At 42.3% G+C, this 57,185-nt stretch carries 54 protein-coding genes and 3 pseudogenes; 27 read left to right on the top strand and 30 right to left on the bottom strand.

Translation table 11 applies throughout. From position 1 onward, the window contains the following. Positions 1 to 223: 223 nt before the first annotated feature. Positions 224 to 1,570 carry a proton extrusion protein PcxA gene (locus tag V7K76_RS22640; RefSeq protein WP_442936232.1) on the bottom strand — a complete coding sequence of 449 codons (1,347 nt, stop codon included), beginning with the start codon at positions 1,568 to 1,570 and terminating at the stop codon, positions 224 to 226. An 88-nt stretch (positions 1,571 to 1,658) separates the two neighbouring features. Between V7K76_RS22640 and V7K76_RS22635 the strand changes: the two genes are divergently transcribed. The 3 genes from V7K76_RS22635 (at position 1,659) to V7K76_RS22625 (ending at position 5,345) form a co-directional block, all read left to right on the top strand. Next, positions 1,659 to 3,911: a recombinase family protein gene (locus tag V7K76_RS22635; RefSeq protein ID WP_334775708.1), complete on the top strand. Its 2,253-nt coding sequence runs from the start codon at positions 1,659 to 1,661 to the stop codon at positions 3,909 to 3,911. Between the two features lie 206 nt (positions 3,912 to 4,117). Continuing rightward, a complete protein-coding gene (locus V7K76_RS22630; protein WP_334775709.1) occupies positions 4,118 to 4,954 on the top strand; it encodes a sulfite exporter TauE/SafE family protein in 837 nt (278 codons plus the stop codon). 1 nt (position 4,955) lies between these two features. Continuing rightward, complete coding sequence (locus V7K76_RS22625) at positions 4,956 to 5,345, top strand: DUF1634 domain-containing protein (RefSeq protein ID WP_334775710.1); 390 nt, start codon at positions 4,956 to 4,958, stop codon at positions 5,343 to 5,345. Between the two features lie 462 nt (positions 5,346 to 5,807). Here V7K76_RS22625 and V7K76_RS22620 read toward each other — a convergent pair whose 3' ends face one another. From V7K76_RS22620 to V7K76_RS22590, 7 genes are all read right to left on the bottom strand, one after another. Then, entirely contained in the window at positions 5,808 to 7,781 is a 1,974-nt protein-coding gene (locus tag V7K76_RS22620; protein ID WP_335030018.1) for a hybrid sensor histidine kinase/response regulator, read from the bottom strand. 10 nt (positions 7,782 to 7,791) lie between these two features. Further along, positions 7,792 to 9,924 (bottom strand): ATP-binding protein, encoded by a 2,133-nt coding sequence (locus V7K76_RS22615; protein WP_334775712.1) that lies wholly within the window; start codon positions 9,922 to 9,924, stop codon positions 7,792 to 7,794. A 46-nt stretch (positions 9,925 to 9,970) separates the two neighbouring features. Then, positions 9,971 to 10,978: an ATP-binding SpoIIE family protein phosphatase gene (locus tag V7K76_RS22610; RefSeq protein WP_334775713.1), complete on the bottom strand. Its 1,008-nt coding sequence runs from the start codon at positions 10,976 to 10,978 to the stop codon at positions 9,971 to 9,973. A 195-nt stretch (positions 10,979 to 11,173) separates the two neighbouring features. Next, positions 11,174 to 11,572 carry an anti-sigma regulatory factor gene (locus V7K76_RS22605; RefSeq protein ID WP_334952632.1) on the bottom strand — a complete coding sequence of 133 codons (399 nt, stop codon included), beginning with the start codon at positions 11,570 to 11,572 and terminating at the stop codon, positions 11,174 to 11,176. Beyond that, positions 11,559 to 11,972, bottom strand: a complete 414-nt coding sequence (locus V7K76_RS22600; RefSeq protein ID WP_334775715.1) for an STAS domain-containing protein — start codon at positions 11,970 to 11,972, stop codon at positions 11,559 to 11,561. The genes V7K76_RS22605 and V7K76_RS22600 overlap by 14 nt, the downstream gene beginning before the upstream one ends. A gap of 13 nt (positions 11,973 to 11,985) precedes the next feature. Then, positions 11,986 to 12,864: an STAS domain-containing protein gene (locus tag V7K76_RS22595; RefSeq protein WP_334775716.1), complete on the bottom strand. Its 879-nt coding sequence runs from the start codon at positions 12,862 to 12,864 to the stop codon at positions 11,986 to 11,988. Between the two features lie 407 nt (positions 12,865 to 13,271). Further along, the gene (locus tag V7K76_RS22590; RefSeq protein ID WP_334775717.1) at positions 13,272 to 13,709 is read right to left on the bottom strand and encodes a YidH family protein; all 438 of its coding nucleotides are present in this window, start codon (positions 13,707 to 13,709) and stop codon (positions 13,272 to 13,274) included. A 178-nt stretch (positions 13,710 to 13,887) separates the two neighbouring features. Between V7K76_RS22590 and msrA the strand changes: the two genes are divergently transcribed. Next, on the top strand, positions 13,888 to 14,553 hold the full coding sequence (msrA, locus tag V7K76_RS22585) for a peptide-methionine (S)-S-oxide reductase MsrA (protein ID WP_334775718.1): 666 nt from the start codon (positions 13,888 to 13,890) through the stop codon (positions 14,551 to 14,553). Between the two features lie 257 nt (positions 14,554 to 14,810). On the opposite strand, the gene V7K76_RS22580 is transcribed toward msrA, so the two are convergent. Next, positions 14,811 to 15,437 carry a type I restriction endonuclease gene (locus V7K76_RS22580; RefSeq protein WP_334775719.1) on the bottom strand — a complete coding sequence of 209 codons (627 nt, stop codon included), beginning with the start codon at positions 15,435 to 15,437 and terminating at the stop codon, positions 14,811 to 14,813. A gap of 64 nt (positions 15,438 to 15,501) precedes the next feature. Next, a complete protein-coding gene (locus V7K76_RS22575) occupies positions 15,502 to 16,695 on the bottom strand; it encodes a serine/threonine protein kinase (RefSeq protein WP_334775720.1) in 1,194 nt (397 codons plus the stop codon). A 304-nt stretch (positions 16,696 to 16,999) separates the two neighbouring features. Here V7K76_RS22575 and V7K76_RS22570 point away from each other — a divergent pair, with 304 nt between their 5' ends. Further along, positions 17,000 to 17,320, top strand: a complete 321-nt coding sequence (locus V7K76_RS22570; protein WP_334775721.1) for an addiction module antidote protein — start codon at positions 17,000 to 17,002, stop codon at positions 17,318 to 17,320. Positions 17,321 to 17,552: 232 nt separating this feature from the next. On the opposite strand, the gene rfbB is transcribed toward V7K76_RS22570, so the two are convergent. The 4 genes from rfbB to V7K76_RS22550 all read right to left on the bottom strand — a co-directional run bounded on the left by rfbB (position 17,553) and on the right by V7K76_RS22550 (position 21,254). Further along, on the bottom strand, positions 17,553 to 18,614 hold the full coding sequence (gene rfbB / locus V7K76_RS22565; RefSeq protein WP_334775722.1) for a dTDP-glucose 4,6-dehydratase: 1,062 nt from the start codon (positions 18,612 to 18,614) through the stop codon (positions 17,553 to 17,555). A 52-nt stretch (positions 18,615 to 18,666) separates the two neighbouring features. Then, positions 18,667 to 19,662 (bottom strand): glycosyltransferase, encoded by a 996-nt coding sequence (locus tag V7K76_RS22560; protein WP_334775723.1) that lies wholly within the window; start codon positions 19,660 to 19,662, stop codon positions 18,667 to 18,669. Between the two features lie 183 nt (positions 19,663 to 19,845). After that, positions 19,846 to 20,547, bottom strand: a complete 702-nt coding sequence (locus tag V7K76_RS22555) for a DUF6391 domain-containing protein (protein WP_334775724.1) — start codon at positions 20,545 to 20,547, stop codon at positions 19,846 to 19,848. Positions 20,548 to 20,990: 443 nt separating this feature from the next. Then, positions 20,991 to 21,254: a helix-turn-helix domain-containing protein gene (locus V7K76_RS22550; RefSeq protein ID WP_099103136.1), complete on the bottom strand. Its 264-nt coding sequence runs from the start codon at positions 21,252 to 21,254 to the stop codon at positions 20,991 to 20,993. Between the two features lie 362 nt (positions 21,255 to 21,616). Between V7K76_RS22550 and V7K76_RS22545 the strand changes: the two genes are divergently transcribed. Together V7K76_RS22545 and V7K76_RS22540 are read left to right on the top strand one after the other, a co-directional pair. Beyond that, on the top strand, positions 21,617 to 22,594 hold the full coding sequence (locus V7K76_RS22545) for a carbohydrate kinase family protein (RefSeq protein WP_334775725.1): 978 nt from the start codon (positions 21,617 to 21,619) through the stop codon (positions 22,592 to 22,594). 306 nt (positions 22,595 to 22,900) lie between these two features. Further along, positions 22,901 to 23,332 carry a DUF6006 family protein gene (locus tag V7K76_RS22540; protein WP_334775726.1) on the top strand — a complete coding sequence of 144 codons (432 nt, stop codon included), beginning with the start codon at positions 22,901 to 22,903 and terminating at the stop codon, positions 23,330 to 23,332. Between the two features lie 27 nt (positions 23,333 to 23,359). On the opposite strand, the gene V7K76_RS22535 is transcribed toward V7K76_RS22540, so the two are convergent. Then, the gene (locus tag V7K76_RS22535; protein ID WP_334775727.1) at positions 23,360 to 24,040 is read right to left on the bottom strand and encodes a polysaccharide deacetylase family protein; all 681 of its coding nucleotides are present in this window, start codon (positions 24,038 to 24,040) and stop codon (positions 23,360 to 23,362) included. Between the two features lie 116 nt (positions 24,041 to 24,156). Continuing rightward, a complete protein-coding gene (locus V7K76_RS22530; RefSeq protein ID WP_334775728.1) occupies positions 24,157 to 24,621 on the bottom strand; it encodes a hypothetical protein in 465 nt (154 codons plus the stop codon). Between the two features lie 150 nt (positions 24,622 to 24,771). Between V7K76_RS22530 and V7K76_RS22525 the strand changes: the two genes are divergently transcribed. Beyond that, positions 24,772 to 24,984: a hypothetical protein gene (locus V7K76_RS22525; RefSeq protein ID WP_334775729.1), complete on the top strand. Its 213-nt coding sequence runs from the start codon at positions 24,772 to 24,774 to the stop codon at positions 24,982 to 24,984. A gap of 128 nt (positions 24,985 to 25,112) precedes the next feature. Here V7K76_RS22525 and V7K76_RS22520 read toward each other — a convergent pair whose 3' ends face one another. Further along, positions 25,113 to 25,412: a type II toxin-antitoxin system RelE/ParE family toxin gene (locus V7K76_RS22520; RefSeq protein WP_334775730.1), complete on the bottom strand. Its 300-nt coding sequence runs from the start codon at positions 25,410 to 25,412 to the stop codon at positions 25,113 to 25,115. After that, positions 25,409 to 25,675 carry a ribbon-helix-helix domain-containing protein gene (locus V7K76_RS22515; protein WP_334775731.1) on the bottom strand — a complete coding sequence of 89 codons (267 nt, stop codon included), beginning with the start codon at positions 25,673 to 25,675 and terminating at the stop codon, positions 25,409 to 25,411. The genes V7K76_RS22520 and V7K76_RS22515 overlap by 4 nt, the downstream gene beginning before the upstream one ends. A gap of 473 nt (positions 25,676 to 26,148) precedes the next feature. Here V7K76_RS22515 and V7K76_RS22510 point away from each other — a divergent pair. Continuing rightward, positions 26,149 to 26,488, top strand: a pseudogene (locus V7K76_RS22510) (transposase); the annotation flags it as partial. A 603-nt stretch (positions 26,489 to 27,091) separates the two neighbouring features. Here the strand turns inward: V7K76_RS22510 and V7K76_RS22505 are convergent. The 4 genes from V7K76_RS22505 to V7K76_RS22490 form a co-directional block, all read right to left on the bottom strand. Beyond that, positions 27,092 to 28,180 carry a T3SS effector HopA1 family protein gene (locus V7K76_RS22505; protein WP_334775733.1) on the bottom strand — a complete coding sequence of 363 codons (1,089 nt, stop codon included), beginning with the start codon at positions 28,178 to 28,180 and terminating at the stop codon, positions 27,092 to 27,094. An 81-nt stretch (positions 28,181 to 28,261) separates the two neighbouring features. Further along, a complete protein-coding gene (locus V7K76_RS22500) occupies positions 28,262 to 29,503 on the bottom strand; it encodes a phosphotransferase (RefSeq protein ID WP_334775735.1) in 1,242 nt (413 codons plus the stop codon). A gap of 223 nt (positions 29,504 to 29,726) precedes the next feature. Beyond that, positions 29,727 to 29,939 (bottom strand): hypothetical protein, encoded by a 213-nt coding sequence (locus V7K76_RS22495; RefSeq protein WP_335030017.1) that lies wholly within the window; start codon positions 29,937 to 29,939, stop codon positions 29,727 to 29,729. A gap of 233 nt (positions 29,940 to 30,172) precedes the next feature. Then, positions 30,173 to 30,874, bottom strand: coding sequence for an MBL fold metallo-hydrolase (locus V7K76_RS22490; protein ID WP_334775737.1), 702 nt, complete (start codon positions 30,872 to 30,874; stop codon positions 30,173 to 30,175). A gap of 310 nt (positions 30,875 to 31,184) precedes the next feature. Between V7K76_RS22490 and V7K76_RS22485 the strand changes: the two genes are divergently transcribed. Further along, positions 31,185 to 32,705 (top strand): site-2 protease family protein, encoded by a 1,521-nt coding sequence (locus tag V7K76_RS22485; RefSeq protein WP_334775764.1) that lies wholly within the window; start codon positions 31,185 to 31,187, stop codon positions 32,703 to 32,705. Between the two features lie 41 nt (positions 32,706 to 32,746). On the opposite strand, the gene V7K76_RS22480 is transcribed toward V7K76_RS22485, so the two are convergent. The 3 genes from V7K76_RS22480 to cofG form a co-directional block, all read right to left on the bottom strand. After that, a complete protein-coding gene (locus V7K76_RS22480; RefSeq protein ID WP_334775738.1) occupies positions 32,747 to 34,621 on the bottom strand; it encodes an iron uptake porin in 1,875 nt (624 codons plus the stop codon). A gap of 544 nt (positions 34,622 to 35,165) precedes the next feature. Next, a complete protein-coding gene (locus V7K76_RS22475) occupies positions 35,166 to 36,422 on the bottom strand; it encodes an FAD-dependent hydroxylase (protein ID WP_334775739.1) in 1,257 nt (418 codons plus the stop codon). A gap of 105 nt (positions 36,423 to 36,527) precedes the next feature. Next, positions 36,528 to 37,499, bottom strand: coding sequence for a 7,8-didemethyl-8-hydroxy-5-deazariboflavin synthase subunit CofG (cofG, locus tag V7K76_RS22470; protein WP_334775740.1), 972 nt, complete (start codon positions 37,497 to 37,499; stop codon positions 36,528 to 36,530). A gap of 222 nt (positions 37,500 to 37,721) precedes the next feature. Here cofG and V7K76_RS22465 point away from each other — a divergent pair, with 222 nt between their 5' ends. The 4 genes and pseudogenes from V7K76_RS22465 to V7K76_RS22450 form a co-directional block, all read left to right on the top strand. Further along, on the top strand, positions 37,722 to 37,856 hold the full coding sequence (locus tag V7K76_RS22465; RefSeq protein ID WP_334952613.1) for a hypothetical protein: 135 nt from the start codon (positions 37,722 to 37,724) through the stop codon (positions 37,854 to 37,856). A 137-nt stretch (positions 37,857 to 37,993) separates the two neighbouring features. Beyond that, complete coding sequence (locus tag V7K76_RS22460) at positions 37,994 to 39,016, top strand: zinc-dependent alcohol dehydrogenase (RefSeq protein ID WP_334775741.1); 1,023 nt, start codon at positions 37,994 to 37,996, stop codon at positions 39,014 to 39,016. Between the two features lie 73 nt (positions 39,017 to 39,089). After that, positions 39,090 to 39,350 (top strand): hypothetical protein, encoded by a 261-nt coding sequence (locus tag V7K76_RS22455; protein WP_334775742.1) that lies wholly within the window; start codon positions 39,090 to 39,092, stop codon positions 39,348 to 39,350. Then, positions 39,340 to 39,618, top strand: a pseudogene (locus V7K76_RS22450) (HNH endonuclease); the annotation flags it as partial. The gene V7K76_RS22455 and the pseudogene V7K76_RS22450, both read left to right, overlap by 11 nt. On the opposite strand, the gene V7K76_RS22445 reads toward V7K76_RS22450, so the two are convergent. Together V7K76_RS22445 and V7K76_RS22440 are read right to left on the bottom strand one after the other, a co-directional pair. After that, positions 39,617 to 40,432, bottom strand: a complete 816-nt coding sequence (locus tag V7K76_RS22445; protein ID WP_334775744.1) for a hypothetical protein — start codon at positions 40,430 to 40,432, stop codon at positions 39,617 to 39,619. The pseudogene V7K76_RS22450 and the gene V7K76_RS22445 overlap by 2 nt on opposite strands. A 284-nt stretch (positions 40,433 to 40,716) precedes the next feature. Continuing rightward, positions 40,717 to 40,992: a ribbon-helix-helix domain-containing protein gene (locus V7K76_RS22440; RefSeq protein WP_335030016.1), complete on the bottom strand. Its 276-nt coding sequence runs from the start codon at positions 40,990 to 40,992 to the stop codon at positions 40,717 to 40,719. 145 nt (positions 40,993 to 41,137) lie between these two features. Between V7K76_RS22440 and V7K76_RS22435 the strand changes: the two genes are divergently transcribed. Next, the gene (locus V7K76_RS22435) at positions 41,138 to 41,749 is read left to right on the top strand and encodes a hypothetical protein (protein ID WP_334775765.1); all 612 of its coding nucleotides are present in this window, start codon (positions 41,138 to 41,140) and stop codon (positions 41,747 to 41,749) included. 148 nt (positions 41,750 to 41,897) lie between these two features. On the opposite strand, the gene V7K76_RS22430 is transcribed toward V7K76_RS22435, so the two are convergent. Continuing rightward, positions 41,898 to 42,266, bottom strand: a complete 369-nt coding sequence (locus V7K76_RS22430; RefSeq protein ID WP_334775747.1) for a Dethiobiotin synthetase — start codon at positions 42,264 to 42,266, stop codon at positions 41,898 to 41,900. Between the two features lie 381 nt (positions 42,267 to 42,647). On the opposite strand from V7K76_RS22430, the gene V7K76_RS22425 reads away from it, so the two are divergent. Next, a complete protein-coding gene (locus V7K76_RS22425; RefSeq protein WP_334775748.1) occupies positions 42,648 to 42,884 on the top strand; it encodes a hypothetical protein in 237 nt (78 codons plus the stop codon). Positions 42,885 to 43,268: 384 nt separating this feature from the next. Here V7K76_RS22425 and nagA read toward each other — a convergent pair whose 3' ends face one another. Continuing rightward, positions 43,269 to 44,432, bottom strand: coding sequence for an N-acetylglucosamine-6-phosphate deacetylase (nagA, locus tag V7K76_RS22420; protein ID WP_334775767.1), 1,164 nt, complete (start codon positions 44,430 to 44,432; stop codon positions 43,269 to 43,271). 92 nt (positions 44,433 to 44,524) lie between these two features. Here nagA and purE point away from each other — a divergent pair, with 92 nt between their 5' ends. From purE to V7K76_RS22400, 4 genes are all read left to right on the top strand, one after another. Next, positions 44,525 to 45,043 (top strand): 5-(carboxyamino)imidazole ribonucleotide mutase, encoded by a 519-nt coding sequence (purE, locus tag V7K76_RS22415; RefSeq protein WP_334775750.1) that lies wholly within the window; start codon positions 44,525 to 44,527, stop codon positions 45,041 to 45,043. A gap of 107 nt (positions 45,044 to 45,150) precedes the next feature. Next, a complete protein-coding gene (locus tag V7K76_RS22410; RefSeq protein WP_334775751.1) occupies positions 45,151 to 45,450 on the top strand; it encodes a putative quinol monooxygenase in 300 nt (99 codons plus the stop codon). Positions 45,451 to 45,731: 281 nt separating this feature from the next. Then, a complete protein-coding gene (locus V7K76_RS22405; RefSeq protein WP_334775752.1) occupies positions 45,732 to 46,511 on the top strand; it encodes a class II glutamine amidotransferase in 780 nt (259 codons plus the stop codon). Between the two features lie 585 nt (positions 46,512 to 47,096). After that, positions 47,097 to 47,870, top strand: a complete 774-nt coding sequence (locus tag V7K76_RS22400; protein ID WP_334775753.1) for a sulfite exporter TauE/SafE family protein — start codon at positions 47,097 to 47,099, stop codon at positions 47,868 to 47,870. Between the two features lie 75 nt (positions 47,871 to 47,945). On the opposite strand, the gene V7K76_RS22395 is transcribed toward V7K76_RS22400, so the two are convergent. Next, entirely contained in the window at positions 47,946 to 49,085 is a 1,140-nt protein-coding gene (locus V7K76_RS22395; protein ID WP_334775754.1) for a sulfate ABC transporter substrate-binding protein, read from the bottom strand. An 807-nt stretch (positions 49,086 to 49,892) separates the two neighbouring features. Here V7K76_RS22395 and V7K76_RS22390 point away from each other — a divergent pair. The 7 genes and pseudogenes from V7K76_RS22390 to V7K76_RS22360 all read left to right on the top strand — a co-directional run bounded on the left by V7K76_RS22390 (position 49,893) and on the right by V7K76_RS22360 (position 56,957). Next, positions 49,893 to 51,047 carry a sulfate ABC transporter substrate-binding protein gene (locus V7K76_RS22390; RefSeq protein ID WP_334775755.1) on the top strand — a complete coding sequence of 385 codons (1,155 nt, stop codon included), beginning with the start codon at positions 49,893 to 49,895 and terminating at the stop codon, positions 51,045 to 51,047. A gap of 263 nt (positions 51,048 to 51,310) precedes the next feature. Further along, complete coding sequence (cysT, locus tag V7K76_RS22385) at positions 51,311 to 52,171, top strand: sulfate ABC transporter permease subunit CysT (RefSeq protein ID WP_334775756.1); 861 nt, start codon at positions 51,311 to 51,313, stop codon at positions 52,169 to 52,171. Then, complete coding sequence (gene cysW / locus V7K76_RS22380) at positions 52,158 to 53,033, top strand: sulfate ABC transporter permease subunit CysW (protein WP_334775757.1); 876 nt, start codon at positions 52,158 to 52,160, stop codon at positions 53,031 to 53,033. The genes cysT and cysW overlap by 14 nt, the downstream gene beginning before the upstream one ends. A 149-nt stretch (positions 53,034 to 53,182) precedes the next feature. Next, positions 53,183 to 53,449, top strand: a complete 267-nt coding sequence (locus V7K76_RS22375; RefSeq protein ID WP_334775758.1) for an NIL domain-containing protein — start codon at positions 53,183 to 53,185, stop codon at positions 53,447 to 53,449. Positions 53,450 to 54,036: 587 nt separating this feature from the next. Next, a complete protein-coding gene (locus V7K76_RS22370; protein ID WP_335030015.1) occupies positions 54,037 to 55,884 on the top strand; it encodes a type I polyketide synthase in 1,848 nt (615 codons plus the stop codon). A 103-nt stretch (positions 55,885 to 55,987) separates the two neighbouring features. Next, a pseudogene (locus tag V7K76_RS22365) lies at positions 55,988 to 56,830 on the top strand (Rpn family recombination-promoting nuclease/putative transposase). 1 nt (position 56,831) lies between these two features. Beyond that, positions 56,832 to 56,957, top strand: coding sequence for a hypothetical protein (locus V7K76_RS22360; RefSeq protein WP_334775760.1), 126 nt, complete (start codon positions 56,832 to 56,834; stop codon positions 56,955 to 56,957). Positions 56,958 to 57,185: the final 228 nt, after the last annotated feature.

Below are 57,185 nucleotides of genomic sequence, written 5' to 3'. Positions count from 1 at the left end.
CGATACTCTGCACAAGTAGTGTAGAATTTTTATACCTGTAAAGCAACGCTTTCTCAGAAAATTCACATAAACTTCAATTGAAGAATTCAGAAGCCAGAATTCAGGAGCAAAGCTGGAGACTCCGAAAGCTCCGGTCAGAATGCAATCAGTGGGGGTCTAATCCCCCACTGAATTGTTGCACCACCAAATTGAGAATTTGGTGGTGGTGCAAAAACGCCGTTTATCATTCATTCATATTCCGGTAAGTGGCAACTGCCGAAGGCGAGATCCGATTCAAATATCGGAAAATCCAATATTTAAAAATGGTATCTAAAATCACCGGAAAGGTGGCAATAAATAAGAAGATAAAATCTCTATTTGCTGGTAATCCCCAATGGCGTGATACTCCTTCTAGCAGTACTTCCCAACCATGAGGAGAGTGGAATCCTACAAAGATATCAGTAAATAAAATAATGATAAATGCTTTAGCACTATCACTAAGTCCATAGACAATATTATCAAAGAAATCTTTGAGTACAGCAATAGAAGATTTGCTGACTAGCAAAAGCCAGATAAAAGCAACCACCGAGAACATATCTGCAAAAACATTTTTGATCGCACCAGAGCTTTCATGACGAAATTCTTCAGCAAGCTCTATCGCCTTATTTTTCATTTCAGTCTCCAGTTGCTCAGGTAACAGTGGAGGAGCTTTGATAATGAAATTTTCAAACTTGAGCTTTTCTTCAAATCTTTCTAATTCTACAAGGGCTTCCTCTTCCATTTCAGAGTTTAGGAATATCTGCATTTGCTCTGAGTTTCTAAACCGCTCAATAATTGGGCCGACTACAAAAGATTTTGCTATTTGATGCGTCAAAAGTGGTACGATAATTAATAGTAAAATAAACCTGAGAGATATTATTGTTCTTTTTTTAGTCTGACGGAAACTCTGAATTACCTCTTGTTCCGAATTAGGGTCTAATTCAACTTGTAGACGACTGATGGTACTTAAAATAGAACGGGGTAAAACGCCTATGGTATCGGTTTTGCGCTTGATTTTTGCTTTGTTATCTGAGTCTTGAATTGCTATTTTTGGTGGTAATGTTGGAGTCTTGACAAGCAGCGATTTGTCGTCAGATATCACAGAGTTAGCTGATATATTTTGAGGTCTAACTACTAAAGTGTTGGAGGTTATTTGTTCAGAATTTGTTGTGTATTTGGATATAACTTGATCGATAAAGTTTAGCTTTTCCAAAACTAAAGAAAGACTTAGATACTCTATACCTGCTTTCTCGGCAGCTTTTTGATTCTCTTCATTTAGAAACCAACGGCTTGCTTTAAACTCCGTCAGGCGCATTCTGGCAATTTTTAATAGCTTGTTGAGGTCTGACTCAAAATAATCCATGACGCTATTACTGTACATGGCTGAGTCAGTGTCTATTTTATTACCATTGAAATGCTTATTTTCTATTTCCTGAATCTTTAGTGCTGCATCGTAAGCCTCATATAAGGAACGTTCAGGAGTTTGTAAGTACCGCCGATAAGCAGCAAGTAAGAAAGAATAGATTTTTTGACTAAAAACAGAGTTTTTCATTGCAGACAATCATCCAGCATTATTTGGTTGATTATTAACCTTAAGTTAACGCACGAGGTATACTAGCAAATCTACAAGGAGAAAGTTTGTGGTTTCTCATTCGGTTTGGATTGTTGGCACTAGCCGCAGTGGTAAGACGGCTCGCTTAGTAGAGCAATTTTGTAATTGGGTAAAATCGGAAAATCAATATACTGAATCATTTTATACTAAAAAAACAGGACGTAAAAAAGGTGCTTATGTACCCGAATTTTTATATCTTAAACAAATAGAACCAGGAGTTTTAGTCTTAGCTGCTAATGATGATAATCGCCGAGAGTTAGGAGACATAATTGTTACATCTACGTTGGGTAAATATCCGGTTCGTGCCAAGACACCACTAGGTTTTTTTCAGGATGAAGTCATTTTATTTTGGCCGTTACTAATTAACTCGTTGAACCTGAAGGCACAGTTTCCGGTAAGATTGCGACCAGAAACGGAACAAGAATTAGCCACCAAACTCTGGCGTCCCCAATTAGACGAAGAAATTTTACGTATTGCGGGAGTGAATGAATCTCGTTTGGTGCGTCGCATCCTAGACTTATTGCAATTAGCGGCTTACAGTGGTGTACCTTGCGAAGATATTGCCCAGATTTTGGCAAGGGGTCTGGGGGAAAATACCACAACTTTAGAGCCGGAATTTTTGGCATCTTTGCTGCTAGATTGGCGGAACTGGTGTTTAGAGAGGGGGTTACTAACTTATGGGATTATTACTGAACTTTATAGTCAGCACTTGTTAAGCGATCGCAATTACCAGCAGCACCTAACTAAACGATATCAGGCGATACTAGCAGATGATGTCGATGACTATCCTAGCGTAGCGCGTCTTTTGTTTGATTTGCTATTAGATCGAGGTGCAGTTGGTGCATTTAGTTACAATCCCGACGGTGCAGTGCGCTTGGGATTGGGAGCAGATCCCAAATATCTAGAAGGGTTAGCAGAGCGTTGTCGGGTAGAAATATTGAGTGGGCCACCTCCAGAATCTCTGAGTGAGCAACTGACTAAACAGATGGTGGAATTAGTCACAGAACCGATGGTACTGTTGAGTTTACCAAAAACAGTGTATTCAATTCAAACCACCTCCCGCGCCCAATTATTGCGGCAAACAGCAGAGGAAATTGCTAATGCTATCCAATCTCAACAAGTGCAAGCAGAAGAAGTGGCGATTATTGCACCAGGTTTAGATGCGATCGCTCGTTATACTCTAGTAGAAATCCTCGTTAAACAAAATATCCCAGTAGAATCGCTGAATGACCAACGTCCTCTAATTAGTTCGCCCGTCATTCGCGCCTTACTCACCATGCTGGCACTAGTTTATCCCGGCTTGGGACGACTCGTAGATCGGGATGCTGTGGCAGAAATGCTAGTCGTCTTGAGTAGGAAACAACAACTACCAGAAAACTCTACAGACGCGATGAATCGGGTATCTACAACAGACGCGATGAATCGCGTCTCTACAACAGACGCGATGAATCGGGTATCTACAAATATTGATCCGGTACGTGCTGGTTTGATTGCAGATTACTGCTTTGTACCCCATCCCGATCGCCCCAACTTGCTACCAGTGTCAACTTTTGAGCGCTGGGATCGAATCGGCTATGCAGCGACTACAGCCTATAATGAGATATTAGAGTGGTTAGAACAGCAGCGATCGCAACAAGAATTGCGGTTAATTCCCAGTCCCATTTCCCTTTTAGACAGAGCAATTCAGCGCTTCTTGTGGAATGGTAGTAATCTTCCCTACGAACAACTAGCAGCATTGCGGGAATTATTAGAAACCGCCCAACACTACTGGGAAATTGACACCAGGTTACGACAAATTGCCCCAGTTGAGACAACGCCTCACACAACTATTATTGAATTTATTCAACTACTGCGACGTGGTACAATTACCGCCAACCCTTACCCAGTGCGTCCCATTGGTGGAGCGAGAAAGGCTGTCACACTAGCAACTATATTTCAATATCGATCTAGTAGGCGATCGCACCGTTGGCATTTTTGGCTGGATGCTGGTTCACCCCTGTGGGCGAAAGGTGGTGCAGCGACTTTGTTTGGTGCGCCGTTTTTTCTGCGAGACAGGTTAGGCGAACCTTGGACAGCAGAAGAAGAGAAATTGGCAGAAGAACAAAGACTGCAAAGGATTTTGACAGATTTACTCTCTCGTGTATCTGAAAGAGTTTATTTATGTCACAGTGATTTAGCCGTAAATGGACAAGAGCAATTAGGGCCGCTGTTACCCTTAGTGAATGCCTGTGTAACGGTTATTTCTGAATCTACTGAGAAGTTCAGATCCCCGACTTCTTGAAGAAGTCGGGGATCTAGTTATTCACGAATGATTAAGTAGAGTTCTGACTTATTAATCACTTTTAATTATCAATTTAACAAACAAAAATATTTGTTTCTATTAACGAAACTTCCTAGAATATTCGGGGGTGAAATCAACCAAGCAGCAATCAGGTTGAATTTCGCTTTCTAGTCTCAAGCAAAAAAGTTTGTGGCGGGGGAAGCAATTTGAACATCCTAGAATTTTCTCTATTAGTATGGTTCGGCTCGTTTGTTGCCGGATTTTTGGGGGCACTAACTGGGTTAGGTGGTGGAGTAGTAATTGTCCCCTTTTTAACATTGATCTTTGGGATTGATATTCGTTATGCGATCGGTGCTTCATTAGTATCTGTAATTGCTACATCTAGTGGAGCCGCATCAGCTTACGTTAAAGAAGGCTATACAAATGTGCGGCTAGGGATGTTCCTAGAAGTAGCAACAACCTTTGGCGCAATAGTTGGAGCAATTGTAGCAGCGAAAATTTCTACGCGATCGCTTGCTATTGTATTTGGAATCGTTTTACTCTACTCCGCCTACTTATCTCGTCAAAACCCACCTGAACACCTCAACAATTTGCCGCCAAATTCTCTGGCAATCCGTCTTAAGCTGAATGGTACTTATCCAACTCCCACAGGAGAACAGTCTTATAACGTGCGCGGTGTGCCCTTCGGATTTGGATTGATGTTTTTCGCTGGCATACTTTCAGGAATGCTTGGTATTGGTTCGGGAGCGCTTAAGGTGTTAGCAATGGATAAAATCATGCACATTCCCTTTAAAGTGTCAACCACCACCAGCAATTTCATGATTGGAGTTACGGCGGCGGCTAGTGCTGGCATATATCTGAACCGAGGTTATATTGACCCTGGATTAGCAATGCCTGTGATGTTAGGAGTACTGTTTGGTGCTTTATTAGGAGCGCGGGTATTAGTCAGAGCTAATGTAAATATTTTACGAAATATTTTCAGCGTTGTGATTTTGGTGCTAGCGGTGGAAATGATTTACAAAGGTCTAACGGGGAGGCTTTAGAATGGCGAAAAGCAGGCGTAATAAATCTGAACAACGCTTTGAACAATTTCTCGGCAACCTGTTAAGAATTGGGGTCATTCTTGCCACCACTTTAGTTTTGCTGGGGGGAATTTTGTATTTAATTCGCCACGGAAATGAGGCTCCCAATTATCAGTTGTTTCGGGGAGAATTACCAGAGTTTCGTAGTCCATCGGGGGTGGTGACATCTGTTGAATCTGGCCGTCATCGTGGCATTATTCAACTTGGTTTGTTGGTATTGATTGCTACTCCAGTTGTGAGAGTAGCCTGTTCGCTATTAGTCTATCTGCAACAACGAGATTTTACCTATATTATTGTGACTTTGATTGTACTGTTTGGATTGTTATACAGTCTGATTGGCGGATATTTATAAATTGATACAGGACTCATATTTGATTTTTGAACAAAACTCAGTACACCTTTATCGTAAATTAAAGGGTTTAAGAACCTGCAATCTACATGCAGCACCCATTTCAGTCGGGGTTTGTCTTGAGAAATCGCTCCACTTGGGATGCATCCCAAGACCGCGTTTCTCGCTAAATCCCCCGTTAGCGCTAGCGTAAAGCCTTCGGCATGGCTTCGCTTAGAGCGACGGAGGAGCGTCAGTTGCCACAACGCGGGGAACCCGCGCAAGGCACTTCTCTTCTCTACGAGACGCTACGCGAACGTCTGAAATGTCTTTAATTTTGAATTTTGTTAGCGCAGCGTAAAGCCTTCGGCATGGCTTCGCTTAGAGCGAGTCCGCGAGCGTCATTTTGAATTTTGAATTGTTAATCCTTCTTCCCAGTCCCCAGTCCCTTAGCTCTACGAGTGATTCAGAAATCAAATCCGATTGCTATACCGTTACTATCGTTAAAATAGCCTGTATTAATACTTCTAGCTCAATTGGTTTAGAAATATGCTGTTGAAATCCGGCGGCTAGTGCTTGTTGTTGATTAATTTCTCCCGCATAGGCAGTTAGGGCGATCGCTGGAATTTCTCCGCCTCGATCGGGTGACTGCTTTCTAATTTGACGAATTAGGGTGTAGCCATCCATATCGGGCATACCAATATCACTAATTAACAAATCAAATTTTGCTTGCCCCAAGCTGTTCAGAGCATCATGTGCTGAGTCTGCTTCCGTCACTTGTGCCCCGTACTGTTGTAGCACGAAGGCAATAAACTCCCGCGAATCTCTATCATCGTCTACAAGCAGCGTTTGCAATCCATTGAGAGTGAAGTCTGAGCGATCGCGATCGGCTGTATTAACTTGATTCAATTTTGAAGCAGCGCTCAGTGGAAGTTTGACTGTAAATACTGCTCCTTGTCCTTCTCCAGGACTGTCTGCTTGAACAGTTCCGCCGTGTAATTCAACCAAATGACGGACAATCGCTAACCCTAACCCCAACCCGCCAAATTTTCGCGTCGTTGTCCCATCGGCTTGGCGGAAGTAGTCAAAGACGTAGGGCAGAAATTCACCAGATATACCCCTACCAGTATCGCTGACAGTGATTTGGGTATATTCCGCAGGATGAGTATCTACTTCATCCTTGATTGTTTCTAACCGCACCTCTACTCGACCACCGGGTGAGGTAAATTTAATCGCGTTAGAAAGTAGATTCCAAACAACTTGTTGCAAACGACCAGAATCACCCAACACTTGTCCAACGTTCGGTTCAAATATTGTTTGAATCTGAATGGATTTAGCTTCAGCAGCCAGCCGCACGGTTTCAAGGGCAGCTTTGATGGTAAAAGTTAGACCGACTGGAATTGTGTTTAAACTCAACTTACCTTGGAGAATACGCGACACATCGAGCAAATCTTCGATTAGTTGGGCTTGCAATTTCGCGTTGCGCTCAATGGTTTCGAGGGCGTACTGAGTTTTGGCTGCATCCTGATGACTCTTTTGTAGAATTCTTGCCCAACCCAGAATCGGATTTAGGGGCGATCGCAATTCATGAGATAGCACTGCCAAAAACTCATCTTTGATGCGGTTGGCTTGCTGCGCTTGTTCGGTCTGTTGCTGCAAAGAAATCATTAGTTGATTGAGGCGATCGTTTTGCTCTTGCAGCAAGGCTTCTGATCGTTTACGTTCGGTGATATCAGACAGGATGAAAACGGCACCTGTGAGAGTCCCATCCCCATCAATTACTGGGTCGATGGTTTTGGCAAACCAGCGTTCTTGGGACTGAAATTCGAGAATTTGCCGTTGGTGAGTTTCTTTCGCACGGCGAAAACAAGCGCCATCGCCGATTCCCAATTTTGCGCCCATCAGTTCATGGTGAGCATAACCTAAGATTTCGTCGGAGGGCTTGCCAAAAAGCTGCATCATCGCTCGATTAAAGCGCACAATTATCCCTTCCCGATCTACCAGAGAAACGCCGTCGTTTATGGAGTCAAAGGTGGTTTGCCACTCCCGCGCTGAGGACAAAGCAGCTTCCTCCGCCCGGCGAATTCGCAGCAGCGATCGCACGGTGGCAAGTAGTTCAATTGGTTCAACAGGTTGCACCAGATAAGCATCGGCACCACTATCCAAGCCTTCCGCTTTATCCTGGCTTTGGACAAAACTTGCAGAAAGTTGTAGCACTGGGATAAAAGTCGTTTCCGGGTTTGCCTTAATTTGGCGACAGACTTCAAAGCCACTGATATCTGGTAATTGGACATCTAAAATTACTAAGTCAGGCTGAAAGTTAACAACGGCTTCTAATCCTGTTGCTCCAGTTGCCGCTTCCACGACACTAAAGCCTGCATTTTGCAAAATCCGGTTAACAACGTAGCGATTAGCTTCGTTATCGTCAACATGCAGGATTGTAACCCGTGGCTCAGACATGACTTTCCTCTTAAACCTCTAGAACAAGTCCGGCTTTGACAAGCGCATCTTGAAGTTGAGCAATCGCCGTGGTTTGAGAGCCTATTTCTTTGGAAACAATGGCTATGCTTTGTTTTGCTAATTGGCTGTGCGCTTCTGTATCCAGTTGGGCAGATGAGTGGATGATCACAGGAATCGATTGAGTGACGGAATTGTTTTTCAGCTGCTTGAGTACGTCAAATCCGCCGATCTCTGGCATCTCCAAGTCCAGCACGATCGCGTTTGGCTGCTCCTGTTGTGCCAAATTTAATCCTTCTTGTCCGTTTGCGGCTTCTAAAATACTCAATGGTGTATTTATTAACAACTGTTTCACAAGATATCGATAGGCGGGGTCATCATCAATTAACAAGATTTTTTGAGGCTTGTTCTCAGTAATTAGCCTATTAAGTTTATTTAACAGGGGCAATCTGTCTACCGGCTTAATTAGAAAACCATCTGCTCCTAAGGCCAGAGCTTGCTTCTCGTTATCAACGATGGTAATAACGAGTATAGGGATAGTGCGGGTTGTTTCATCCCCTTTGATTTCTCGCAAGAACGTCCAGCCGTTTTGCCCTTCCAGCAGAATATCTAGCATAATCGCCGCCGGTCGAAGTTTTTGTAAGGCTAGCCTTGCCTGAGCTAAGGTGCGGGTAGCAATCAATTGATAGATTGATTCCTGAAGGTGCTTTTCGTAAATAAAGAGGGTTTCTGGGTGATCTTCAACTACCAGAATGGGCAGGCGAGTTGGCTCAACTGATACGATTGGTTGCAGTATAGTGGGAAATTCGGTGGCATTTGGGTAGACGATGGGAATCAAGGCTGTAAAGGTAGAGCCTTCACCCAGCTGACTTTTCACCGAAATGCTGCCGCCGAGTAGCTCCGCTAGCTTGCGCGATAACGGCAATCCTAACCCGGTTCCCTTCACCTGCTTTTGCAGAGGGGACTCAATTTGCATAAAATCCTCAAAAATCCGTTCGCGATCGGCGGGAGCAATGCCGATACCTGTATCAGATACAGAGAAGGTGACATTATGACCCGTTTGCACAGCGCTGACGCGCACCTCTCCCCGCTCGGTAAATTTGAGCGCATTCGAGACAAAGTTTCTCAGAATTTGAGCGACTTTCCCCTCATCGTTATAGAGCGGCGGAATGTCTTCAGGTTCCTCGACAATCAGCGCTACAGAGGAGCCTTGAACCAATAACGGGCGCAGCATCCCCCGCAGCGTGCCAAACAATTCACTAACTTCAAAAGAACTGGGATGCACTTCAATTTTTCCAGCTTCTACCTTTGCCAAATCCAGCAAGTCGTTGACCAATTCTGATAATCCGCTTGCCGCCTTTTGGATGAATGTCACCTGCTTTTCTTGCTCGATGGTCAAATCGCCATCCATCCGTGCTAGCAGCATCCGAGACAGGGAGAGAATCGAGTTGAGCGGCGTGCGAAACTCGTGGCTCATGTTCGAGAGAAAGCGGGTTTTTAGCTCGTTTACCTGTTGCAGAGAGCTGGCTTTCTCATCCAGTTCTGCATAGAGGGCAACCACACCGCGATTAGTATCTTCCAATTCCTGATTGAGTTGGCTCAGTTCTTCCTCACGCTTCCGTAGCTCTGCCATAGCCCGGAGTAATTCCTGGTTTTGCTGCTGGATTTCTTGATAGGGATTTTCAGGCGATCGCCCAATTACGGTTTCTCGAATCTGCTGCAATTGCGAATCGGTGAAATTAGGTGTGCGCTTCGACAACCTTTTACCGATTGTTACCGTTGTTCCTTGCTCCGGCAGTGATTCAATCTCAAAGAAATCCATCAATCTCCGAGTACCCACAATGCCTAGCCCCGCTCCCGTCTCAGAGGTGTAGCGTCCGGCCAAAACATCTGCTAAATCAGGAATCCCCCCACCCCAATCCTGAATCCGAATCAGAAACCCTTGCGGCTCTCCCGCCACAGAAAATTCAACCGTTCCGCCTTGGGCATATTGAAAGGCGTTGCGGGCAATTTCGGAAACTGCCGTTGCCAATCGTGCCCGATCTTGAGCATCAAAGCCCAACTGCTCGGCGATCTCACGAGTTCGTTGCCGAGCTTGCACAACATCCTCTTCGTACTGAATGGCGATCGTAAAAACAATTGTCAAGTCGCTTCACTCCAATTCAAAATTCTTAAACCTTCTGCCCCCTGCCTTAACTGCCCATTCCTTTCGCAACTAACACCGTCACATCGTCCCGCTCCCGGTTAAAGTCTCGGTATAGCACCCCTGCAATCAGGCTGGGATGTTTTTGCATCAAGCCTGGATAGCGATCGATCTGCCACTTAGCGCTTAATCCGTCAGAATGCATAATTAAAATTCCGTTGGCATACCAGGGATAGCTAAACTCTTGAATTTTGCGGATTTCATGTCCCACCGTGCCATTGTGAGATAACAGATGGCGATGCTCAGTAAAGGAGAAAATGCTGGCAGCGATATTGCCAATTCCGGCAAAGCGGACAGACTGTTGTTCAAAATCGATTTCGGCAATAGCCAGTGCTGCGCCTCGCGTACTTCGCAAGGCGGCGTGGGCAGCTTCGACGATCGCACCTGGAGAACGATGAAGATTTTCTTGAAACATTCTCACGGCTGCATCAGCAGCAGAAGCCGCCGCCGGCCCATGCCCTAAACCATCGGCTACTAACAACAGGCTACGGCAACAATCGACTTCCGATGCCCAGGTATCTCCTGAAACTTCTTCTCCTCGTTTGGGCAAACAGATCGCTCCAATTTCTAAAAACTTTTCAGGTTGATGGGGTGCTGAGTCTGGCCAGAGTTGAGCGAGAAGGGCTGTACCTTGGTTGGGAATGGAGTAAATTTCCAATAAACTAGAAAGGCGACGAATTGCACCCATGCCATTGCCCAAGGTTCCGGCTGTGGAAAAGCCATCTTGCAAACACTCATCCACATCGACCATTCCCCGTCCTTTATCTAGCGATAAGATTTCAATGCCAATTCTGGAATCTTCCTTGAGCGATCGCAGCAGCACGACTCCGCCGTGGGCGTGCTGTACCAAATTGTTCGCAATTTCTGTCACCACAATCCCAACCTTGCCCCGTTCTGTTTCCTGAAAACCGAGCCGAGTTGCTAAAGCCATCGCTACCCGTCTGGCTTCTCCAGTCTGGCTAGATTCAGTAATTGTGACGGCAACAGACTCTCTCATTTTATAAGAAGAATTCAGAACTCTGGAGTCAGAATGAGCGTATGAATTCTGTACGAGTGGGTAATGAATATTGGTTAAAAGCAAGTAGAATGGTGGGCGAAAAAAATTAAAATATTCTCGCCTTAAAACTCTATCCCTTTATGGGTAGAGTATTCACCAATTCTGAATTCTGAATTCTGAATTCTGACTCCTGTTTTATTTCCATCGTACAATTATTATCCGTGTCCCTTCTCCCACCGCAGACTGAATATCAAACTCGTTAGCAAGTCGTTTAGCACCACCCAGCCCCATACCTAAGCCGTTGCCCGTGGTGAACCCATCCTTCAGCGCCAGATCGATATCGGGAATACCCGGCCCCCGATCTTCAAAGGTCAGCCGCAGTCCTCGTCGTCGCCCTTCCTGAAGCGTTTCTAGCTTGACTGTGCCGCCCCCCCCGTAGTCTAGGGTATTGCGGGCTAACTCACTGGCGGCGGTCACAATTTTAGTTTGGTCTACTAAGCCAAAGCCAATTTCCACGGCTAGCTGGCGCACGGACTGCCTGACTAAAATCACATCTGTAGAAGATTGAATGTCGATAGTTTCAGTCTTCTGCATCGTCATCTGCACGCCATTTAGTGGCAGTAATTTGATTTGTGGTTTCATTGAGTGACGATCGCAACAATGCCATACCCTTTTCAACATTTAGGGCAGTGCGAATCCCCCTCAGCGACATCCCCAATTCCACTAAGGTGATTGCCACAGCAGGCTGCATCCCAACAACAACTGTCTCAGCATCCAGCACCCGTGACATTCTGGCAATATTGGCTAAAATCCTCCCAATGAAGGAATCAACAATCTCTAACCCCGAAATATCAATCAGGACACCGTGAGCGTGAGTTTGAGTGATGCGGTTTGTCAGGTCTTCCTGTAGCGTCATGGCGAGGCGATCGTGCATATCTACCTGGATCGTCACAAGTAGAAAATTGCCCATTTTAAGTATAGGAATACTTTCCATTGCTTCCTTCCAGCTATTTGGATTGAGAGCGGGTAATGGTCGTTCCTAACCGCTTTAGCGCCGTGAGAAAGGCATCGGCTAAGGTTGCTTTTGTGACTACATTTGTCAAATCAATGCCGAGATAAACGATCGTTTGGGCAATTTGAGGGCGAATGCCACTGATCATACAATCAGCTCCCATAAGACGGGCGGCGGTAACGGTCTTGAGCAGATGTTGAGCAGTCAGGGTATCGACAGTGGGAACCCCGGTAATGTCAATGATGGCAACTTCTGAACTGGTTTCGACAATCTTCTGCAATAACGACTCCATCATCATTTGAGTCCGGGCACTATCCAGGGTGCCGATTATCGGCAATGCCAAAATTCCGTCCCAGAGTTTAACCACTGGGGTAGACAGCTCCATCAACTCTTCCTGCTGCCGCAAAATCACCTCTTCTCGCGCCTTTTGATAGACTTCAATTGTCAGCAATCCTAGCTGATCCAGTAAGTTTGTGGCTAACCAGATATTTTCACCCAACTCTATCGGGTCTTTCAATTGCTGACGCATTCGGTTGAAGAGGGGTTGCTTGAACGAAAAGACGAATGTAGCCGTTTCTGAGGGTGTGAAACCATTTTGCGATCGCGATCGAGAAATGCTGTTGAGCATCTCCCGCATATCTTGCCACGTCGCTGCCTGAATATTGGTAAAGTTGCCCCGCCCAACAGCAATCCGAAACAAACTAAGGAATTCCCGGCACTCCTCCTTTAGCTGTGCTTCTTTAATCAAGCCTCTCCGAATATTCACCGTGGCTAGTTCTTGAGTCCACTCCGACAGCAAGTCTGCCTCGAAGGTTTCTAATATCTCTGATATCTTACTTTCGCTCATCGTTTCTTTGAGGGCAACCGCTTTCATTAGTTCAAAATCAGTGTATGACGATTCAGCCTAAGCTGAAAGCGATGATTACAAAAAGCCTAAAAGCTTGCTAGATATCAAGTACAAGAAATTGGGCAGACATACAGCGTTAACAATTCAAAATTCAAAATTCAAAATTAAATAAATTTCAGACGGGGATTTAGCGAGAAACGCGGTCTTGGGCTTTGTCCAAGTGGAGCGATTTCTCAAGACAAACCCCGACTGAAATGGGTGCTACATGTAGATTGCAGGTTCTTAAACCCTTTAATTTACGATAACTGGGTTGGGCTACGCCTACCCTAAAATTGATTCAGAATCGGCAAAAAAGTTACAAAAAAAATGCGATCGTCTAAAAAGTGTATTCTGACTCCTGAATTCTGGCTCCTGAATTCTGACTCCTGCTGTATTTAATGCAAATTTCGGGACTGTGGTTGAATGGGAAGCGGAGAACGAGAAGGTACTTTATCGCGCTTTAAGAGTAAAGGAAGACTAAGAAACGCCAAAATAATTACTACTCCGGTCATTATCCAAACCATCAACCTATTTGGTCTATAGTCACTTCGTTCAATTTGCCAGAAAACTTGATTGTATCGCCACGCAGCTAACACAATAGTGGAAATTCCAAAAATTACCAAAGCAACACCCAAATTTTCCGAGTTGGATAATTGATGTACGGGAGGTTCTTGTTGAGTAATCGCAAGATTCAACTGGCGCAGAAATATACCAAATCGGGCGATCGCAAAACCAAAGCCAATCAATGCAATTGAAGTGCGTAGCCAAGCCAGAAATGTACGTTCATTCGCTTGATGCTCCCTTTGGCGGTCAATTTTCGGTATTTTATCCATGAGTACTTTTGACGACTATTTACCCTTGAAAAGTATTCATAACGATGAATAGCATGAACTAGCGCCACAAGGTCAACACAGTCTAGGCAGGACTCTGAGAAAACCCCAAGCGATGCCAGAATCTTTACAGCGTTAAAATAGTAAGTAAGGTAAAGATATATATTCAGAGTCAAAATCAATGGCACTATTCGGATTTGGCAAAAAGTCAGTTATGCCCACACCTGAAGAAGCTTTGTCAGGAAGGGCACAATCTATGTCAGTACCCGCCGCTCATTATGTCAACAAGAATCCCTTAAAACCTCCTTTTCCCGATGGATTAGAGAAAGCAATCTTTGGCTTGGGCTGTTTTTGGGGTGCAGAACGCAAATTTTGGCAACTTAAAGGAGTTTACACCACCGCAGTCGGTTACGCTGCTGGGTTAACACCGAATCCCACCTATGAAGAGGTATGTAGTGGGCGAACAGGTCACAATGAAGTGGTGTTGGTTGTGTTTGATCCCAAAGTGATTAGTTATGCCGAACTGCTCAAAGTCTTTTGGGAAAGCCACAATCCCACCCAAGGAATGCGTCAAGGTAATGATACTGGCACTCAATACCGTTCGGGAATTTATGTATATTCCGAAAATCAAAAGCAGCTAGCAGAAGCATCGCGGGAAGCTTATCAGCAAGCTCTCAACGGTGCAGGTTATGGCAAGATTACCACAGAAATCTTGGATGCTCCTGAGTTCTACTACGCTGAAGCTTACCATCAGCAATACCTGGCTAAAAATCCTAATGGGTATTGTGGTTTAGGAGGGACAAACGTATCTTGTCCTGTGGGTGTAGTTGAATCGCAAGTTAGTTGATAGAAATGGAGTTGGTGGGGTAGTCAAGGAGGCAGGAGGCAGGAGGCAGGAGAGGAGCCACCCACAAGGGGTGGGGCTTGAACCTTCCCCCAAAAATGTTAATCGCCCACAAGGGGCGCGGCTTGAAACCCTCTTGGCTTTGTCAACTTAAGGTGAGTTGGAGGAACCTCTCCCTGTCTTGAACTAAAGTTCAAGTCTGTCCCTCTCCGAGTCGGAGAGGGACAATTTTTTTGCAATATTTTAGCCTTGATATGGCATTAGGAATTACGAATTAAATGAGCTATGCGTTTTAACACTTTAACAACAGTATGTAGGTCATCCCCACGATTTAGCGACAGTGTGTAAGATAATGCATATCTCGGTGTAACCTGTTTAGTCAACTTAATAAATTGAAATTCCCGACCATTGATTACAAAACCATAATTAGGTTTATCATTACTAGCATTAGCCAACATATAAGCTAATGCTTGAGGAATTCCTACCTCCAGAGAATAATCTGCTCGTTTTGCCTCAATAACGAGAACCCAAAATGGAGGATTCAACACCAAAATGTCAATACGTCCTCTGATAATCGTGCCTTCGTCTTCAGAAGAGATTTTTACCTCTTGTTCTGAGGCAATGTAGAAAGGCGGTTGATAAAAACCTGCTAGACGCAATAGTGGAGATAGCACCACCATTTTGACTACAGGTTCTAAAATAGGATATTTCGATATATGCAAATATTCTGCTTTGACTTCGTTGAGAGATTGCTTTTCTAAGTCACTCAACTCAGGTAAATCATGCTGCCACTCGGAAAAAAAATCTTCGTCGTCTGCAAGTTGTAGACCAAATTCATCAATCAGTTGGGCTAGGGTGATATCTTTTCCTTGAAGAATTTGAACCATTTGTTGAACCCTTATACTTATCTGGCTAAAAAATCTTCCCTTGAGATTTACCCAAAAGACTGCCTTAAAGTGCAGTTTTAAGCAAAGCGATCGCTCTAACCCACAACATAATACTAATCGGCGCTCCAATTAAAATCCCAGCGATCGCCCAGCCTCTTTGATGCGCCTTGAATTGCTCAATACTGCGCCACCGTCTACTTTTCCAAGCCCATTCATTGCCTTTGGCACCGAGTGCGATCGTCATTACCAAACCAATGTAGGGTACAAAACAGAATACCCCATACCCCACTTGATTCGGCCACATCCACAACCAAGGCATCAGAAATGCACCCCAATTCCAACCGAGAATTTCCTCTGGGACTGTTTCTATAGTATTAAATACACCGCATCCAGAATTGTTGATTATTTCTTTTAGCGGTAAAAGCTGATTCCTGTTTGCAGATTTGATAGTCAGACCAGATTTGAGAGCATTTAGCGCAACGCTTGCACTAGCAAATCTTTGTTCGGGAGCGGGTTCTATCAACTTTTGTAGCCAACTAACAAAACTGGGACTGAGATTAACTCGGTCTGTAAATTGCAGTCGCAAATCCTGTTGGGGTAAATCAGAGGGGGAAGTTCCAGTGAGCAAATGAATCAAAGTTGCTCCCAGTGCATAGAGGTCTGAAGCTGGAACCGCGCGACCACCAAATTGTTCCATTGGGGCATAACCATAAGTACCCACAACGGTAAAAGTAACGCCCTCTCTTGCCGCTTTATCTTGAACTGCACCAAAATCAACTAAATAAATCCGATTATCTTCACCCCAGATTAAATTACTCGGTTTAATATCTCTATGCAACACTCCCGGATTCAATTCATGTAGATAGGTGAGAATATTTAAAACCTCAACAGCAATTTTTCTCGCTCGCTTTTCACTAAACCTTTTACCAAGAGCAAGTTTATCCTTGAGCGACTCACCAGAGATATATTCTTGGATTAAGGCAAACCAGAGTGTGCGATCGTCGATACAAAAATAATCTATATATCGAGGAATGCGGGGATGATTTAGCTGTTTAAGAATTTGTGCTTCCCTCTCAAAAAGTTTCAGGTCATCCCACTGTACAGTACCGCCAAAGGCCAAAAGTTTGACCACAACGGTCGAATTTTCGCCATTAGAGGCTTGTAAATCCAATGCTTGCCAAGTTTGGCGAATCCCATTGTTACCGAGTTGGCGCTGGATTTGATAACGCTCTTGTAATATCTGTTCTGGTTGCAGCATCTTACACCTGCTGGCAGTTTACGCTGATTTGATTCCCTTATATTCAAGGATAGTCATTGTCTAGATAAACTGTGGGAGCCTGATAATTTATTGAAAGCAGTTGAAGATCGCAACTTTGGGGTTATCTAAAAAAATAGTGCGAATAATAATTCGCATGTGTTATAAATGTTCTTTGGTTCCGGTTATCGCGTCTATTTCGGTGAAGATGCTGAAAATATTGTTGTCGTACTGTGTGGAGGCGACAAAAGCACACAGAATCAGGACATCGAAGACGCAAAAGCTTACTGGAAGGAGTACCTAAACGGTGAGAAAATTTAGAACACTTGATGAATTTGAAGAAGAGTACTTCCGTAAGCACCCGGAAGAAATCGACAATTATTTGACGGAGATATTTCAGGAATATGCAGAAGACAACGATTCCGGTGCGTTGTTGGCATCCTTGCGCGTCGTTGCTCGTGTACGAGGAATTAGTGAGATAGCCGAGCAAATAGGCATGACACGTCGGGGATTGCAAAAAGCCTTATCCAGCAATGGCAACCCGCGCCTTGAAAACGTCAATTCCATCATGAAGGCACTGGGATATTGCCTCACGCCACAAAAAATCATGCCTCCATCGACAGAGTAAATCACAACAATTATCGATAGTGACACTATTGGGTTGGGTGCAGAATGTGGGTTAAATAATTCGTAATTCGTAATTCGTAATTCGTAATTAAGTTTTGTGAAAGCGACGCGCAAAGCGAGTCTGCGATAGCGCCGGCGGCAAGCGAGTACTCGAGCGTCGCGTCCGGGGATTTAGACCCCGACCCAAAACTTGCCGGTTATTGAACCGGGGGATTTAAACCCACGGTACTCGGTTAAAAATAATTTTTGCGATAGTAAGCTTGATATTCCGCAGATAGCAGAGGTTCCCACCAATCACGATGATTGAGATACCATTCAACTGTCAAACGTAAACCCTCGGCAATTGTTACTGAAGGTGTCCAACCAAGCTGAGTTTTAATTTTGTTCGCATTAATTGCATATCTCCTGTCGTGTCCCTGTCTATCTTTGACAAAAGTAATCAACTGTTTTGCTGGATGTATTGGTAAATCAGATGCTAATTCATCCATCATCTGACACAAAAGTTGCACGAGGTTAATATTTTCCACCTCATTATTGCCACCAATATTATATGTTTCTCCTGGTTTACCCTGATTAATTACCACATCTAAAGCATGGCAATGATCGCCCACATAAAGCCAATCACGGACATTTTTACCATCGCCATAGACAGGTAATGGTTTCCCGATCAAAGCGTTGATACACATCAAGGGAATTAGCTTTTCGGGAAACTGATAAGGACCGTAATTATTAGAGCAATTTGTGATAATGGTTGGCAGTTGATAAGTATGATAATAAGCACGCACTAAATGATCGCTACCCGCTTTTGAAGCTGAATAGGGACTATTGGGAGCGTAGGGTGTAGTTTCACAAAAAGCTGCATCATCTGCGCTCAAACTACCGTAGACTTCATCAGTAGAAACGTGTAGGAAACGATAATCAGATGGCTGTGCTTTTGCCTGCCAATGTTGCCGAAAAGCTTCTAGTAGGGTGAAAGTTCCCACTACATTAGTTTGCACAAAAGCCGCAGGCCCAAGAATCGAACGATCGACATGAGATTCAGCAGCAAAATGGGCGATGGTATCAATATTCTCGGTTAATAATAGCTTGTCTATGATGGTGCGATCGCAAATATCCCCCTGCACAAACCGGAAATTCTCTCTTCCCTCAACCAGCGCCAAATTCAGACGATTCCCCGCGTAGGTAAGAGCATCTAACACCACCACGCGATCGTCTGGATAAACTTGACACCAGTGATGTACAAAATTTGCCCCAATAAACCCCGCACCCCCAGTAACTAATAACCGCCGATTCATTCCATTTCCTCTCTTCTCTCTGTGTTCTCTGCGCCTCTGCGGTTAGTTTCTATTACTTAAAATATTTCTTCCTCACCTTCGCATATATCCTCTGAGCGAGTAATTTCGCCATCCGTATTTTCGTCAAACTCTTAATATTAGATGGCTGCTGAATTTTATGATCAAAAAACTCATTCAACTCATCCAGAATAACTTGGAAACGCTGAATAATATTTTCAGTCCGATGTTCAACCAAAAAATCTTCGGACAAGTTAAACAATACTGAGGATTCAATTACCTTGAGAATACGTTCGACATCATATTCTTGAGAATACCCAGCAATTTTATAGCAATTAAATCCCGGATCTAAGTAATCAGCCAATCCACCGTTAACACTAGAAAATACTTGACAGCCACAGGCCAGAGCTTCCATTGGTTGTAGACCAAATCCTTCACTAACGCGCTGTTGTGCCCAGTACTCAGCAGAATCATAGAGGTAAACCTTAGCTCGGTTGAATAGTCCAGGCAAATCCTCTATGTATGAATCCACAACCAATACTTTACAACGTTTTTGCAAGGCCGGAATCAATTCTTTAATTAAATACTCAGAAGACTTCCGAGCTTGAACTAAAACATCAATATCCCGTTCCAGACCTAAATTTTGAAACTCATCAGAAATTTGATTGGGCAAATAATAAATCAGAGAATTGGGTGATTTTTCTCCCCAATATCCCATCGTATAGCGGCTCACAGTCATGATCGGAATACTTGCAGGTAGTCTAAATGGATAACCTGCGCTGTGTGCATGGTAAACGACATTGTATTGCTTAAGTTTAGCCACAAGTTGAGCTATATCAAATCCCCAACTGATGACAAAAATTACATCATTTAAATTTTTCTCTTCTAGCAAATCATCGAGAAAAAGCTTATCTTTTTCTCGTTGACGGTAAGTTACAACATCAGCACTACAAATATGCTGAACTAGATTAAGTGCTTTTAATTCTGCCCAAAGACCACCACAGGCAAATTTGCCATCTGTACCGGGGAGTAAGAAGTAAAGTTTTCTCATAATTTTTTTAGGGAAGTGGGGAGTAGGGAGTGGGGAATGGGGGAAGAGAAGGGAACAATAGACATCTCCATAAATTAAATATGCGTTATCCAGAACCCTTGTAGAGACGTAGCAGTGCTACGTCTCTACATTCTTTTTCGGAGATGTCTAATATCTTGTTCATCCTCCTCATTTCCCTCATATCTACTCTTGCCAGCCCACTTTAACAAAATGTGCCTCACGTCCCCAAACGTCGCGTGTACGGGTAATATTTTCAATTGCTAGGTTAAAAGGAATGGCAGTTGTGAGGTAACGCTGTGCTATAGAACCTAAATCAGGCGCGAGTTCTGCGGCTGTCGTTGCTGCTAACCCCAAACCTATAAGTTGTTCAATTGGTCGAAATGGTAACAACAGATGCACACCCATAGCTAGTCCAGCGGTTAAGAGCATTGCTACTGATAAATTTGTGCCACAACGGGGATGTACAGCCAAATCCCATTCTCCACTGGTGATGCGATGTCGAGCAAGTGTGACTGCACGCCGCAAATCACTAATATTTACCTCACCATAAAGGTAGAATCCATGTTCAGTAGACAAACCGCCTAATAGCTCATTATCTAGTTGAACATTAGTGGATTCTCCTCTAGCAGGATAGGCACTTTTTGATTCGCTGAGAACCCAAACAGTAGCATGTTCTAGGGCATGAACCTGCCGCAACATCAAAATTTCTTTCAACCCTGGAATAAACGATAGCTGTCTGAGTAAGTCGGTGTCTTGTGTGGGTTGTGGAAAGTCTGAAAATTGGTCTTCAAGACTTGGAACTTTCTCAGATACAGGTGTCGTAAAATCAAAGTTAAAAAATTCAAAGGGAGACGAGCTACCCTGAAAAGAAGCGGAAGTATTCATTGGAACACTACTCCCAAAGCCGATGGGGCAACATAGATTTCTTTCAAATGTAACGCTTGCACCACTGAATTGTTGCTAATTTTTGTAGATGATTTTTAGTTAGGGAATGGGGCATTGGGCATTGGGCATTGGGCATTGTAGATGCTTCTCCCTATTCCCTATTCCCTATTCCCTATTCCCCATTCCCCATTCCCCAGTCCCCATTCCCCATTCCCCACTCCTACATCTGTTCTGCTGAATAAGAAATTCTGATCTTTATAGTTTCCGAGTCCGAGGGTCAGCTGGCTCCACTAACATAAAATCCGGCTGAGTGAAGGACTCGGAACTTTTGGTAGAGTGTTCACACTGAAAACTTAGGCGTGAAGATGGGAAAATCAGTAAAACTCAAAATTGGCTTGTAACTATACCAGACCAAAGCAATTACGTTGCTATTAGTAAATTGTTTATTCGATCTGGTTAGGCAGAGTACAGCAATTGACATCGTTCAAACAGACTTTGCCCCACTGTAAAGCCCAGCGGACAAGGGCTACTCGATTATCTGTCTCGGTCTTGGTGAGAATATTACTGATATGGTTATCAACTGTACGCTTGCTAATCTCCAGTTTTCCCGCAATCTCTTGGTTAGTTAAGCCAGCGGCTACTAAGTCGATAATTTGCAGTTCTCTGTCTGACAGACTAACGGGGGTCTCGGACTTGCCACCAGCCATGACTATTTCTATCCTCCCTTGGTATATGTACTCAATCGCTCTTTCTAATTCTAGAAGATTCTTTTCTTGGTAGGGGTTTCAAGTGTTAGCAGTAATAAGATTGTCAATATTTTCTTTGGATTTCAAATTGACATCCAGATAAAACACTCAGTCTTGAAAGTAATAAATATAGCTCAATGAAATGAAAACGTCGTCTAAGCACTTAGCTGAAATAAGTGAGATGAAAAGCACGTACATATTATATAAGTAGTAAAAATTGCCATTTAATTCTATTAAGGACTGGCGACAGATTAGCAAAAATTATTGTAGATTTTATACTGTAAATTCCTAATCACAAATCGAAATCTAAAATTTAAAATGAGATGAGCAATCCCCGTGTTTTGTGCCTTGGTGAAATTTTGTTTGATTGTTTAGCCGATCAATTGGGGCTAAAGCTGGAAGAAGTGAAATCTTGGACTCCCTACCCAGGAGGGGCACCTGCTAATGTCGCCTGTGCTTTAGTCAAGTTGGGGACATCAGCAGGATTTATTGGAGCTGTTGGCGAAGATGAACCAGGGAATGCATTGGTCAAGGTATTACAAGATGTAGGTGTAGAAACGACGGGGATACAACGCCATCCCACAGCGCCAACGCGGCAAGTTTATGTTACACGGGATCTGGCTGGCGATCGCACTTTTGCCGGATTTGGTGAGTATGATACTTCTGAATTTGCCGATACTCGCCTGCAAGCTAAACAATTGTCAGATTCACTGTTTCAAGAGGCAGATTTTCTGGTTTTGGGTACTTTGGAATTAGCCTATCCTGAAAGTGAAAAGGCAATTCACCGTGCTTTAGAGTTAGCAGAACGTTATGACTTGAAAATTGTGCTGGATGTCAACTGGCGTCCTGTATTTTGGGATGAACCAAACATCGCTCATCAAAAAATTCCAGAATTATTTAAGCGAGTTGATTTCCTGAAACTCTCCAAAGAAGAAGCGGAATGGCTATTTGAAACCGCAGATCCCGGAGCTATCACTTACCGTCTAGCTTCCATTGAGGGGGTATTGGTGACAGATGGGGAAAACGGTTGCACTTATTGTCTGGGTGAGAACGAAGGCAAATTACCCTCGTTTTCCATTCCTGTAGTTGATACAACTGGTGCAGGAGATAGTTTTTTAGCAGGATTTATCCATCAGTTGAGTCAGAATGGCATCCACGGCTTGCGGGATGCAGAAACAGCAAAACGCATTGTTACTTATGCCAGTGCTGTTGGGGCACTGACTACCATTAAAGCAGGTGCGATCGCTTCTCAACCAACAAGTGCTGAAGTCGAAGCTTTTCTAGCTACCCATCAACTTTAGTAATTAGCACAAGCCACTGGGATATCAGCCACCAAAGGCTGATATTCTCAATAGTCTGTCAATAAATAATTGATAGATAAATTCACTGTAGAGACGGCGATTTATCGCGTCTCTTATTCATCGCGTCTCTCTAACCGTCAAAATGAATTTGACAAACTAGTAGTTGGACTCTACAAAACGCATCAAAAGTCTTGAACATGAAAAAAATATTAAATCTTAATGCTTTAATTATCTGCATAAACAGCAATGCTGATACATATAAGTGAATAGAAAGTAAAAATTAGTTTAAGGTATTGGCAAAGCATTATGAAAAACATTACAAAATGGCTTTTGGGTTTGGCGATTGTTCCTGCAAGCTTAGTATTAGTATCTAGTCATGCTAAAGCCAGTCAAATAGCTGGTGAGTGGTTCTTTGGTCTCTGGGATTGTAATATTGACGGTAGACCAGCCCAAATGCAGTGGAAAGTAGTCGATGACCCACAAACTAGTTGTAATGGTGATGTTTGCTCTACGACTTCTGGTGTCCGTCTTGTCGGGCGGTTCAGTGATAATGGTAGTGCGTGGGTTCCTCTAGGAAAACGTTTTTCCAGCACCAAAAGACAGGATTTAGGTATTCGTTATTTAGGTGCAGAACAAGATAACTGGTATCTCAAATACAACAGTCGTACTAAAATCGCAGATGGTTGGACGACATGGCGGGGTAAGCGCTACCCACTGCAATGTCGTAATCGCAGATAAACTTTAATTTAACTTGACAGGCTAATACTAAAGTATGGTCTTAACTTGCTGCCACAGATTATCAATGCTCACAAACTCATAACCTTCTTGTAGCAGTTGCGGAATGAGAATTTGAATTGTGGCAGTAACATCTTGTCCACCGCAAGCACCATCATGCAAAACAATTATTGAACCATTTTTAACCTGCTGCATAATTCGCCGTACCACGGTAGTGACACCGGGTCGCACCCAGTCTTCTGGTACAACACTCCACATCACTGGGCGGTAATTCCACTGAAAGAACAATTTTAAAGTAGCAGGTGTAAATAAACCATTGGGAGGGCGGACATCTCGCACTTGTTCAGATTGCAGATTGCAGGCGTTGTAGATAGCAGCTTGGGTTTTTTCTAAAGTTTCCTTTAAGTCATTTGGGGAAAGTAGGGGAAAAGAGCGATGATCGTAGCCATGCAATCCGATCCAGTGTCCGCGATCGCTAACAGCTTTTGCAATGGCTGGTGAACGATTGACGCAAACACCCAACCAAAAAAAACTCGCTGTAATGTTGTAACGATCTAATACAGCCAAGACTTCAGGTGTGTATTGGGGATGTGGCCCATCATCGAATGTGAGTGCGATCGCTTTAGTCTGAGAATTTCCACACCAAAGACAGTTGGGAAAACTCGGCTGGAGAATGCGGTAGAAAATTGGGAATAGAGGCGCAAATTGCATCTTGAGTATTTCCGTAGCTTTCAAGAAATTTTATACATTCATTTCTCAAAACTGTCTAATTTGAAATCTATATCCCAATATATATCTATAACAATTGGGGACTTTTAGTAAAGGTGCTAAAGTTCCGGGTGTGGAGTTGCAAAACCATAAAGACCATTAAGGGTTGGTTCATGATGGTAGACCCAACCCACAAACTCAGGAGTATGACGACCAAAAATGTAAATCCCGTCTCTTTCTCTACTCAAGTCAAGCCAGGCAGCAGTCATCCATTCTCGGTATCCAGACTCGGCGTAGCGATCGCATTTTTCCAGAGGTAGAAAGCACTTCAAACGAGTATCAAGGGCGTGGCAGACATAGTTTTTGACAGCAAATATTGATAACCCCTCAGCACGCCTTTCAACAGCTAAATTGATGCGATGGTGATACCACATCATATCTTGATATAAGTCTTGAAAATCGCAGACTTGTAAACCAGATTGTGTCATGTAAGTTTTGACCTTGGGTTGGAATAGTTTACCCCAAGCCTCAAAGCTCATACCCCATGCTGGGTCTTGTTGTTTACGTCGTTTGGCTTCGCCCATAGATGTGACTCCAAGTGAGAGCATTCATGACGATACAGTCTTAATTGCTATTACATTACCTAACATACACAAATTATCTTCAGATTTGTGCTACTTATTTGCTTGATAGCAAATGTACTGTTTTTTGTCAAAGTTTTGTTTATAAGGGAAATGCCGAAAACCCCTGAGAGACAGGTGCGTAAGCACCGTATCTCGTACTTCAGGAACGCTGAGGACGTTGATAGAAAGTTACGGGAGCTACCGCAAGATTTGGAAAAAGCGATCGCAGGTGTACCAGAATATTTTAATCTACGCCCCAGTCTGATTATCCCAGCCAAACAAATCACACTCCAGCAAATTCTTGATTGTCCTTATCAGGGATAGCAATATAGCTCTCTACGCATTATCTGAAGGAGCGATCGCTTTGTATATTTTGTCCTGGAAACTAGCGGATAGGATAATTTTACAAAATAAGCTGAGAGCAGTTCACGTATGTTCAACTAAAAAACTCTTCAAATCTCCTCCGAAAACAACGATTCTAAATCTCGACGCGCACTTACCACGCGCAAAATTTCTATCCCATCATCTAATACTCGATAAAAGATGATATATCCATCAAGTGGAACACCACGCAACTCAGAATTAATCCGAAAATAACTACGTCCCATATTGGGAAAATTTGCTAAGTTTTGGCACTTTTTGTTAAATTCTCTCAAAAGTTTTTCTCCTGTTTCCAAGTTTATAGCTAAAAAATAATCTCCAATTTCATTTAAATCTCGACTTGCAGACGGTGAGATAATATATTGATTCACTCCGCAGCCTCACGCGCTTTTTGAAATCTTTCTAGTATCTGTATGACAACTGTCTCACCATCTAGTCCTTCTCCTCTGTCAAGTTCTGCAATAGCAACATCTACTTTTTGCCGAGTTTCTTCTACCCACTGCATATACTCATCATTCAATTTTTCTAGTAATCGCAATGCTGTATCAATTACTTCATCCGCATTCGTAAATCTACCACTAGCAATTTGCGCTTTGATTAATTGCTCATGTTCGGGCTTAATATTAATAGTCATAGGTTAAATACTTTAATATACGGCTATCAATCATTTTAGACGATACTCTTTGTGAGTCACTTCTCTAGCTTGGGCTGCATCCTAAGCGTAGCTATGCCGCAGGCTTTACGCGATCGCCTCACACTGATGCCGGGATTACAGCCGACAACACTTATGCAGTCGGCAACCGACTCAACAATGTGCCAGAGAGTCAAGCGATCGCAGTAAGATTATTGAAAATCTATCTCATTAACTTTGACCCTCTACCAATTATGACCATCACCCTGACGCAGAACTGACTTTTACCGTTAAGTCTCAAAAGGCTTGCTCACAAAGGATTTTAGATAAAGCACAGCACATAGGGTACAGTAATTGAAATTGGGTGCTAAAGGTGACAAATAATGTTGGACTGGTGGGAGAAAAATTTTGCTACTTGTGAATTAGGCGATTACCTACGGTAGGCTTCGCCAACGCCGATTGAATGAGGGTGCGAGGTGCGATTTTGCCAAGTTAATCTCCGTACTCCTTACCGTTTTGATAATCGAGATCCACTTGAAGTTTATGCTGTTTATGCCATAGAAATAGATTGTCCAGAAGGTGAAACTCCTGTAGAATGGATGTTATTGACAACAGAAGCAGTCACCGATGCAACTATTGCTGCTACAATTCTGCGTTGGTATTCTTACCGTTGGCGAGTAGAGGAATATCATAAAATTTTAAAATCGGGGTGTCAAGTTGAACGATACAGACTTGCTGCCGATGGTATGAAGGCAATACTATTGGTTTTTGAGTATAATTGCTGTTGAACTGTTGCAGCTGACTTATTTACCGAAAAATTGGGTCTAGAGCTACGTGCTTCACGCAATACTTTAAAGTAATGAGTAATGAGTGGATGAAAAATGGGTATTTACTCATTACTTATTACTTATTACTCATTACTCCAGAATCCCCGACCGTTCACTGCGGTGAGGATGTCAACAGAGTACGGTGGGTTTAAGTCCCCCGGTTCTCTTCACCGGCAAGTTTTGGGTCGGGGTCTAAATCCCCGGACGCGACGCTCGAGTACTCGCTTGCCGCCGGCGCTATCGCAGACTCGCTTTGCGCGTCGCTTTCACAAAACTTACTTGCGACTTGCGACTTGCGACTTGTTTTAAACCGCACCCAGCCGGATACCAACGCTACTGAACTGCTCAATCCCCTTGAGATCAAGGTAATGAGCGCCAAATCACCCAAACTCCCCAAGGTATTGCGCTATAGAAGGCCAATTCAGTATTCATGGTCATGATGAAAAATTCAGGTTTCTTTTAGGCGCAAGAAAAGAAATTGTGCTTGAAATGACCTAAAAATCTGGTTGTCCAGTCTCGTGTTATATTACTAAATCGTTGTTCTAGGGACTAGGAGGAATAATAATCCCCAATCCCCAGTGCCCAATCCCCATCAATTTAATGGCTTGTATATATCCTCAGAACTGGGATTGAGATAAGGACGCTGCAAATCTATTAGATGCCGCGCAAAATGTTGGTCAATAACCCTCATCCGTTCCTCCATCGCATTTTTACCTTTTTGCCAAGCTTCCAATAAAGCATTAGCAACGATTTGGCAACGGTTCATTCCAAAACTTTCTTGTGCTGCAAATTTTTGGGTTGGTTCCTCAGCTAAACCTAACCCTGGGGCTAAAAATTTGGTAAACAAAGGAATTTTGGGCTGGAAATGGGATTGATTTTCGATATAAACAGCCTGAAGGATTGTGCGGATTGCTGGATAGTCGGGGATTTCAAAGTAAAGTAGCCCCGAATCATAGCGTGCGTATGCAGAAGGGTTGTGGAGAACCTGAAAGCTAAAGGGAATCGAGGCTGCGTTTAATTGCAGTGTCAAGCTTTCCATGAGAGCGATCGCACCGGATGGCGTAAAGTTAAAGTAGATTCGCCCTGCTCCTAAATCGGCATCTGGGTTACTTTGCCGTTCCTGTCCAAAATTGCTAACTGCTAAGTAACAGCCATTTTGCAGTCGATTTTTGGGCATCCAGATTGCTAGCATGTCACCCACTTTGGTAGATTTCTTACTGGATTTTAGATGGCAATCTGGCTCAACATAAAGTGTTAAACCACCTTTAGTCACCGCCATAGTTCCATCAGGTTCTTTTCGCAACACCTGCCATTGAGGGTCAAAGTAACCTATGCCGTGATTACTGGCGTGTAGTTGCTCATAAAAGTCCCAATCAATCTCCAAAATGGAATTGTCTGCTAAATTATGCTTTGGTGGGTGATTAGTACTATCAGTATTGACGGCTAAAGTACTTTGTAGGGAGCCATTGTAATAGATGCCATAGAGAAAATTTCTTAGCAATAAAGAGAGATATTTCTGTTGTAAATCTACGGAATTTTGCTGAAATCTATCGGCTATTTTAGTCGGCAGAGCAAAAGGCTGATAATTGGGATGGTAAATACAAAAATTAGACTCAATCTGGATATTCTGAGCAATATCAAATAGAGAATTTAGCGATTGATTGATAGAAGAATTTAGCATTATTCATTCAGAAATCAAACTTTAACAAAATAGAATTCAGGAGTCAGAATACAGAATTGTGTGTTCTTGTTGAAATTACTACTAACAACCACGCAACCGAGTTTTTTCGTAATAAATACGAAGTAACTGCTGTTCCCTTACAGGCTGAGTGAATTTATGGATTTTTGCCACAGGATTCAGAATTTCTGACTCTGATATCCCGAAAATGGTTAGTATCGCTTGCTCTGGCATTGTTAGTAAACTTTTTGCTACTTGCAGCATACAGAGTTCAGCATTATTAAAGTATTTATGGCACGTAATCGTATCTTGAATTTGATGAATCAGTGCCAGCCCCGCAAACTGGATAACACGCAAAATAAAGTCACTGCGGTATTCCAAAATCATCGGGAAAGCATTCACATAAGCTCTAATTAGAGCAATCAGTGAAGGTTGTAAAATCTCTAACGGTGTCAACGCCAAATGTAGAGATTCTTCTAACTCAATGGTGGGGTCTACTACCAGACTCTTGAGCCAAATTCTGAAGTAGCTTGCTAGTAAAGTTCCTAAATCAAAGGCTGGGTCTCCCCAAGAACAAGCTTCCCAGTCAATTAGTCGTACTAGGCAATTGTCTAGTTGTTCCCACCTGGAATGAACTAAAATATTGTTCAATTTCAGGTTGTTGTGAGTCAAGCAGGAAGGATTCCAGCTATATGCCAAATCTGCGATCGCAGATTCCAAACTCTCGTACTGTTGATAGAGAACATAGAATTTCAGTGCATTCGTGGGAACAGTCCTAAAAATCTCCGGCCCCATTGACCCTAACCCTTGCGCCGGATTGTAAAAGCCATAGCGAAACTCTCCTTGAGGAGCAGTTGCCATAAAATTCTGATATTCTCGGCGGTTGTAGGTGGCGCGATGCAGTCCCGCTAAAGTAGTGCCGATAGCAGAAGCAATTTCTTGTGGAAAAATCTCATTGTTGTGGTACAATATCGCAAGTTCCACATATTCACTCAGGTAACTGCGGACAAGAATAGAATTTTCTTCGTCAAAATGCACTACCAATGGCGCGATTGCTGAAGTGTTACCTAAAACTGGAAACTGTTGGAGCAACTGGTGAAATAGCCACTCCTGAAACAATTCATGAGGCGCGGCGTCCTTGTTGTTAACGTTACGTTCTTGTTTCAGGAGCAACTGGCGATTATCTGCTAAAGTCACCAGTATATTGAAATTGTTCTGACTACTTCCTGGTAACTCAGATTTATCTGATAAGTCATCTTCTGAGCTACACAGACCCGCGTCTTGTAGGTACTGGATAACGTTATGAGAAGACAGTGATAATACCATGTATTACTTCCTACTTCGTTAAATTAGTTAAACTTATCTGTGTCAAATTTGCTTGGTCTTAACAGTTTTCAGTAGATAGGAATTAGTGCTAGAAGGCAGATGTGAATAAAGATAAAGATTTGTACAATCTACTAATATCCCATATTTGGGAGAGAAACCTGCCAAAATGGCACCAAGTTCTTTGCAATTCCTTTAAAATTTGCTCCAAGATACCGTCACATCTTTACACCTTATCAGCATAGTTACTTAGATACATATAAAGTAAGTTTTGTGGTAGAGCTTTTTGATGTAGCCCCATCTCCTTTTTACGTGGCAAAGAAGCATCCCCAGCAAAAAACTGATGTTCAGTAGTCATCCTGAAAGCAGTGAAGAATTTCAATAATCCTTCGCGGTAAGAAGCATGACATTCAATGCTATTACTTTTATTTATCATCACGAAGCCAAAAAAACCGGAGTTTTTCGGTAATTAGTAATTATTTTTTGATTTAATTTTCCTAATTTATGCTTGAAAGCCTTGTTATCACGTTATTTTCGTCACCGAAAAATTGTAGATGACTATGGGCGATCGCAAACAAAGGCTACATGAGTGCTGCTTATGTAACTGCACTCTTGCCAAGGTTGAAACAGTACCTTTTTCAAGTATGAGTATGTCACCATTGTGTGAGCATTTTAGGGAAGGCAACGAGTGAAAAGACTACTACTGTGTGCAAATCGCTTGCCTCTGAGAAAGCCTGTATTAGCTCCAGGACAAATGTACCGGAGAGTTTCTGGTGTAAAACTTTTTAACAATAATTGAAGACTTTGAATTTGTCTTGGCCAGTGAAAGGTCTTAGCTGTCCGTAATGGTACTGCTTCACCCTGCTGGTTAGGAACTAAGTGGCGACCAGAAAACAATATACCTCCAAGTTCACTATAGTAGAGACAAGATGAGCCGGGAGAGTGACCTGGTGTCCAAATCACTTGTGTTGCTGCATCAAGAGTAAATTCTTGCCTAAAGGTAGTTACGGTTAAGCCTGGTAATAAATAAGCTTCTTGCTCTTGAATCAGCACCTCACAGCCAAAGGTTTGCTGAAATTCAGCAGTCTTGCCAATCGCGCCTCGATGGGTGAGAAATAACCAACGCACGCCTCCATGAGTTTGCAAAAAATCTTGATTTGTTTGCTCTAGGGCAGGGCAATCTATGAGGATATTGCCTTCATTTCTTACAATAAGATAAGAGGTTCCCCCTAATGTGTCCCGATTGGGTGGAAAAGCAAAAATGCTCTCTTGTGCGAAGTCCGATTGCAGAGAACTTCCGCTAGGAACTCCGTCAAGAAAGACAGCGCGTGGTGGCTTAGTTTTATGACTTGGTTGTTGAGGTAAAGGGCACATAATCAAAGTAAACAATCTGGTTACAGTGTGGCAATTCTCAAGATTGAACTGGGGATTGGGGATTAGGGATTGGGGACTAGGGACTAGGGATTGGGGACTAGGGACTAGGGACTAGGGACTAGGGACTAGGGACTGGTACGCCAACCAAATCTTAAAAGAATTTCTTTCCCAGTCCCCAATACCCAGTCCCCAATACCCAGTCCCCTGTTAACCTTTATGAAAAAAATTGGGATTTGAGGTCTGCCTTGTAGTTAATGCTATGGTGCTGAAGCTACTGGTGGGGCGTTTCGTCAAAATTACTGAAGATAATATGGCATTTTGGTTTCTGTTTATCCTCCTGCTGGGGCTAGCTACCTATCTAATGGTGCAGCGCAGCGTCGCTCACATCACCCGAACACCAGTATGGTTGTTGTGGCTGGTTTTAATGACACCAGCATTTCTGTTGAGTGGATGGACACTGTTCTACGGTGCGAAACAACCGCCGCCGCCAGGGCTGATCATCTGGTCGATATTTGTCTGCACAGTGTTGTACTGGACGTTGTTTCACTGGGGGCGTCAAGTACCAAGAGATACACAGACCCAAGCCCAAGCCCAAGCCTCAGAATCGCAACCGACTATCCAGCCTACCCCAGAACCAATAGTGCGTCCCATTGAACCAATAGAAGAAACCCTACTACGAAATTGTTTTCCTTGGTCTGTATACTACGTTCAAAATATTGAGTATCGACCACAATCTGTAATTTGCCGTGGTCAGTTGCGAACTAAAGCCAGCAATGCTTACCAAGAGATTAAGACTAATATTGAAGCACAATTTGGCGATCGCTTCTTGCTAATCTTTCAAGAAGGTCTAAATGATAAACCTTTCTTTGTGCTGGTTCCTAACGTTCAAGCTGCTAAAGAGAGAAATACACCACGACGCGACCAAGAACGCTTAACTCGACCAGGATTAGCACTTCTACTACTCGTAGCTACTTTACTAACTACTACCTTGGTAGGTGTGGAAATTGCTGGTGTTACTCTGCCGCCTATATGGAATATTGGCTCTTTGTTCAAAATTCTATCTAACCCAGATATCCTATTTAAGGGATTGCCCTATGCTTTAGGATTGATGACTATTTTGGGCATTCATGAATTTGGGCATTATTTGACAGCGAGATTTTACAAGATTCGCTCGACGTTACCTTACTTTATTCCCGTGCCTTTCTTCTTGGGAACTTTTGGTGCATTTATTCAGATGCGTAGTCCCATTCCCAACCGTAAAGCTTTATTTGATATTAGTATCGCTGGGCCATTTGCAGGTTTTGTTGTTACCTTGCCATTACTAATATGGGGCTTGGCTCATTCTGATATAGTTTCCCTGAATGAAAAAACCCCACTTTTGAATTTTGATGCCCTCAATCCTAAGTATTCAATTTTACTGGCGCTACTCTCGAAGTTTGCTTTAGGAAGTCAGTTAACAGCAAAATCAGCCCTTCACCTGCATCCAGTTGCAGTCGCAGGTTTTCTGGGATTAATTGTCACAGCGTTAAATTTAATGCCTGTGGGACAACTAGATGGCGGTCATATTGTCCATGCGATGTTTGGACAAAGAACTGCTCTGGTAATTGGTCAAATTGCTCGGATGTTGTTGCTATTACTGGCTTTAGTACGAGAAGAATTTTTGGTGTGGGCGATTATCTTATTATTTATGCCGTTGATTGATGAACCGGCGCTGAATGATGTCACTGAATTGGATAACCAACGTGACGTTTGGGGATTATTGGCAATGGCTTTGTTGATTGTAATTATTCTGCCATTACCGCAAGCGATCGCTAACTTTTTGCAAATTTAACAGAATAACCCCTACTTTCTATTGCCCACTCCCCCTTTTTGTTAAAACGTAAAAGTAGTACGAAGTACACCTACAGTTGTGGTTTCGTTTCTGCTGTCACCTTCTGGGTTAAACAGAATAAAGGCACCAGGGGTGATGCTGATATTGTCGCTGACTTTAACGCGATAATACCCTTCTAAATGGTAAGGAGTCGCTCGATTGTCACCAAGTTGAGCCGAACCACTAGCATCAGTACGGTAAAGGGGTTGACCAAAAATAATCCCTGCATTGTTCCCTGACTTGAGTAAATCTTGAAAGTGAATTCCTACCATCCAACTTGTAAAGGTGGTGGAAGCATTGACGCTACTAGAAGAAGCATCGACAAACAAGGCTGCACCATAACCAGACAAGGCTATTTTTGGAGACAATCGCCATGTTACCGTACTCCCAACAGAGTTGAGCGCCACTGGTGTCCCAGCCGCAACCCCTGGTAAAGCACCGATATCATCACTAACTAATCCTGTACCCAAAATATTAATTTCGTGATAGCTGTGGGCATAGTTGATACCAATATCAATATCGCGACTTGGCTTCAAGGTTAACTGTGCGGCTATAACACTACTACCACTAAATAAACCTGCACCCAAAGGTGTAGTAGAAACTCCTGGTAGTGCCTCACTTGCAGATTTTTGGGGTAAATTGGCATTTACACTGCCGTATAAAGCTCTAAAATCCAAATTTGGCGAAATGTTAAAAATAAATCCCGCCGCCGATGCTAAACCAGTACCCGAAGTTCCACCAGAAACCCGTAGCACAGGATTCAAGCCGCCAAAACGAGAAATTGATTCTTGTCCTTCACCATAAAAAGGTGTAATGGCTGGGAAAGCATCTGATGTTTCCGCCGCAGTTCCCGCAAACAAGGTTAATTTATTAGCGATGGGAAAGATATACAGTAATTTGTAAAGCTGAACACTGTTTGCACCAACACTCGACAAAGTATTGACATTTAACCCCGGAAATTGTGGCTCAAAACTGGTACGTGCGCTACTCGCACTTAAAAGCGGCGCAGCTAACCCTAAACTTTGTTGTAAGCTACCCTGTCCATCGGCTCCACCCAAAAAGTTATAAGCTTGCAATCCAGTAATTAATAAATCTTTACCAGTAAAGCTAGTGGTAAGATTTAACCGCACTCTATTGACTAGCATGAAATTCGGATCGCTCTTATTGGGAGCGCCGCCAGTAGCACCAACACCAGCAATAATTGCCTCACCATTAAGTTTGGTAGTAGTAGAAAACTGATTTGCTTCTAGTTTTGCTGTGCGTTCTTCTACAGCATCTACTCGACCCCGTAATGTTACCAATTCCGCAGCAAATTGTTCTTGCAGTTTTTGCAACTTGGCTAAATCCTCTTTTTTGACCAAATCACCAGTTGCAGTCGCAATCAGTTCGTTTATTCGAGATAAACAAGCATTTAAGCCAGCCGCAAATTCATAGCGAGTCATCGCTCGATTCCCACGATAGGTTTCATTGGGATAACCTGCGATACAACCATAGCGCTCAACTAAAGATTGTAGTGCTTGAAAAGCCCAATCTGTGGGCTGTACATCAGACAATTGGGACACGGATGTTACTTGTGCAAGTTTGTCTGATGGTTGAGATGAATTTGTAGATCGGGGTGTGATTGCCTGCAAAGAATTATTAGCAGAATCTACCTCTAAATTTTTTTGGCTTTCATTAGATATCGGTAATTCATCAGAAATAGCATTAGCTAAATTGCTTTTGTTAAAATAAATTTTTTCATGGTTTTCAACATCTTGATAAATTGCTACATTTTTATTTTCAATCTCTAAACTAGGCAGGGCTTGTACTGGTGATAAGCCAGCAATTAACCATAAAAAGCCCACTCCCCCAGCACAAGCTAGTAGATATTTTGCCATGATAACTCCCAATCTATATATGAAATGGTGACAAACTTGATTGCGATATTTAAATGGTATTGATAAGTAAATTTAAAGTTAGCAAGATAGTATTGTTAACTTTAAAATTTGCAAATCAAAAAGCTTTTTCCTGATTTGACTTATCAAAGCATCCGTTTATATCGCAAGTATTAAATTATAGTAAATACTATTTCTGCAAAGAATTAACAATTAGTGCTATTGATAATTCTAATAATTACTATTGACAAAATAATAATTAGATTGGTGTACTTTTATGGTATTAGATATAAGATAAACGTTTATGAAATATAGCAATTTTAAATCAGTGGTGAATAAGCAGATACCCGACTTCTCTAAGAAGTCGGGTATCTAAGTGTTTTGATTTAAGGGAACTCCAAGAAATAAATTATTCAATATTGTGGGGTGGGCATCTTGCCCGCCCAGTCTGTATGGCGGGCGAGACGCCCACCCCACAAGAGTTAATTGAATATTTTTTTATTTGGAAATCCCTAAACGAAAGCAAATTTTAATTCCCCAAAGGAGTTTATCGTTTTGCTAATTCTGGAGTCCGCCCCTTCAAGCCAATCATCAATTTCAGCATAAATACTTTTACTACAGGTACTCGCTGCAATAACCATAAACCTAAGCGACGAACTACCACCACAAGGAAGAAATTATTAGAGAACATCCGATCTAACAAATCGGTGAAACCTAAAATTGTCAGATTTTCTAACTTGCGCCAGCGTTCATAACCTTTGAGAATCTGAATATCGCCAATATCTTTACCCGCTTTGTGCGCGGCTTGAATTACTTGCGCCAAAGCTGCTGCATCCCGAATACCCAAATTTAAACCTTGTCCGCCGACGGGATGGCAATTGTGCGCTGCATCACCAATTAATGCTAGTCGGGGGAGAACGTAGCGATCGCTTTGCATGAGTTGTACTTGAAAAACAAAGCGATCGCCTAGTAATTCCAGTTTCCCCATCTGATCGCCATAGCGGCGGCTTAATTCTGCCAAAAATTGCTCATCGTTTAAAGCACACAAAGCTTTTGCTTCTTCATGGGGGGCTGTCCAAACAATGCGGCAACGGTTCCCCGGTAAAGGTAAAATCGCAAATGGCCCGCTAGACCAAAATCTCTCGTAAGCAGTGTTATTGTGGGGTTTTTCTGGTTTGACAAAGGCGACGATGCAAGATTGCCAATATTTCCAGCCGGAAGTTTTGATTCCAGCTGCTTGCCGAATTGGCGATCGCGATCCATCTGCTGCGACAACTAATTTGCTGCGAACTGTCTTTAGCCGATCGGCAACTTTTATATCAATGGCGACTATATTCTGCTGGTATTGCGTATTTACCACTTCCGCCGGACAGAGATAAGTCACATTTGGGCAATCTTGGACGAAATCTTGCAGCGGCTGCAACAGCGCTTGGTGTTCCGCCACATAACCCAACTCTGCTGTATTTATATCATCTGTGGTAAATTCCACCACATCGGGATAATCGGCATCTGAAAGACGAACTCGGCAATATTTAGCGATTTGAGGCAACATTTTCTCCCAAACGCCAATACCTTCATAAATTAGCGACGAAAGTTTGTGAACTGCATAAGCTTGTCCTTTCGCTACCGCCGCAGATGCCACTTTCGCTTCAATTAGCAAGACACTCAAGCCAGAATCTTTTAAAGCAGAGGCTAGAGTTAACCCAATAATCCCACCGCCGACAATTACCAAATCATATTCATATCCCGGCTCATTTGGCGGTGTTGGTTGAGGGGAAATTTGCTCAAGCTGCGTTATGGTCATTGTTAAGTTAGATTACAGCGTCTTAACTCTTATTTTGACGCGATCGCGGCTCCTAGAGCAACTTTAAAAGCTAAACACAGCTTTGCACAAGTTCGTAGCAAATTATTAAACCAATAACATAGCATTCCGCGATCGCTTCACAGCTGTTTGTAATTCCCCCGACAACCAGCTATCAAATTGCGGATAAACTGGCGATCGCGGCACTAATTCCCACCCCGCAGGCTGTAAAATTTCTCTTAATGCCTGTTCCTGAACATGAGGATAATCGGGATTGACTTCATCTTTTGGCCCAATTCCGCCCAAATCTCTTGCACCAGCTTCAATACAAGCGAGTAACCATCGGTCATCTAGAATTAAGTTTGGCGGAATTTGAATCGTAATATCTGGCGGTAAAATCTGACGCGCCCTACAAATTACTTCGGGTAACTGATGAGGGTCAAAAGGTGGTGCATCAAAGGTTTGTTGATATCCTGGACTATGAGGTTGCAGGATAACTTCTTGAATGTGATGGTAACGTTGGTGCATATCAGATATAGCTTCCAAGGTTTCCCACCAATCATCTATAGTTTCCCCAATTCCCAACAGTAACCCAGTTGTAAAAGGAATTTGTAACTCTCCCGCCCATTGCAATTGTTGTAAACGAACTTCTGGTAATTTACTCGGTGCGTGGCGATGTACACTATTTAACAATGTTGGCGTTAACTGTTCCAACATCAGCCCCATCGAAACATTTACACGCTTGAGCTTTTGCATTTCCTCAAAACTCAGTGGACCCGCATTTGTATGAGGTAAAAACCCCATTGAAAGCGCTAATTCACACAAATTATAAATCCGCTCAAACCACACCTGACGCTTTGGTGAATGTGGATGCACTTCACCGCTAAGTATGAGAATTTCACAGACTTTTTGGTTTTGAAGTGGTTTTAAAATATTTTCTGCATCTGAAAGACTCATCCAGGGACTTTTACCCGGTTCGCTGCGAAAGTTGCAGTAGCTACAGCGATTAAAGCACTCGTAAGTGGGAACGATTGTATAAGCAGGGCTATAGGTAACAAGACGAGAATTATTAATTGGCATAAGCAGAATAAATTTGCTTTTATTGACGCTCCCCTTTCCTGTTGGTGCGGGGATTCTTTAATCAAAGACGTTGCTTACTCAGGCAGGATTACTCCAACCTGGATAGAGGCATCATCTCCTAAAGCGTTGCTTGCGTCTAGCGCAAAGGTTCCGGTATGCCCTATTCCAATCCTCGACTAACGCACCCACATTCAATACTGTTCGGTTAAGGCAAGAGACGCGATGAATCGGCGTCTCTACAATAATCAGTCTTTTGTAGAGACGCCGATTTATCGCGTCTTTGAGATTTATAATTTTCATCAAAAAACCTTAACCGAACGGTATTGCACCCACATTTACAAACGTGTGTCCTGGTAGATAGAGTTTTCTTAACATTTTTCATCCCCTACCTAAAAGGACAGAATACGGTACTGCGTACCTGTTCTTTAGGGGCTTTCAAACTTCCCAGTCTTTCTTATAAAATCGGATGGAGCTAATTAATAGGTTTTAAAGTTTTGTTAGCAGCATTACTTCATGGTCAAGAAGATTTACGCCTAGAGCAAGTTCCCGATCCCACTCCGGCGGCTGGCGAAGTTGTGATCCAGGTAGGGGCAGCAACAACTTGTGGTACAGATTTGAAAGTCTGGCGGCGTGGTAGTCATGCCAAAATGCTCATACCGCCGACGCTGTTTGGTCATGAAGGTGCTGGGCGAATTGTTGCCTTGGGTGCTGGGGTGATAAATTGGCAAGTAGGCGATCGCATCGTCGCTAATAATTCCGCTCCATGCATGAAGTGCTTTTTTTGTCAACGCCAAGAATATTCCTTATGTCCAAATTTGACATGGAATAATGGTACATTTGCCCAATACCTGAAAATTCCCGCACCGATAGTAGAGCATAATTTGTTGCACATTCCTGATGAGTTGCCGTGGGAATTGGCAGCGATGACGGAACCTCTAGCTTGTGTGTTGCATGGTGTAGCGCGTTCTCATATTAAATCTAAAGATAAAGTAGTCGTGTTGGGAGATGGGGCGATCGGGTTGATGTTTGTGGCGACGTTGAGTGAGAAAGCTGAAGTTTTGCTGTGGGGAGGTAATAACCACAGATTAGAAATTGGTCAGAAATTGGGTGCAGCCCAGACCTTTAATTATCATCAAATCTCGGATATTCCCAGTGTGGTCAAAGAACTAACCCAAGGATGGGGCGCAGATGTAGTAATTGAAGCCACTGGTGTACCAAGTGTTTGGGAAACTGCGATCGCCTGCGCCCGTCCTGGTGCAACAGTCAACTTATTCGGTGGATGTCCACGAGATACTAGCATTACTGTCAATACAGAACAGCTACACTATAGCGAACTTACCATTAAAGGCGTGTTTCATAATACACCAGAGTATGTGCGATCGGCTTTATCACTGATAGCTAGTCGCAAAATTCCCTTTGAGTTACTTATTAGCGAACAGCGGCCATTAAAAGATTTAGAACAGGTGTTTTCTGATATGAAAGCGCGAAAGGTGATTAAGGTAGCAATGATTCCTTAGTATTTTGGCAGCCAATTCACAGGGCACACTACAATAACTAGATATAGCAACACAGACTTAGGGCTAAAGTACTATGACTCCTAAAGTCATTACCCCAGTATTGATGATTGAACCCTCATCATGGTTGCGCTCTGGCATTACCATTGAGAAAGTTGATAATGTTAACCTTGCTAAGTTCACAGATGAGTTACATACTCGTCTAGAAGAATTGCTTGAGAAACGAAAATCTGGATTGCTGACTCCTGAAGAAGAAGCAGAATATGCTGGAATTTCTGAACTGGAGCGCATCCTAAGTTTTGTTAACGCTAAACTGATTGCCAGTCGTGGGTGTTAAAGATGCCACTCGGCAGTTTGTGCGCGAAAGAGCTAAATATCTGTGTGAATATTGCCACTCTCCAGAACGCTCCAGTTCAGATCGCTTCACAATTGATCATCTTGTTCCACAATCATTAGGTGGCTCAGATGCAGATGACAACTTAGCTCTAGCTTGTCGTCGCTGTAATGAGCGTCGTTACAACTTCACAAGTGGTGTTGATGTTCAAACTCAGCAAGAAGTCGCCCTATTCAATCCTCGTCAGCAAGACTGGGTAGATCACTTCATCAGCCTTTTTTAGCTGCTAAACGGGCATAATCTCCCAGCCATTCCGATTTCTGAACCTCAGATTTGAAGTTAAAAAGTCCTATTTCTAGCAATCCAATAATGACACTTTTACGCCATAGTACTTTTCTCTGACCTATCCTGGATCTTTGTGATTGATCAAAATAAGCTTCTATAGAAATATCTGGCAATAACTGTAAATTCAAGTCACGCATTATTTTCTGCCGAAATTTTAGATGCGATCGCAATAGTTCTTCAGGAGTTACTCCCTGTTTAACAACAATTATTCTTTTTGGGCGGCGTAAAAAGGCGTAGAGAATAGCGTGATTAGGAGAATTATCTCTAAAACTAACTGACCATTCTTGCTCTAAAGCACTACCAATAGCACAAAAGACTGACGAATGCCCAGGTGTTTGAATGACTTCTGCAAAACAAAAATGTTTTGGATGGGAAAAAATTCTAGCGACAGTAAGGGAAGATTTTGACAGTTCTAAGTCTTCTAAGTCACTAATTCTAGTAAAACCGAGGGACTCTAAAGCATTCGTGTAGTAATTTAAAGTCTTAATATCTATTTGAGATAGAGATTCTAAATGTGCTGGTACAAATTTTAATTTGCTAGAAATAGTTGAGAGAAATACTATCTTGCCAACTACTTCAAAGAATATGATAACTGGTATGATATTAATAATTATATAGCATATATCTGCCGGAATAAATTTTAGATCGAGTAGAAAATGCAGTATTCTCTTATGGAGGAAAGCCTTCCAAATAAAAATGAAGCTAAAAGCATAGATATATGTAATTATTTTTGTTCTCATGTCTGGATTTTGGGTATTTAAATGCCACTTGCTGTTAGATAGTCCGTTAAATTTACTATCACTCTATCATCTGGTTCCCAAAAAATAAATATCTCAAACATTAAAAGACAAGATTTTCTACAGAGCCATCCTCCTCACAAAGCTATGGTGTATACACAAGTCCTAAAAGCCTAGCTTTGTAAGGCTTTCCTTGTTCCCATGCGGAACATTTTTTACGGCGAAATAATCTGCGATCGCTTGTAAATCACGAGAAGCAGGGAGTGAGATAATGTACCAATTCATTCCTAAGCCTCTTTTGCTTGCTTCAACTGTGTTAAAAGCTGATTTACAAAAGTTTCACCATCAATTCCTTCTCTCTTTTCAAGTGAGGCTATCCCTTCATCAATCTTGGTGCGAGTTTCTTCGAGCCATACTTGCTGAGAAAGAGTCTCTTCTGCTAAAAGGTGTAATGCAGTTTGAATTACTTCATCAACATTCTTAAATTGACCTGTTGCTAGCAAAACTCGAATTATTTGTTCTTGCTCTGGACTAAACGTAATACTCATAACGATTCCATTCATAGAATTTTTCTATCATAGAGCGTTGATAAGTAATATCCCTGATATCTGAAGTTAGGTTGAACTATTGAAATAATCTTGCTGAAAAACGGGAAGACTATGATTACTCCCGAATGGGGAAATTTCTATGAAAGTCCCGAACAGCAAAATGCTCAAAAAATCTCTGCTTAACTATTTAATTTTGCCTTTTTCTCTAGTGCCCTGGCTGTGCATAGGAACGCTTTTTGATTCCCAAGCTAATGCTTTACCAGGGCAAAGTACAGAGGAAGTGGGCACCTGGATTAAAGCACATCCTACACTCCGTCCCAGGAGTGGGGAGCAATTATTTGTGCAAAAAACTGATACTGCTGCCCAACGATTCACTTTTCAAGCGTCGGTATTGCCTCCCGGTAGGGTCGAATTTTCCAAAGACCGAGCCACAATTCGCAGTGAGCGTATTGCTATGTATGATGCCATTAACGGCATGACATTTGAGCGCCTTCAAGAATCCTTGCGGGTGATTTATGGCTTGGAGATTTATCAAGACTACGATCGCGCCCAAGTCGTGTATCAATATCCCAGCCAAAAGGTAGTTAATTCGGCACGTCTAGCCAAAACTCCGATTCGGGAAGCTTTGAAGGGAGAATTACGAGTAGGCGATCGCTATGTATATTGGGTAGAAATTGCTCAACCCAAGACTGGCAAAGCTTTTACTGGACAAATGACAGTTTTGCTCAAAACTGATCTAGACAAATTAGAAAAGGAACTGCAAATTCGTTAATGGGCATCGGGCATTGGGAAAGAGGAGGCAGGATAGCGTAGCGGTAGCGAGTCCGCGAGCGTCGGCAGAAGTTTTTGAATTTTGAATTTTGAATTTTGAATTGATTTCTCCCTCATCCCTTCTCGTTGAAAGATTACTGAATCGCATTCTACAACTTCCCCAACTCCATTTGAGCTAGAGTTTGCCATGTGCCCGAAAAGATACTTTCAGATGCTAAGGAAATTCGTAGTAAATCTTCCTTCAGCATTGGCGGCCAATCAACTCCGGCTTTACGCCCTGCGCCAAATAGCTGTTGCGCCTTAATGCTTAACTGATAAAGGGCCAAAGCCAATTCTCGGTCTAGGCTCTTTGCATCTTTGAGGGCTTCAAACACCACTTTCAACGCCAACAAAATCGAGGTGATCTGACCGGGTACCGGCGGTTTACCCTGTTTCATACGCGTTAACAGCGCATCTGGGTTTTCCTCGGTTGCGATTGTCTGATCTATGAGGAGTTTCCTAGCTGTTTCGTAATTCATGTAGCCAGTTTAGCTTACATTTGGCTTCAGCAGGAATACTTAATTAAAAAGTCAGAAAATTGTTTTCTGGTTATTTATAGCAATCTCTTGTAATTTATGAAAAGATAGGCGTGGGGAAAATGATGGAGGATTGGCGATGTTCTAGGTTAACCAGATAGACTGAATTTAAAAATTCAAAATTCAAAATTCAAAATTCAAAATTAAAGACATTTCAGACAGGGATTTAGCCAGAAACGCGGTCTTGGGCTTTGCCCAAGTGGAGCGATTTCTCAAGACAAACCTCGACTGAAATGGTTGCTATATGTAGATTGTAGGTTCTTAAACCCTTTAATTTACGATAAAATTTTTGAAAAATACACCTTACTAGGAATCAAAAGTAAAATGTTCTCACCGAATTTACTAGAAATTGAGCGCTCTATCCTTGCCTTGTCTGTAGAAGAACAACTTTGGCTGTTAGAAAGTATTGTTCGACAAATCCGAGAAAATGAGTATGTAAAAGATAAATTAGTTGATGTCAACAATCCAGAAGAACAACTGGAAGTCAGGGTTAGTGAGCCAAATATTCAAATAGGAACTGCTTCTATAACTGATGAGTTTGCCATTTCTGAAATACTCTGATGTCTAGTCATAAAAATTATGAGATTGTCCGATTTAAAAAAGTAAAATATACAAGTTATCAGTGGGCGATCGCTTAAATTTTCTCACTGCGATCGCCCATTCACTGCAAAACGATCTTACACCCCACTCAGATCCCAAAGGCTCAGTGCATATTGATAAACACCAACATGATTATTAGGAACTGCTAAATCAAAAAAATATCCTAATTAACTCTTGTGGGGTGGGCATCTTGCCCGCCATATTATAGACGCTTAGGTTAAGGGCTACTGGCAACAATTTTGGGTTTTATAGACGCGATAAATCGCCGTCTCTACAAGTGTTTTGGGCTGATCTGAACTGTATTGTATTATAGACTGGGCAGGCAAGATACCTCTGACGCAAAATTTAGCCCAATAATCGCTGCCAAGTTAGTTCTTTTGTAGTTTTATCCCAATGCCAGCGTAATAAATTAGCGGCTTGACTCTTGCCAATTCCTGGTAAAGCAATCGCTTTTCTAGGTGCATCTGTAGCTAGTAAAATAGCAGTTTCCACATTACAAATCTTCCACTTCACCAAATTCTGCACTCCCACTAATAAGGGTAAAGTCGTCCCCGATAACGTGCCATCGGCGAGTCGTGCCGTACCGTTTTTAACTTCAATTTGCCGACTGTCCCAAGGATACACGCCATCGGGTAGCCCCAGAGGTGAAAGGGCATCGCTGACAAGGAACAACCCTTTTTCGTAATCACTGGCACGGAGTAATATTTGCAGCATCGTGGGCGAAACGTGTTCACCATCAGCAATAAAACCACACATGACATGAGGATGAGTAATTGCTGCCCCTAATAATCCTGGTTCACGGTGATGTAATGGTGGCATAGCATTGAAGGCATGAGTTACCATCCTTGCGCCGAGTTCAAAGGCAAGTTGCCCTTGGGCAGATGTTGCCTGAGAATGTCCTAAACTAACGGTAATCCCCAAAGAACGCAAATATGGAATTACTTCGCCAGTGGGATCTAACTCTGGCGCTAAAGTTATGACTTTCACGATATCGGCATAATCCCCCAAAACCCGCTTTACGTCCTCAATTGTGAGGGGTAACAAGTACTCTGCCGGGTGTGCGCCACGCTTTTGGTAATTCAAAAATGGGCCTTCCAGATGTACTCCGAGAATCTTGGCACCTGTTTGTTGTCTGGGGATAATATCAGCAATGACTGCAAGCGATCGCTGAATCTTTTCTACTGAAGTTGTCACAAGTGTCGGTAAAAATCCATCTACCCCGACATCCCACAAAAATTGCCTTATTTTCTGGAGTACATGAGCATTTTCGACCGTCAAATCAGGAAATGCCAAACCCAATGCACCGTTAATTTGCAAATCAACACCACCCAATGAAATCCAGTCACCTGCAACATCTATAACGGATGCACAAATGTCCTTCCCTACTGTACTCATTGGCAAGATTTGCTCAATTATGCCCTCTTGATTAACCAAGAGCATCTGCAAATCTTTGTAACCAGGCACTCTAGCATTGATAATATCTACAGGATTTTGTGTTGCTTGGATCATCATACTGGTGAGAAGAGAGCTAAATCTCATCCGATTTTAGATGAAACAATCAGCGATTAATCCAAAATCCAAAATCCAAAATCCAAAATTCTATGACTCCCTTAGTTGGTATTATCATGGGCAGCGATTCAGATTTGCCCACTATGAAAGATGCGATCGCAGTTTGTGAAGAATTTGGCGTTGAAAGTGAAGTAGCGATCGTTTCCGCTCACCGTACTCCAGAACGGATGGTAGAATATGCTCAACTTGCCCACCAACGCGGCATTAAGGTAATTATTGCTGGTGCCGGTGGTGCTGCCCATCTACCGGGAATGGTAGCATCTTTAACTCCACTTCCGGTCATTGGTGTTCCTGTACCCACTCGTAATTTACAAGGTATAGATTCTTTGTATTCTATTTTACAGATGCCTGCTGGTATTCCTGTAGCGACAGTAGCGATCGGTAATGCCAAAAATGCCGGTCTTTTAGCAGTACAAATCCTCGCAACCCATCAACCAGAATTGTTAGAAAAAGTGCAACAATATCGTCAAACCCTATGTGAATCGGTAATTGCAAAGCAAGCAAAATTAGAACAATTAGGCTATGAACAATATTTACAGCAGATGTTTTAATAAAAATTAACACCAGAGCAGCAGGGGAGCAGGGAAAGAATTCCTAACTCTTGACTTGATGACCAATGGCAAATGACAAATGACAAATGACCAATGACAAATGATAAATGACTAACCAAACTATTCGCATTGTTGCCCATATTATTGCTTTGCCTAACAAAGTAGAAGAACTAAAAGTTGTACTGTTGGAACTCATTGAGCCAACTCATCAAGAAGCAGGTGTGATTGAGTATAAACTTTTGCAAAACCAAGACGATCCAACAGACTTTACTTTTGTAGAGGAGTGGGTTTCATCAGAAGCCCTGAATACTCATCTAGATTCACCCCATTTCCAAGCGGCAGCAGCTAAACTCGAAGGCTTAGTGACTGCTGCACCAGATGTCCGTCGCTACCATCTTGTGGCATAGTGTCATGCTGCTAACTTGAATCAGACTCTTAATAGAGTACCGTGGATTTAAGTCCCCCGGTTCTCTTCACCGGTAAGTTTTGGGTCGGGGTCTAAATCCCCGTCACAAAACTTACTTACGACTTGCGACTTGCGACTTGCGACTTGTTTTAATTGTTAGGGAGTATGTGGCATATCTCAGCCTTAAATTCTAAGATTGAAGCGATCGCTCCAGAATCAAGGCAGCATTGTGAAGTATCTTGATCCTGAGGCCTTAGTCAAAAATTGAGAGCTGCAACATCCATGTGCCAACTGCTCGGAATGAATTGCAATGTTCCAACGGATATTTGCTTTTCTTTTGAAGGGTTTTCTGCACGGGGAGGAAAAACGGATGACCATCGCGATGGTTGGGGCATTGCTTTCTTTGAAGGAAAGGGATGTCGCATGTTTTTAGATGCCCAACCTTCTGTTGCTTCTCCGGTAGCGGAGTTTGTACGGAGTTATCCGATCCACTCAACCCATGTCATAGCCCATATCCGCAAAGCTACTCAGGGTGAAATCGCCCTACACAACTGCCATCCTTTCCGCAGAGAATTGTGGGGTCAGTATTGGGTGTTTGCCCACAATGGTAATTTACCAAATTTTGATCCAGAAAATTTGGGCTTTTATCAAGCCGTAGGTAACACCGATAGTGAAAAAGCATTCTGTATGATGCTAGAAACATTGCGATCGCGCTTTCCTGAGGGTAAGCCTGACATAAAGAAACTATACTCTGTGCTGCAAGAAATTACTGCTGTAATTGCAAAAATGGGTATGTTTAATTACTTATTATCAGATGGAGAACACTTTTTTGCTTATTGCTCAACCAATCTCAGCTACATTGTTCGCCAAGCGCCCTTTGCCGCTGCCCATTTAATTGACCAAGACATGACCGTAGATTTTCGAGAGGTGACTACTGAACGCGATCGCGTTGCTGTCATTGCTACCACACCCCTCACTGACAACGAAGTTTGGACAAAAATTCAACCGGGAGAATTACTAGTTTTTCAGGACGGTTTGCCCATGAAATATGCATTCACTTAATAATAAGTAGTTGTTCAATTTTGCCCATCTAGATAATTTATAGATGGGTTTTATTTTTCATTGTGTTCATATTAAGTAATTTTGAGTGGCGTAGCAAGCTTAAAATAGTGCATTAAACGTAGGTTGGGTGGAGCGGAGCGCAACCCAACAGATATCAGGATGTTGGGTTACGCAAAGCCTCCACCCAACCTACAACAATTTTTTTGCAACATTTTAGCCTTGACACGCCACTACAGTACCTAATTTTGTTCAAAAATCAAATAGTAATCCCATTTAATTTGCTTTTTACTGAGAGGCTCAGATCCCCGACTTCTTGAAGAAGTCGGGGATCTTTTTCTTATAGATGTACATTACTTTTGTAACTTACCAATTTATATAATTTTTGCCCAACTTAGTTGTTATAAGCTTATATAAAATACCGATTTTATTGGTATAAAATTTATGTCTTTACACTGAAGTATATCCATATTAATATAGTCTAGAAAATGCTGTAACTCATGTTAAACAAGAGTTTCAGATATTTCTGTTTACTGCAAACATCATTACAGAAAATGTATTGATAACAACATAAAATAAAATTCTCTGATGAATGCTAGCCAATTACTGCTCCTCATTACAATTTTCTTTCTCACAAGTATCATAAGTGTCATTACAGGAAGTACCTCTTTAATTACCGTCCCTATAATGTTGCAATTGAGTATTGAACCGCGTATTGCTCTTGCCACTAATATGCTGGCATTAACCTTTATGAGTGTTGGTGGCACATTGCCTTTTATTGGTAAAAAAGCAATTGACCGCAGTCGCTTGCCAATCATGATTGCCCTAACGCTTTTAGGCTCAATTATCGGTGCATTACTTGTTTTAGTTGTACCTTCAAAATCAATGCCTCTAATTATCTCGATTTTGATGATCGTAGTTGCCGTATTTTCAATCACCAATCGCAAAGCTGGAATAGTTTCAAGAATAGGGAAACCATCACCAATAGAAGAAATTGGTGGATATGTGGCAACTTTTGTGCTTGGTGTTTATGGTGGTTTCTTTAGTGGTGGCTATGTCACTATGCTCACAGCAGCTTATGTCAGCCTATTTCGGATGACATTTGTACAGGCGATCGCAAACACAAAATTTATCAATATTTTTTCTTCGCTGATTGCCACCATTATTTTCTTTACCCAGGGAATAGTTGATTACAAACTAGGTATTATTTTGAGTATTACTATGTTCATTGGTGGAATCGTCGGATCGCGGGTTGCCCTCAAACTTAGCAACCTCTGGTTACGGCGTATATTTCTCACCACAGTAATTGCTCTTGCACTCAAGACGTTATTTGATTTTGCTGCATATTCACCAAAAATCTAAATACTTAACAGGCTGTTCATAAAAATTGGACTTATGAACAGCTGTTGAATAAAAATCTAGATCAGAAAGACTATATTAGCGTTGCCCACTTTGTATTTTGTCGAAGATTGCGCCGTCGTCAAAAAACTTCTTCTGAATCGTATCCCAGCCTCCTAAGCTCTGAACGTTATAAAGCTTAGAAATCTTAGGAAATTTATTCTGTACTTCTTTTGTTACAGAAGAATTAACAGGTCGAAAACCAACTTTGGCAAATTCACGTTGAGCTTCCGAAGTAAAAAGAAATTTGACAAAAGCTTCCGAAACCTCTCTGGTGTGGTGCTTATCAACATTTTTATCCACAACTGCTACTGGCCCATCTATAGAAATGTTCACCTGGGGAACCACATAAGAAGGTGAACTTTTTGCTTGTTGTGCTGCTAAGATAATCTCGTTTTCGTAGTTAAGCAGAACATCCCCTTGACCTTTCTTGTAAAATACATCGCTGGATTCCCGCGAATCTTTAGGTAACACAGGGACATTCCGAAAGACTTGGGTAACATAGTTAAGCGCTTGGGCTTCACTTCCACCATTTTTGACGATCGCGCCCCATAAAGCCAGGAAGTTCCACCGCGCACCTCCTGAAGTCTTGGGGTTGGCTGTAATCACCTTCACCCCTGGTTTGCTTAAATCACTCCAGTTCTTGATGTTTTTCGGATTACCTTCACGAGTTTCAAGAGCAACTACTGAGTGGGTAACAATTGAGTTATTTGGAGCTTCCTTTTCCCAACCTGGTTGAATCAGTCCGGCTTTTTCAATTTTTTTGGTATCCAAAGCTAGTGCCAAAGCGACAATATCCGCATCTAATCCGTCAATGACTGCACGGGTTTGAGAGCCAGAACCACCATAGCTTTCTCGAATTACTACATCTTGACCTTTTTCGCGTTTCCATTTCGCTACAAATTGCGGAATGATTCTCTCGTAAGCAGCTTTGGTGACTGCATAAGAAACCAGAGTTATTTCAACTTTTTTACCGCCTTGACTAATCAATTGAGACTTTTGATTAACAGAAGTATTCTCAGAATTAGTACCCGCAGCATAAACAGGAATAAAGACGCTGAAACTTAAACCAGTTGCTAACAATAGCGCTGAAGTTTGAGTTGAGACAGGTTTTTTCTGGGAAAATAGTTGCTTGACTATGCCTAAAATTTGTAACTTTTTGAATTGTAGATGTGTCATGGAAGCTGGATGTTGTGTATTTGCTTGATCAAACAACGGTAATTCGGTCGAATTACCGTTGTTTGTCTTGAGAAAGAGATTATCAGATTAATTCTGACAATTCAACTATTTTTTATACTAAAAATTTTGATTTTTTTATAGGAAAACTCTTAGCAAAATTATGTAGGATAAATACCGTACGTATTCAGTAAAAACCGAAGTATTTGGTAGAGATATGTTGGCGCAGCAGGACGTTAGGAACGTGGATTAAATAAAATGCAAAACTTCATCTAGCTTCCCTCTCCTTTATAAAGAGAGGGATTGAGGGTGAGGTAGTTAGGGACATAAATTGTATGTTATTTAATTCTTATTCCTTAGCAAGTTGCTTGATATACCAGAGAGCTGATTGCGATGCCTAGTGGTCTGTCCCATTAATTTTGTTGGGCTGCTAGATCCCCGACAACTTCTGCGAAGTCAGGGATCTCAATACCACTAACCTCTCAAAACTTTTGGGACAGACTACTAGTACAACACGGCGTAAATAAACCACCCATTCAAAATCAATGGAACCCTTACGCTGTATTAATTTTGAATTTTGAATTTTGAATTCCGCCTTGCAGTACTAGTTTGGGCTGCCCCTACGCAATTTTATCGTTGAAATTGAAAGCATTTTTAATTGTTCACAAAACTGGTAGGATCTCCATGTTCTTGGTAAAGAATATGGGGTTTTTTGGTGTTTACAACTAGATACATGGAATCATCCAGTATCATAAACAGTATATAGCTGTATTCCCATCAATTATCTGTAGATTACGTGGAGGAAATGGAATGAGTTTATGGCAACGCTCAGTGAAAAAATTACAAGCAATGGCTGAACATACAACGTATCGCTTCAGACTAAATTCGCTCAAAGGCTTTGTATCACTCTTTTTAGTAGGTACTGCATTGAGTGTAGCCCTTGCTGCCTGCTCTGGTGGAGGAACTGGGAATACTTCTTCCTCTGAAACCCCTAATGCTAGTGCTACTCCTGTAGCTGCAAGCAAAGCTAATGTCGAATTAACTCTAGTTTCCTTTGCTGTCACCAAAGCAGCTCACGAAGCAATTATTCCTAAGTTTATAGAACAATGGAAAAAAGATCATAATCAAACTGTCGTCTTCAAACAAAGTTATGGCGGTTCTGGTACCCAAACTCGCGCTGTTATCGACGGTTTAGAAGCAGATGTTGTTCACTTGGCTCTAGCTGGAGATACCTCAAAGATTGAGAAAGCTGGATTGATTCAACCAGGATGGGAGAAAGAAGTTCCCAACAATGGTATTGTCTCCAAATCAGTTGCAGCATTAGTTACTCGTACAGGTAACCCTAAAGGCATCAAGAACTGGCCAGATTTAGCCAAAGATGGTGTCAAGTTGATTACTGCTAACCCCAAAACATCAGGCGTTGCTAAGTGGAATTTCTTAGCCCTATGGGATTCGGTGATTAAAACAGGTGGCGATGAGGCTAAAGCTACTGATTTTGTGACGAAAGTTTACAAAAATGTGCCAATCTTGCCTAAAGATGCACGGGAAGCTACTGATACATTCACCAAGCAAGGGCAGGGAGATGTCTTAATTAACTACGAAAACGAAGTTATTTTGGCACAGCAAAAGGGCGAAAAGGTTGAGTATGTCGTTCCTGATGTGAATATATCCATCGACAATCCGATCGCCGTAGTAGATAAAAACGTCGATAAGCATGGAACCCGCGAAGTTGCAGAAGGTTTTGTGAAATATCTCTATACCCCAGAAGCACAGCAAGAGTTTGTCAAATTGGGATTCCGTCCTGTTGATGAGACTTTAGCCCAAACTAAAGAAGTCACAGACAAATTTCCCAAGGTGAAAACTTTGGGTACAGTTGCAGACTTGGGTGGTTGGAGTGAAATCGATAAGAAGTTCTTCGCAGATGGGGGTGTGTTTGATAAGATTCAAGCCGCAAATAAACGGTAATTAGTCATTAGTCAATCAATTTTGGATTTTAGATTTGCGATTTTGGATTGACTGCGCCCACTCTTGGGACACAGCTTGAGGATTTTAAATTGACGATTTTAGATTTATTCCAGACACTTGGGGTCTTGCTCGTACCGAAAATAATCCAAAATCCAAAATCCAAAATCTAAAATTGGCACGGTCAATAGTCAGTGGTCAGTAAAAAAACAACCGACTATTGGCAAAAAACTTCTTTGTGAATTTTAAATTTTGAATTTTTGACTATGACGACTGTATCTCCTTCTGTGGAAGTTGAACGCAAAACACCGTTTTTGAAGAGATTGGAGCGGGTTTCTTGGACTTGGGTAGTCACCATTGTATACCTGACAGTTATGTTGCTGATCCCCATAGCTGCTATGTTCCTGAAAGCAAGTACGGAAACTCCGGCGAGATTTTGGGCGATCGCAACTAGTGATATTGCATTAGCAACATACAACGTAACTTTTGTCACAGCAATATTTGCTGCCTTACTCAATGGCGTATTTGGAACTCTAATTGCTTGGGTTCTAGTCCGCTACGACTTTCCCTTCAAGCGTTTGATTGACGCCACAGTAGATTTACCCTTTGCATTACCAACTTCGGTAGCTGGGTTAACCTTGGCAACAGTTTACAGCGATAATGGTTGGATTGGTTCGCTACTAGCACCACTGGGAATTAAGGTATCTTTTACTCGCACGGGAGTAGCAGTAGCAATGATCTTTATCTCACTACCTTTTATTGTGAGAACTGTGCAACCCGTACTTCAGGAAATGGAACATGAAATTGAAGAAGCTTCCTGGTGTCTAGGTGCTTCTCAATGGCAGACATTCTGGAAAGTGATTTTGCCACCTTTATTTCCCACAATTTTGACTGGTGTTGCCTTGGGTTTCTCCCGTGCAGTTGGAGAGTATGGTTCGACTGTAATTATCTCTTCCAATACGCCCTTCCAAGATTTGATCGCACCTGTACTGATTTTCCAACGATTAGAGCAGTATGACTATCCTGGTGCAACAGTAATTGGCATAGTTCTATTATCAATTTCGTTGGTACTGTTATTGGCAATTAATTTCTTACAAGCATGGGCAAGGCGATATGACAGTAGATAAGCCAAGTTTTCATTCATCTGCATCTGTCTCAGATACAGCCAAGCCCAAAGAACAGAAGAGTTGGGTGCCAATAGTTTTGATTGGAATAGCGATCGCCTATTTAGCCCTAGTTCAATATATCCCGGCAATTAACGTTTTTGTCCAAGCCTTCAGCAAGGGTGTTGGGCCATTTCTGTCCAACCTAACGCGGCCAGCTTTTCTCCATGCAGCTTGGTTAACCCTATTGCTGGCTGTGATTTCTCTACCCTTAAATACAGTATTTGGTTTATGTGCAGCTTGGGCGATCGCTCGTCATAAATTTCCTGGACGCGCCATAGTTTTGAGCATTATTGACCTACCCTTCTCGATTTCGCCCGTAGTTGCAGGATTGATGATTGTGCTACTTTATGGACGCAATGGATGGTTTGGCCCTTGGCTCCAAGCCCATGATATCAAGATTGTCTTTGCCTTTCCAGGTATGGTATTGGCTACAGCCTTCGTGAGTATGCCCTTTGTGGCGCGGGAAGTAATTCCTGTTTTAGAAGAGTTTGGTAAGGATCAAGAAGAAGCTGCTAGAACTCTAGGTGCGAAAGATTGGCAGATATTTTTGCGCGTCACCCTACCTAGCATCCGTTGGGGCTTACTCTACGGTTTAATTTTGACCAATGCTAGAGCAATGGGTGAATTCGGAGCAGTTTCAGTAGTATCTGGCAACATTGCTGACCAAACCCAGAGCCTACCACTGTTTGTAGAAGACGCTTACAAACAATACGAAACTGAAGCTGCTTTCTCTGCGGCTGTACTATTAGCATTGCTAGCAGTCGTAACCTTAGTGCTGAAGGAAATTCTGGAACGGAAAACCCGCATTAAAGACGTTGAATAGAAAAATCCAGAGATTATAGTTATCCTTTGAATAGGATACAAGCAAATCATGGGAAATGGTACAATCTACCTAGTACCTATAAGGAAATTACCATTAGGATTAAGGGTAGTTCTGTACCAATCCCAATCAGGGATTGAAATAATTCAGATATGACTACTGATAATACACTTACCAATAAACGGATTCGACTCAGAATCCCGAAAGATTATCACCAGGAACCTGTCATTTCTCGCCTGGTGTCTGACTATGGACTGACTGTGAATATCACGGCAGCAATTTTGGGAGCCAATGCTGTCGGTGATGGCTGGTTTGACCTGGAACTACAAGGAACAGATGCACAAATTCAGAGCGGGTTAACCTATCTCCGCGATTTGGAATTGGAAGTCTGGGATGATGCTAAAGCAAGTGATTGGTAAGGGTTATAGCAACACATATTAGGGGCGTACAGATAGCTGCACGCCCTCACCCCTCACCGAACAAGGCAAAAGTAAAAAATGAAAGGGAGTGGGGAGTAGGGAAACTAAGCAGGCTTTTCATCGGGCGGGGTTTCAACCAATATGCGATACAAGGATTTTTTCTCTGACGAGACGCTAGCGCGAACGCGCCACTTGCGGGCGTTCGCGCAGTGGGATGAAGTACGGCTTTAAACCTAAATCGAGGGCTAATTTCTTCCCCTACTCCCGTTTTTAGTTCTTCAACTATCTTTATACCAACTTAAATCACTTTGGATTTTGAGAGCGGATAGGTCTCAATACGGTTCAGTTAAGGATAATCGTAGGTTGGGTGGAACAAAGTGAAACCCAACAAACCCACGAAAATGTTGGGTTTCGTTCCTCCACGCATCTGAGGGGTTTTTGGCGGTAACTGAACCGTATTGGGATAGGTCTAATTAGTGCAATACAAGCTTTGGTCAATCAACACACAAAACTTCTCACTGTGCTTGAGTTTCAAGCTCTGACATAGCAATTAGACAGCTAGGGCACCCATACCCGAAAATTTGAATGTGCGAGATGCAGCAACGATTCCGGCTGCTTTTGTGACGGCATTTTATGCTTTACACGATCTAGCTAAAATCAATCGAGGTCAACGCATTCTGATTCATGCAGCAGCCGGTGGTGTCGGTCAAGCTGCTATCCAAATTGCCCAGCTAGCTGGTGCAGAGATATTTGCCACCGCAAGTCCAGGAAAATGGGAGGTTTTGCGAGGTTTGGGGGTGCAACATATTTTTAATTCCCGCACTCTCGATTTTAGTGAAGAAATTCTCGCTCAAACCCAAGGAGAAGGGGTAGATATTATCCTTAACTCTCTAACTGGGGACTTTATACCCCGTAGTTTGGCTGTTCTCAAACCCCAAGGAAAATTTGTCGAACTCGGTAAAATCGGGATTTGGCAAGCGGAACAGGTGCAGCAAATCAAACCGAATATAGATTATTTGGTAGTGGATTTGGTGGATTTGTGCCGACAGCAACCCGAATTAGTGCAAGCTATTTTACAAAATTTGGTGCAGGAATTTTCTAGGGATGAACTCCAACCTTTACCGTACCAAGTATTCCCCATGACAACTGTTATCGATGCGTTTCGATATATGCAGCAGGGTAAACATACTGGGAAGGTGGTAATAGAAGGCAAAAGGGAACTGAAGAAAATTAACAGCCAAGGCACTTATTTAATTACTGGTGGTTTGGGTGGTTTGGGTTTGTTGGTGGCTGAGTGGCTGGTGAAAAAAGGCGCTCGTCATTTGGTATTGTTGGGACGCAATGCTCCTAAAGCCGATGTACAATTACGAATTCAGAAGATGGAAGCAATCGGTGTGAATATTACTGTTGCTGAAGTTGATGTTTCCCAACGCCAAGCTTTAGCAGATGTATTGACAAAAATCGCAGAATCTGGTACTAAGCTAGCTGGAATTATCCATGCTGCGGGTGTGTTGGCTGATGCTGCATTGATGCAAATGAGTTGGCAAAAGTTTGAGCAAGTCATAGCAACCAAGGTTTTAGGTGCTTGGAATCTGCATACTTTGACCCGACATCAGCCAATGGATTTCTTTGTGTTGTTTTCCTCAGCAACTGCCTTATTTGGTTCCCCAGGACAAGGGAATCATGTTGCTGCTAATACCTTTCTTGATATTTTAGCACGCGATCGCACTTTGCAAGGGTTGCCAGGAATGAGTATTAATTGGGGGATTTGGTCAGAAATTGGTGCTGCGGCTGAAGCCACTAGCCAAATGCGGCAACGGGGAATTAATGCTATTACTCCTAGTCAGGGTATCGAAGTTTTTGAGTATCTTTTATCTCAACCTATTGCTCAAGTGGGGGTTATACCGATTGATTGGCAAGTATTTAGCAGGGAAATATCTTCTCGGTTCGTGGAAAGGTTTGGAGATGAAAAAAATATCTTTAATACTTCCCAAGTAAATATATCTAATCAGAAACAAACTTTACCATCAAGAATATTAGAGCAGTTATCGTTAGCTGGAGAAAAAAGCTATGAATTACTTGATACTTATTTGCGGGGAGAAATAGCGAGAATTTTGGGATTTAAACTCAATGATATTAATCCCAAAGCCGGATTTTTTGACTTAGGAATGGATTCATTAACAGCAATTGAATTCAAGAATCGCTTACAAATCGACTTAGAATGTTTGCTCCCAGCAACTGTTGCTTTTGATTATCCCACGGTGGAATCATTAGTGAAATATTTAGCAGAGGAAGTATTGCAATTAACTTCTCTAAAATCTGTTGTGACAACTCCCAATTTTCAAGATTCTACAGCATCACTAAATGAATTATCAGCCGAAGAAATAGCAGATTTACTAGCACAGGAATTGATGGAAATACAACAAGAAAAATAAACGCGATCGCCTGATTTACTTTTACACATAAGTTTAAGCTTCAGAGAATAGCGATGTAGAGAAATGTATGCTTAAATGATAAATAAATCTAGTAAAATCCTTCATGCGGCGAGATTCAATATTTTATAAACTGTTTTAACAATCTCCTAGTTTACTATTTAAACTATTGACAAATCCTCCGGAAAATGCAGGTGAATACAAATTTGATTCAGTAGCAGTCAAAGAACCAAAATTTGAAATTGATGGGGTATTCCTCCCACCAGAAAGTGCAAATCCCGGTGTCGTGTATTTCTGCGAGGTACAGTTTCAGAAAGATGAAAGACTTTATGAAAGGGTATTTGCGGAATCTTGGTTATATTTCTATCGTAACCGAGACAGATTTAGTGATTTGCAGGTAGTGATAATTTATCCCTCTCGTAATATTGAACAAAGTGATATTCGTCCCTATCGAAACCAACTCAATGGAGATCAAGTATATCGAATATATTTGGATGAGTTGGGGAATATTCGTTCCTTACCCTTATGGGTAGCATTGATGTTACTGACTACGGTAAAGGAGGAACAAATTGCAGACGAAGCAAGATATTTGCTCTTCAGGAATCAAGAGGAATCTGTACCACCGTCAAATCTCGCTATCATTGAGTTAGTGACGACTATAATGGTGTACAAGTTTGAACATTTAAGTCGTATGGAGGTAGAAGAAATGTTAGGGATTACACTCAGAGAAACACGGGTTTACAGAGAAATTAAGGAAGAGGGACGAGAAGAAGGAGAAAAATCGCTCATCCTCCGTCAGCTAACTCGACGAGTTGGGGAATTATCCCAAGAAGCGCGTCAACGCATTGAAATTCTACCTTTAGAACAATTGGAAAATCTCGGTGAAGCGTTGTTAGATTTTACCAGCATGGATGATTTACAAGCTTGGTTGGCAGCACTTGAGGAGTAAAATGAGAGTGAGGAGTGCGATCGTGCGATATGCCTCCGGCAGGCTAAAAGCGATCGCTCATAACAATTTTCCATGCGTCGAGATTCAATATTTTATAATATGCGATCGCATTCCTCATTACAAATAATCAAAGCTACAGCGTTTTTCAAGTAAATGCAGCACACAGGTAGTATTCTGTCAATAAATAATTGATGGATAAATTCTCTGTAGAAACGGCGATTTATCGCGTCTTTCTAACTCTACATATTTATTAAAAAAAACTAGAACCGCAAAGTTTGCTAGAGAAGTAGTTTCTCAAGAGTTGCCAAATAAGCTTCAGGATTTCGACGGAATCGTAGTTGTTCAATGCGATTAA

This window comes from Nostoc sp., assembly GCF_036917975.1.
Lineage (GTDB): Bacteria > Cyanobacteriota > Cyanobacteriia > Cyanobacteriales > Nostocaceae > Nostoc.
The sequence above is the reverse complement of the archived record's forward strand: the minus strand, read 5'-3'. Positions and strand labels throughout refer to the sequence as shown.

What these genes read in the sequence shown, in the direction of transcription:
- V7K76_RS22640 (WP_442936232.1), bottom strand. Translation starts at nt 1,570, where the DNA reads ATGAAAAACTCTGTTTTTAGTCAAAAAATCTATTCTTTCTTACTTGCT.
- V7K76_RS22625 (WP_334775710.1), top strand. Translation starts at nt 4,956, where the DNA reads ATGGCGAAAAGCAGGCGTAATAAATCTGAACAACGCTTTGAACAATTT.
- V7K76_RS22620 (WP_335030018.1), bottom strand. Translation starts at nt 7,781, where the DNA reads ATGTCTGAGCCACGGGTTACAATCCTGCATGTTGACGATAACGAAGCT.
- V7K76_RS22610 (WP_334775713.1), bottom strand. Translation starts at nt 10,978, where the DNA reads ATGAGAGAGTCTGTTGCCGTCACAATTACTGAATCTAGCCAGACTGGA.
- V7K76_RS22605 (WP_334952632.1), bottom strand. Translation starts at nt 11,572, where the DNA reads ATGCAGAAGACTGAAACTATCGACATTCAATCTTCTACAGATGTGATT.
- V7K76_RS22600 (WP_334775715.1), bottom strand. Translation starts at nt 11,972, where the DNA reads ATGGAAAGTATTCCTATACTTAAAATGGGCAATTTTCTACTTGTGACG.
- V7K76_RS22595 (WP_334775716.1), bottom strand. Translation starts at nt 12,864, where the DNA reads ATGAAAGCGGTTGCCCTCAAAGAAACGATGAGCGAAAGTAAGATATCA.
- V7K76_RS22590 (WP_334775717.1), bottom strand. Translation starts at nt 13,709, where the DNA reads ATGGATAAAATACCGAAAATTGACCGCCAAAGGGAGCATCAAGCGAAT.
- msrA (WP_334775718.1), top strand. Translation starts at nt 13,888, where the DNA reads ATGGCACTATTCGGATTTGGCAAAAAGTCAGTTATGCCCACACCTGAA.
- V7K76_RS22580 (WP_334775719.1), bottom strand. Translation starts at nt 15,437, where the DNA reads ATGGTTCAAATTCTTCAAGGAAAAGATATCACCCTAGCCCAACTGATT.
- V7K76_RS22575 (WP_334775720.1), bottom strand. Translation starts at nt 16,695, where the DNA reads ATGCTGCAACCAGAACAGATATTACAAGAGCGTTATCAAATCCAGCGC.
- rfbB (WP_334775722.1), bottom strand. Translation starts at nt 18,614, where the DNA reads ATGAATCGGCGGTTATTAGTTACTGGGGGTGCGGGGTTTATTGGGGCA.
- V7K76_RS22560 (WP_334775723.1), bottom strand. Translation starts at nt 19,662, where the DNA reads ATGAGAAAACTTTACTTCTTACTCCCCGGTACAGATGGCAAATTTGCC.
- V7K76_RS22555 (WP_334775724.1), bottom strand. Translation starts at nt 20,547, where the DNA reads ATGAATACTTCCGCTTCTTTTCAGGGTAGCTCGTCTCCCTTTGAATTT.
- V7K76_RS22550 (WP_099103136.1), bottom strand. Translation starts at nt 21,254, where the DNA reads ATGGCTGGTGGCAAGTCCGAGACCCCCGTTAGTCTGTCAGACAGAGAA.
- V7K76_RS22545 (WP_334775725.1), top strand. Translation starts at nt 21,617, where the DNA reads ATGAGCAATCCCCGTGTTTTGTGCCTTGGTGAAATTTTGTTTGATTGT.
- V7K76_RS22540 (WP_334775726.1), top strand. Translation starts at nt 22,901, where the DNA reads ATGAAAAACATTACAAAATGGCTTTTGGGTTTGGCGATTGTTCCTGCA.
- V7K76_RS22535 (WP_334775727.1), bottom strand. Translation starts at nt 24,040, where the DNA reads ATGCAATTTGCGCCTCTATTCCCAATTTTCTACCGCATTCTCCAGCCG.
- V7K76_RS22530 (WP_334775728.1), bottom strand. Translation starts at nt 24,621, where the DNA reads ATGGGCGAAGCCAAACGACGTAAACAACAAGACCCAGCATGGGGTATG.
- V7K76_RS22525 (WP_334775729.1), top strand. Translation starts at nt 24,772, where the DNA reads ATGCCGAAAACCCCTGAGAGACAGGTGCGTAAGCACCGTATCTCGTAC.
- V7K76_RS22515 (WP_334775731.1), bottom strand. Translation starts at nt 25,675, where the DNA reads ATGACTATTAATATTAAGCCCGAACATGAGCAATTAATCAAAGCGCAA.
- V7K76_RS22505 (WP_334775733.1), bottom strand. Translation starts at nt 28,180, where the DNA reads ATGCTAAATTCTTCTATCAATCAATCGCTAAATTCTCTATTTGATATT.
- V7K76_RS22500 (WP_334775735.1), bottom strand. Translation starts at nt 29,503, where the DNA reads ATGGTATTATCACTGTCTTCTCATAACGTTATCCAGTACCTACAAGAC.
- V7K76_RS22490 (WP_334775737.1), bottom strand. Translation starts at nt 30,874, where the DNA reads ATGTGCCCTTTACCTCAACAACCAAGTCATAAAACTAAGCCACCACGC.
- V7K76_RS22485 (WP_334775764.1), top strand. Translation starts at nt 31,185, where the DNA reads ATGGCATTTTGGTTTCTGTTTATCCTCCTGCTGGGGCTAGCTACCTAT.
- V7K76_RS22480 (WP_334775738.1), bottom strand. Translation starts at nt 34,621, where the DNA reads ATGGCAAAATATCTACTAGCTTGTGCTGGGGGAGTGGGCTTTTTATGG.
- V7K76_RS22475 (WP_334775739.1), bottom strand. Translation starts at nt 36,422, where the DNA reads ATGACCATAACGCAGCTTGAGCAAATTTCCCCTCAACCAACACCGCCA.
- cofG (WP_334775740.1), bottom strand. Translation starts at nt 37,499, where the DNA reads ATGCCAATTAATAATTCTCGTCTTGTTACCTATAGCCCTGCTTATACA.
- V7K76_RS22465 (WP_334952613.1), top strand. Translation starts at nt 37,722, where the DNA reads ATGAATCGGCGTCTCTACAATAATCAGTCTTTTGTAGAGACGCCGATT.
- V7K76_RS22455 (WP_334775742.1), top strand. Translation starts at nt 39,090, where the DNA reads ATGACTCCTAAAGTCATTACCCCAGTATTGATGATTGAACCCTCATCA.
- V7K76_RS22445 (WP_334775744.1), bottom strand. Translation starts at nt 40,432, where the DNA reads ATGAGAACAAAAATAATTACATATATCTATGCTTTTAGCTTCATTTTT.
- V7K76_RS22440 (WP_335030016.1), bottom strand. Translation starts at nt 40,992, where the DNA reads ATGAATGGAATCGTTATGAGTATTACGTTTAGTCCAGAGCAAGAACAA.
- V7K76_RS22435 (WP_334775765.1), top strand. Translation starts at nt 41,138, where the DNA reads ATGCTCAAAAAATCTCTGCTTAACTATTTAATTTTGCCTTTTTCTCTA.
- V7K76_RS22430 (WP_334775747.1), bottom strand. Translation starts at nt 42,266, where the DNA reads ATGAATTACGAAACAGCTAGGAAACTCCTCATAGATCAGACAATCGCA.
- V7K76_RS22425 (WP_334775748.1), top strand. Translation starts at nt 42,648, where the DNA reads ATGTTCTCACCGAATTTACTAGAAATTGAGCGCTCTATCCTTGCCTTG.
- nagA (WP_334775767.1), bottom strand. Translation starts at nt 44,432, where the DNA reads ATGATCCAAGCAACACAAAATCCTGTAGATATTATCAATGCTAGAGTG.
- purE (WP_334775750.1), top strand. Translation starts at nt 44,525, where the DNA reads ATGACTCCCTTAGTTGGTATTATCATGGGCAGCGATTCAGATTTGCCC.
- V7K76_RS22410 (WP_334775751.1), top strand. Translation starts at nt 45,151, where the DNA reads ATGACTAACCAAACTATTCGCATTGTTGCCCATATTATTGCTTTGCCT.
- V7K76_RS22405 (WP_334775752.1), top strand. Translation starts at nt 45,732, where the DNA reads ATGTGCCAACTGCTCGGAATGAATTGCAATGTTCCAACGGATATTTGC.
- V7K76_RS22400 (WP_334775753.1), top strand. Translation starts at nt 47,097, where the DNA reads ATGAATGCTAGCCAATTACTGCTCCTCATTACAATTTTCTTTCTCACA.
- V7K76_RS22395 (WP_334775754.1), bottom strand. Translation starts at nt 49,085, where the DNA reads ATGACACATCTACAATTCAAAAAGTTACAAATTTTAGGCATAGTCAAG.
- V7K76_RS22390 (WP_334775755.1), top strand. Translation starts at nt 49,893, where the DNA reads ATGAGTTTATGGCAACGCTCAGTGAAAAAATTACAAGCAATGGCTGAA.
- cysT (WP_334775756.1), top strand. Translation starts at nt 51,311, where the DNA reads ATGACGACTGTATCTCCTTCTGTGGAAGTTGAACGCAAAACACCGTTT.
- cysW (WP_334775757.1), top strand. Translation starts at nt 52,158, where the DNA reads ATGACAGTAGATAAGCCAAGTTTTCATTCATCTGCATCTGTCTCAGAT.
- V7K76_RS22375 (WP_334775758.1), top strand. Translation starts at nt 53,183, where the DNA reads ATGACTACTGATAATACACTTACCAATAAACGGATTCGACTCAGAATC.
- V7K76_RS22360 (WP_334775760.1), top strand. Translation starts at nt 56,832, where the DNA reads ATGAGAGTGAGGAGTGCGATCGTGCGATATGCCTCCGGCAGGCTAAAA.